At 48.1% G+C, this 42,019-nt stretch carries 31 protein-coding genes; 20 read left to right on the forward strand and 11 right to left on the reverse strand.

Translation table 11 applies throughout. From position 1 onward, the window contains the following. The first annotated feature begins 69 nt into the window (after positions 1-69). The 5 genes from QMD03_03805 (at position 70) to QMD03_03825 (ending at position 7,285) form a co-directional block, all read left to right on the forward strand. Entirely contained in the window at positions 70-3,246 is a 3,177-nt protein-coding gene (locus QMD03_03805) for an AAA domain-containing protein (protein MDI6776356.1), read from the forward strand. Positions 3,247-3,427: 181 nt separating this feature from the next. Next, positions 3,428-5,011, forward strand: a complete 1,584-nt coding sequence (locus QMD03_03810; GenBank protein ID MDI6776357.1) for a hypothetical protein — start codon at positions 3,428-3,430, stop codon at positions 5,009-5,011. A 281-nt stretch (positions 5,012-5,292) separates the two neighbouring features. After that, a complete protein-coding gene (locus tag QMD03_03815) occupies positions 5,293-6,033 on the forward strand; it encodes a ubiquinone/menaquinone biosynthesis methyltransferase (protein ID MDI6776358.1) in 741 nt (246 codons plus the stop codon). 89 nt (positions 6,034-6,122) lie between these two features. Beyond that, complete coding sequence (locus tag QMD03_03820; protein MDI6776359.1) at positions 6,123-6,623, forward strand: LOG family protein; 501 nt, start codon at positions 6,123-6,125, stop codon at positions 6,621-6,623. Between the two features lie 173 nt (positions 6,624-6,796). Further along, positions 6,797-7,285 carry a zinc ribbon domain-containing protein gene (locus tag QMD03_03825; GenBank protein ID MDI6776360.1) on the forward strand — a complete coding sequence of 163 codons (489 nt, stop codon included), beginning with the start codon at positions 6,797-6,799 and terminating at the stop codon, positions 7,283-7,285. 91 nt (positions 7,286-7,376) lie between these two features. On the opposite strand, the gene fdhF is transcribed toward QMD03_03825, so the two are convergent. The 4 genes from fdhF to QMD03_03845 form a co-directional block, all read right to left on the reverse strand. Then, entirely contained in the window at positions 7,377-10,046 is a 2,670-nt protein-coding gene (gene fdhF / locus QMD03_03830; protein MDI6776361.1) for a formate dehydrogenase subunit alpha, read from the reverse strand. Between the two features lie 226 nt (positions 10,047-10,272). Further along, on the reverse strand, positions 10,273-10,584 hold the full coding sequence (locus QMD03_03835) for a type II toxin-antitoxin system RelE/ParE family toxin (protein ID MDI6776362.1): 312 nt from the start codon (positions 10,582-10,584) through the stop codon (positions 10,273-10,275). Then, positions 10,565-10,849 carry a type II toxin-antitoxin system Phd/YefM family antitoxin gene (locus tag QMD03_03840; GenBank protein ID MDI6776363.1) on the reverse strand — a complete coding sequence of 95 codons (285 nt, stop codon included), beginning with the start codon at positions 10,847-10,849 and terminating at the stop codon, positions 10,565-10,567. The genes QMD03_03835 and QMD03_03840 overlap by 20 nt, the downstream gene beginning before the upstream one ends. A 172-nt stretch (positions 10,850-11,021) precedes the next feature. After that, entirely contained in the window at positions 11,022-12,974 is a 1,953-nt protein-coding gene (locus QMD03_03845; protein MDI6776364.1) for an FAD-dependent oxidoreductase, read from the reverse strand. A 369-nt stretch (positions 12,975-13,343) separates the two neighbouring features. Here QMD03_03845 and QMD03_03850 point away from each other — a divergent pair, with 369 nt between their 5' ends. Further along, positions 13,344-13,757: a GNAT family N-acetyltransferase gene (locus QMD03_03850; GenBank protein ID MDI6776365.1), complete on the forward strand. Its 414-nt coding sequence runs from the start codon at positions 13,344-13,346 to the stop codon at positions 13,755-13,757. A gap of 8 nt (positions 13,758-13,765) precedes the next feature. After that, positions 13,766-14,683, forward strand: a complete 918-nt coding sequence (locus QMD03_03855; protein MDI6776366.1) for a phosphatidylglycerol lysyltransferase domain-containing protein — start codon at positions 13,766-13,768, stop codon at positions 14,681-14,683. A 76-nt stretch (positions 14,684-14,759) separates the two neighbouring features. On the opposite strand, the gene QMD03_03860 is transcribed toward QMD03_03855, so the two are convergent. Then, on the reverse strand, positions 14,760-15,794 hold the full coding sequence (locus QMD03_03860; GenBank protein ID MDI6776367.1) for a DUF362 domain-containing protein: 1,035 nt from the start codon (positions 15,792-15,794) through the stop codon (positions 14,760-14,762). Between the two features lie 434 nt (positions 15,795-16,228). On the opposite strand from QMD03_03860, the gene recC reads away from it, so the two are divergent. Together recC and QMD03_03870 are read left to right on the forward strand one after the other, a co-directional pair. Beyond that, positions 16,229-19,522, forward strand: coding sequence for an exodeoxyribonuclease V subunit gamma (gene recC, locus QMD03_03865; GenBank protein ID MDI6776368.1), 3,294 nt, complete (start codon positions 16,229-16,231; stop codon positions 19,520-19,522). A 140-nt stretch (positions 19,523-19,662) separates the two neighbouring features. Beyond that, on the forward strand, positions 19,663-21,312 hold the full coding sequence (locus QMD03_03870) for a hypothetical protein (protein MDI6776369.1): 1,650 nt from the start codon (positions 19,663-19,665) through the stop codon (positions 21,310-21,312). 68 nt (positions 21,313-21,380) lie between these two features. Here the strand turns inward: QMD03_03870 and QMD03_03875 are convergent, their stop codons facing one another. From QMD03_03875 to bioA, 5 genes are all read right to left on the reverse strand, one after another. Then, positions 21,381-22,091: an FAD-binding oxidoreductase gene (locus QMD03_03875; GenBank protein ID MDI6776370.1), complete on the reverse strand. Its 711-nt coding sequence runs from the start codon at positions 22,089-22,091 to the stop codon at positions 21,381-21,383. Between the two features lie 53 nt (positions 22,092-22,144). Next, complete coding sequence (locus QMD03_03880) at positions 22,145-23,290, reverse strand: acyl-CoA dehydrogenase family protein (GenBank protein MDI6776371.1); 1,146 nt, start codon at positions 23,288-23,290, stop codon at positions 22,145-22,147. A gap of 160 nt (positions 23,291-23,450) precedes the next feature. Beyond that, positions 23,451-28,748 (reverse strand): DUF6079 family protein, encoded by a 5,298-nt coding sequence (locus tag QMD03_03885; protein MDI6776372.1) that lies wholly within the window; start codon positions 28,746-28,748, stop codon positions 23,451-23,453. Then, on the reverse strand, positions 28,748-29,752 hold the full coding sequence (locus QMD03_03890) for a tetratricopeptide repeat protein (GenBank protein MDI6776373.1): 1,005 nt from the start codon (positions 29,750-29,752) through the stop codon (positions 28,748-28,750). The genes QMD03_03885 and QMD03_03890 overlap by 1 nt, the downstream gene beginning before the upstream one ends. Before the next feature lie 164 nt (positions 29,753-29,916). After that, the gene (bioA, locus tag QMD03_03895) at positions 29,917-31,287 is read right to left on the reverse strand and encodes an adenosylmethionine--8-amino-7-oxononanoate transaminase (GenBank protein ID MDI6776374.1); all 1,371 of its coding nucleotides are present in this window, start codon (positions 31,285-31,287) and stop codon (positions 29,917-29,919) included. Between the two features lie 735 nt (positions 31,288-32,022). On the opposite strand from bioA, the gene QMD03_03900 reads away from it, so the two are divergent. The 8 genes from QMD03_03900 to QMD03_03935 all read left to right on the forward strand — a co-directional run bounded on the left by QMD03_03900 (position 32,023) and on the right by QMD03_03935 (position 36,640). Beyond that, complete coding sequence (locus QMD03_03900) at positions 32,023-32,256, forward strand: type II toxin-antitoxin system MqsA family antitoxin (protein ID MDI6776375.1); 234 nt, start codon at positions 32,023-32,025, stop codon at positions 32,254-32,256. A gap of 150 nt (positions 32,257-32,406) precedes the next feature. Next, positions 32,407-32,649, forward strand: a complete 243-nt coding sequence (locus QMD03_03905; protein MDI6776376.1) for a DUF433 domain-containing protein — start codon at positions 32,407-32,409, stop codon at positions 32,647-32,649. Then, entirely contained in the window at positions 32,646-33,053 is a 408-nt protein-coding gene (locus QMD03_03910; protein ID MDI6776377.1) for a DUF5615 family PIN-like protein, read from the forward strand. Before QMD03_03905 ends, QMD03_03910 begins: the two co-directional genes overlap by 4 nt. Before the next feature lie 91 nt (positions 33,054-33,144). Continuing rightward, positions 33,145-33,354, forward strand: a complete 210-nt coding sequence (locus QMD03_03915; GenBank protein MDI6776378.1) for a hypothetical protein — start codon at positions 33,145-33,147, stop codon at positions 33,352-33,354. Between the two features lie 117 nt (positions 33,355-33,471). Then, positions 33,472-33,690 carry a hypothetical protein gene (locus QMD03_03920; protein MDI6776379.1) on the forward strand — a complete coding sequence of 73 codons (219 nt, stop codon included), beginning with the start codon at positions 33,472-33,474 and terminating at the stop codon, positions 33,688-33,690. Positions 33,691-33,875: 185 nt separating this feature from the next. Continuing rightward, positions 33,876-34,100, forward strand: a complete 225-nt coding sequence (locus tag QMD03_03925; protein MDI6776380.1) for a hypothetical protein — start codon at positions 33,876-33,878, stop codon at positions 34,098-34,100. Between the two features lie 70 nt (positions 34,101-34,170). Further along, entirely contained in the window at positions 34,171-35,010 is an 840-nt protein-coding gene (locus QMD03_03930) for an amidohydrolase family protein (protein ID MDI6776381.1), read from the forward strand. An 85-nt stretch (positions 35,011-35,095) separates the two neighbouring features. Continuing rightward, positions 35,096-36,640, forward strand: a complete 1,545-nt coding sequence (locus tag QMD03_03935) for an ATP-binding protein (GenBank protein MDI6776382.1) — start codon at positions 35,096-35,098, stop codon at positions 36,638-36,640. On the opposite strand, the gene QMD03_03940 is transcribed toward QMD03_03935, so the two are convergent. Then, on the reverse strand, positions 36,568-37,935 hold the full coding sequence (locus tag QMD03_03940) for a sigma-54 dependent transcriptional regulator (protein ID MDI6776383.1): 1,368 nt from the start codon (positions 37,933-37,935) through the stop codon (positions 36,568-36,570). The genes QMD03_03935 and QMD03_03940 overlap by 73 nt on opposite strands. Positions 37,936-38,143: 208 nt before the next feature. Here QMD03_03940 and QMD03_03945 point away from each other — a divergent pair, with 208 nt between their 5' ends. The 3 genes from QMD03_03945 to QMD03_03955 all read left to right on the forward strand — a co-directional run bounded on the left by QMD03_03945 (position 38,144) and on the right by QMD03_03955 (position 41,520). After that, entirely contained in the window at positions 38,144-39,115 is a 972-nt protein-coding gene (locus QMD03_03945; protein MDI6776384.1) for an NHL repeat-containing protein, read from the forward strand. Between the two features lie 179 nt (positions 39,116-39,294). Next, positions 39,295-39,678, forward strand: a complete 384-nt coding sequence (locus QMD03_03950; protein ID MDI6776385.1) for a hypothetical protein — start codon at positions 39,295-39,297, stop codon at positions 39,676-39,678. A 162-nt stretch (positions 39,679-39,840) separates the two neighbouring features. Further along, entirely contained in the window at positions 39,841-41,520 is a 1,680-nt protein-coding gene (locus QMD03_03955; protein MDI6776386.1) for a hypothetical protein, read from the forward strand. Positions 41,521-42,019: the final 499 nt, after the last annotated feature.

Raw genomic sequence — 42,019 nt, forward strand, 5'->3', positions numbered from 1 at the left:
CAAAATGCAGCGTAGCTGCATTTTGCTTATCGGGCGCCATTGTTTTGCTTGCAGCGTATCAAACTGACTTTGGAAAACGAACCAAACAGAATGACACACAACAATAATTCACTTCCGAGGGATGCCGCAGGTCTCGCATCCTGGTTTGCCGAAGGCGTGCGTAGTGAAGTGTCTGCACTTGAGAAAAACGGTAACGCTCAAAGCTATGAGCTTCTTTCGGGCAAACTCATCCAGGTTGTGAGTGCTACCAAAGCTATCTATCATTTTATCATCGCAGATGGTACTCGAATACCAGAGGACTCTACAGGCAAACTCAAGACTGCAAGTGAGGAGTACGCAGCAGCGGTAACCGGACAACAGCTGAACCGAATTGACGTCTGCATAGAAGGTACACCGCTACCACCTGGAATCCATCGGGCTATGCTCGTTATTGACGATACGGCATTACTACGACGCCTTGCTGAGGTGCTTGAATCTCAATCGGCGAGACCGTCCAGTATTGGTTCACTAGCAACAACGGTCTTTCATCCTCAACACGCAAGCGTACGTTTTGCCACATTGCCCAGTTCAACTTCACTCGTCAAGCTATCAGGGCAGAATCGACGCATAGTTGAGCAAGCCTGCGGTTCATCCGTGACTTTCATCTGGGGCCCGCCGGGAACGGGCAAAACTTACACAATTGCCTATCTCGTCACAGCGCTCATTGAGGCTGGAGAGAGGGTTCTCGTCTCTAGTCACACACATGCGGCGGTTGACCAATCCCTTTATGAGGCGGTCAAATCTGAGACGAACAAAGCTGGCCCACTTGCAGCTCATCCTACCGTAACTGCTGGCAAGGTGCTTCGTATTGGGCTAACTCCCGACCGAAAAATTCCTGATAGTGTAAGACTCGATAAAGTAGTGGACTGTAGGGCACGGAGCCTATTCTCGGAAATCGCTCGGCTGGAAGCCAAAGCTAAGCCGCTTGCTGATAGACGTGCCATGTATCAAGCACAGATTTCCGAGTGGGATATGCTTTCCGAGTTTACAACACGTTTGAACTCATCAAGAGAGACCATTAAGCAACTCGAAACGCAGATACTCCAGTCCGAGTCAGCACTCAGCGTATATAAAGAACTCCTAAACCAACGACGTGCAGAGCTTGAACGAGCACAACGTGCTTGGTTTCGCAGAACGATGAAAGTCGAACGTGCTACTCGAGCGTTACGTGATGCGGAAAGTCAACTTCAAAAGGCTGAGACGGACCGTACACTGTTGCAAAACGAGGTTGAGAAAAAAGTGCGATTGGCTAAAGAGATCGAATCTGCATTGCTCAGTCAGCAAGTTGTATGTGAAAAGCTTTTGCCGCGACCGATTATTGAAGGGGAACTGTCAACCCTCGCAGTCGAACTGAATCCACTTGAAGAGAGAATCCGCTCTCTTCAAGATGAGATTTCCCAACTTGAACAGAAGACCATTGCCGAAGCTCGTGCCATTTTCTGTACGCTGACAAAGGCTTACACTGGAAAAGAACTTGACGGACAAGTTTTCAACGCAGTGATTGTAGACGAAATCTCTATGGCTCTCCCGCCATTGATCTTTCTTGCGGCAGGGCGTGCGACCTCTCGTGTAATCCTTGTTGGCGACTTCCTTCAACTTCCCCCAATCGTTCGAAGTGACACCGAAGTTAGTAATGTACGCCTTGGCAGAGATACCTTCTACCACGCCGGGGTTGCGCGAGATTTGAAGCCCGCCGAGAATTGTCCCGTTCTGACGAAGCTTGAAGTTCAGCGGCGAATGGTTCCGGACATTGCTGAGGTTGCCCGTCATTTAGTCTACAGACAAGCTGGCCTGGTGTTAGATGATCATGACAAAGTCAAGAACCGGCCTACGCCACAGTGGCTGGATTTTCTTCCATTAAAACCTCTTCTCATTGTTGACACCGCTGATTTGCACTGTTGGTCTGGAAAGCAACCCGGAAGTCTCAGCCGCTTCAACTTCTACTCCGCAACTGTCGCAGTTGAAGTTGCGGCATTGGCTGCGGCAAAATTACCAAAGCCACCTGAACCACCACCAATTGGCATCGTCACACCGTTTGCCGCGCAACGTCGGCTTCTCTCAAAACTTGTAAAAGACATGGGATTGGAACAATGGGTCGTCGCAGGCACAGTCCACACATTCCAAGGTGGGCAAGCCGACCTAATCATCTTCGATTCAGTATTAGATGAGCCATATTGGGCTGCCCGCCTTTGCACCCCGAGAGATATAAATCTCGTGAACGATGTAAAACGACTTCTAAATGTCGCTGTTACTCGGGCAAAAAACAAATTTGTCCTTATCGGTTCCTCCGAGTGGCTGAACAAGCATGCCATGCCTGCGAGCGGTCTCGGCCAATTGTGGGAGTTCTTAAAAGACCACGCAGACCTAATTTCGGCAGTCCAATTAGTTAAACTTGAAGCATTTCAACGCATATTTGATCGTTTCGTTCATGAAACAGGATGGAACGTCCCGCCGATTGAGAGAGGGTATGCATTCGAACACCTCGATGAGGAGTCATTCTTCCCGCGCTTCTCAATGGATCTCAATGCCGCATCAGACTCCATTTTTGCCTTGGCACCCTATTTCGGCGAATATCGCTGGCCAAGAATCGAGCCACTATTCGCTGCAGCACTTGCCCGAGGTGTAAAGGTAACGATTGTGACACCACCCTTGACTGAGGTTCATAACAGAGGATATGTCGAAGGGGTTATCAAGCACCTTCGAAGCCGCGGCGCTGTTGTTGTAACAGCAAGTGGAGTTCACGGGAAGGATGTGATAATCGACGAACGTATTGTGTATACTGGCAGTATGAATTGGTCGAGCAACCGCGGTCGCTCTGAGGAAATTCACAGGCTACTTGCCCCTGAATACGCAGAGATTTGTCTGAATCTCATGCAGGCAAAACATATCCGTCAGGCAGCAGTCCATGAGGACGGAGCTTCTCGTTCCTGCCCGATATGCGGCCATCCGACCCAAGTTGTTAATCAACGTCAGCAACACGGTATGTGGGATCATCAAGCAATGAAAGTTGGGTGTACAAATCCTAACTGTGAAGGTTATCTGAGAGATATAGATGAACGACCACCTTTTCGGAAAGCTCCTTTGTGTCAAGTTGACGGTCGAACCAGTTACCGAATAGTTCAACGAGGGAGAGGTAAGGTATGGCAATGCCCAAAGCATCCAAGAGATTGTAACACTAAAAAGGTTGTGCCTGGCGACCCAGAATAGTCTCTTTACCCGATAGGCTAAGACCCAACTGAATGTCCGAGGCAGATAGACATAGGGACGGTCATCAATCGAATCGCAAAACAACGGCAGCTAACACAGGCTAAAAGATTGACATCCAAATGCTTCACACTTCTTTTAGCCTTGAACGAGGGGCAGGAAATTGTGGTTAAATGAGGGAAAAATGAAAGAAAAACAGAACCGTTCCCTTTATTCACTTTTGAGTATTGTTGTATATCTTCTTCGTAAATTGGGAACGGGTATTGTGGTAATGGCTGTTGCGTTTGCTATTGGTCTCTGGAGCAGCGGGCCCAAAATTGCCCTATCTTCAGAGGACAGGGAAGTTCAGGGCGTCTTCCCCATGCCCTCTGTTCAGATAGAGCATAAGGAAGACAATAATTACCAGAAAAAAACCTCTCCATCAATTAAGAGACATAAATGGCAGACCTATAAAAATGAAAAATGCGGCTATGAAATAAAATATCCTGAAGGCTGGGAAGTAGTAGAGGCAAAACCATGGGTCAAAACCGGTTGGGCTGGAGATGTCCTATTTGATAATGAGATGCAGAAGGTAACCTTTCTGGAGAAAGACTATGGTAGTTGGCAGGGGGAATTTCAGATAGCAGTTATATCAAATCCTGAAAACGTAAGCCTTGCGCAATGGATTGGGAAGAACGAACCAACGGACATTTCAGGTGGAAGTTTAATACAGAAAATATCGGCGGTAAGGCTAAATGGGAAGCCCGCAAAAAGGCTCTCTATCTTTGGATTTGACCACGAGGGGATTAACATTGTCGCACTTTATAGGGGATACATCTATTCCATCGATTTTACAGGAAACAATCCCAGTGATCGAGAGTTAAAGAGGCATAAGCAGATTTATGCGCAGATACTAAGGTCTTTCCGCTTTATTAAAGTCAGTGCACAAAAGGTAAAGGATTCCGAGGATAAGGTATACACGGTCGGGGAATTAAGCGAGATTATAAATAAAAATCCCGAGAACCCAAAAAATAGAGAAATCAGGCTTAAGGCTTTTGTTATGGAAGATATGCGTGCCAGAACATCCAATCCCGAAATAACCAAATGTGCCAACTACTTTATCCTGATTGATTACGATAAAGACCTTGTGAAAAAATATGACGAGGCAGCCTATCATGAAAAACAGGAGATGCTGAAAAACATCCCTGTAATATTGAGCGGTGAAGTGCCACTGTCGCCGAGGACTACCAGAATCTATCCCACGCAGTACGGTATTTATATCGGACATTTTTATGACAAAAAGGCTATGGAATGCAAAGAGGGGCTTAAAAGATTCTTAATTACAGACAAGATGGAAGAGCTGCCGATTCAATGGTACATGACATCAAAATCAGAGACGATAAACAGTGGGGCGGTCATTGCCTATGGAAGATATATAAAACCGCTGTATAGTGTAGAAATGAAAAATTATCAAATCACAATTAACGGCGTTTTATATGGTCTCCGGACGTCGCCGGAATTTAGAAATCGCTGGACCGACAAACAGACCGTTCAGTATTATGACACCCTCGTGAATGTACTGAAACAAAGCAAAACGGTTAGATTCGGTAGAAATTTCGCAAGGTTTTATCTCTTTCAACTTTCCAACAGAGATATTGAACAAATCAGCAAGATACTCAGAAGTACTAACCCTGACAGTTTAAAGAAGGCTGAACTAGCAAAAGCCCTCCAGGAAAGCCATTTATCGGATGAAGAATTCAGGGGATTCATTGAAAACTGGGAGAGGTGACTAAATTAGGAAAAACTGAAAATGGTGAAAAGGGGACGGTTCTATTTATTGATTGCCCGCAACGGCAGATAACATGACACAAAAGGCTAACGTCCAAACCCTATGGGGCTTCTCTTGTGCCAAAAATGACAAGCAAAATGCCGCTATGCCGCATTTTGCTTGTCGGGCGCGGGCTACGCCCGTGATCGCCCGACTACTTCCAGATGGCTTCTGGCCATAATTAGAGAACATCTTATCAAATGATGCAGGATATTCGGGAGCGTATTACGGAGTACAGGTGAATGAAAAGAACATATCCTTCAGTATCGGAAGCAACGGAAGACGAACATATAGTCATGGTTAAGGATATCTTCAGTACCGTTACCGGTAAATACGACTTCCTCAATCATTTCTTAAGCCTTCGGCGCGATATCGCATGGCGTCGTTTTACCGTAAAGCAGATGCGCTTCTTTGAGACCAGTCGTTTCCTTGATGTGGCGTGTGGAACCGGTGATCTTGCTATCGCTGCCGCCTCCCTCTATCCGCACATCCACGTGACAGGGCTTGACTTTGTAAAGGAGATGATCGGCCAGGCATGCCGGAAGGTTGAAAAAAGACACCTCTCTCAAAATATCCGGTTTATTAAAGGTGACGCCCTCAGCCTCCCTTTTGTTGCGTGCAGTTTTGATGTCGCCGGAATTGTTTTTGGCATCAGGAATATTCCAGACAAGATGCAAGCACTCAGGGAAATGACCAGGGTCGTGGTACCCGGCGGTCAGGTAATGGTACTGGAAATGATACTCCCCCGCCATACACTGTTACGTTGTGTTTACCGTATTTACCTCCGTAAAATACTTCCCTCGCTTGCGCGGTTATTTTCCTCAAACCCTGCTGCCTACTATTACTTAGCTGACTCCATTATGAATTTCCCCACGCCGGATAATTTTTCCGTACTCATGGAGGAAACCGGTCTCACAAAGGTAAAGACATGCTCCCTTACTATGGGCATTACTTATCTTTTCATCGGAATCAAAGCGAAATAGGGACAATTTGCCGTCTGTTCCCTGCGAAAATTTCGAAGAAACCGGTACCATGATTATTACAGATTAAGACCATAGAAAAGGAAAGCCCTATGCCAAAAATTTTAGTTTCCAGAAAACCATTTATTATCGGGGTAATGGGAAGTCATGAAGATGACAATGCTGTTGTGAACGAAGCCCGGCATCTCGGAGAAGCCATTGCCAGGCGGGGTTATGTTTTGCTTACAGGCGGAGGGCCCGGTTTAATGAAGGCAGTTTCTGAAGGAGCCTACCGGGCCGGTGGCCTCGTTCTCGGTATCCTTCCCAATGAGAGAAGCACCCCTCTTCATGAGTACCCGAACGAATTTGTTGACATCGCCATCTATACGGGGATGAATGATGCCAGAAATGTAATCAATGCAAAGACACCTCATATCTTAGTAGCCTTAAGCGGTGGTGCAGGCACCCTATCGGAAATCGCTCTTGCCTTACGAGCCGGAACGCCGGTGATCGGACTCCATTGCCCTTCTTTTGCAGTTCCGTCAGATTCCGATTTTACCGCCGTTAACACAGTTGAGGAGGTTCTTGAGAAAATTGATAATATTCTGGGGTAATTACAAAAGTCTTGAAATTAAAATGTAGCCGCAAACTTTAGTTTGCGTGTTCTCTTTGTTTTCAATATGTTACAAAACGCAGGCTAAAGCCTGCGGCTACCAGAATTAGACTTTTGCAATTACCCCTTCTGACAAGAGAAAGGGAAGATTGAATTTTTTAGCGAGGTCAGGCAATGCCAATCTATGAATTTTACTGTAAAAAATGCAACACAGTTTACAACTTTTTCTCCAGGTCCGTCAACACCCAAAAGGTCCCCCACTGTCCGAAATGCAGAGCAGTCAGCTTAAAACGCCAGATGTCTGTATTTGCCAGGGTTTCAGGAAAAAAAGATGAGGTAAGCGATGACCTTCCCCCCATTGACGAAGCGAAGATGGAAAGAGCAATGGCCATGCTGGCCGGTGAGGCAGAGAAAATCGTCGAAGGCGACCCCCGTCAGGCAGCCATGCTGCTCAGGAAACTCTCTGACGCCACGGGTCTTAATCTGGGGCCGGGAATGGAGGATGCCCTCTCCCGTATGGAAAGGGGGGAAGACCCTGAGAAGATCGAAGAGGAAATGGGAGATTTACTGGGAGAGGAAGAACCTTTTCTCCTGGAGGCCAGGACAAGAAAGGGGAAGAAACGACCAGAGCCACGTGTTAACGAAACTCTTTATGACCTATAGTATACTTAGGAGTCAGAAGTCAGAAGTCAGAAGAAAATTATTTTCATTCTGACCCCTGACTTCTGACTCCTGACTCCTGATATGCATGTCTTCACGCCTTTTCCACCTTAACTGCACACACCTTGTACTCGGGAATCTTCGCCACCGGGTCAAGGGCATTTATCGTGAGCATGTTTGCCGGCGATTCACTGAAATGAAAGGGAACAAAGATAACCCCCCTGCCTGGTCGTTCACTTATCAAGGACTTTACTTTGATATCCCCGCGGCGGGATGCGATACGGACAAACTCACCGGAGCCGATACCCAGATGCACGGCATCATCCGTGTTTATCTCCGCGAGAAGCTCAGGATAAAGCATATTGAGTCCTCTCCCTTTACGGGTCATTGTGCCGGTATGGTAATGCTGCAATACCCTTCCTGTGGTAAGCAAGAATGGGTACTCCTTATCCGGCAGTTCAGCGGGTGGTTTGTAATCAATGGCAAAGAATAGCCCTTTCCCCCTCACAAATTTTTCTGTATGGAGGATCGGTGTTCCCGGATGGTCTTCATCGGGACAGGGCCAGAAAATACCATCCCCTTCAACACGCCGGTAAGTTATACCGGCATAGCTCGGAGTTACCCTGCGGATCTCGTCCATTATATCCTCTGGACATTTATAACCCATCGGGTACCCCATCCTTCCGGACAACTCAGAGATTATCCGGTAGTCTTCTCTCGCCTCCCCCGGTGGAGAGATAACCTTCCTTACACGCTGGACCCTTCTTTCAGAATTTGTGAAGGTCCCTTCCTTCTCGGCGAAGGATGCGGCAGGAAGGACAACATCGGCGTATTTCGCCGTCTCTGTGAGAAATATATCCTGGACCACGAGAAACTCCAGCGATTTTAGGCAATGTTCTATATGATTCATATCCGGGTCAGACAGGAGCGGGTTCTCACCCATGATATATATCGCCTTTACCTTCCCCTCTTCGGCAGCGCTAAACATCTCGGTAACTGTAAGTCCTGGTGCGCGGGGGAGATTATTCACACCCCATGCCTTTTCAAACTTTTCCCTCGCTTCCTCACTGCTAACCGGTTGATAGCTTGTAAAAACATTGGGCAGGGCGCCAAGGTCACATGCCCCCTGAACATTGTTCTGTCCCCGGAGGGGATTGACCCCTCCCCCTTCAACGCCGACATTGCCGCAGAGCATGGCCAGATTTGCCAGGGATTTGACAGTGTCCGTCCCCGTTATATGCTGGGTAATGCCCATCGTATACAAGATTGACGCCGGTTTTGCCTTCCCGTATGTGCGGGCTGCCTCCATTAAATCTGAAGCTGGTATACCTGTAATATCGGAAACATACTGGGGGGTATATTTTTCGACAGCGGCCTTGAACTCGTCAAAACCTTCTGTTCTCTCCTTTATATATTCAGATGCCTGCAAATTCTCTTTAATAATAATATGCATAAACCCGTTGATCCAGGCAATATCGGTACCCGGTTTCTGTCTGAGCCAGATATCTGCATAGTCAACTAAATCTATCTTTCTTGGATCTACAACGATTAACTTTGCCCCTTTTCTTAGAACCGCCTCTTTTATGTAGTTGGCAAAGATCGGGTGACATTCCGTGGTATTGCTTCCCGTTACTAATATGACCTCCGATTTCAGGACATCGGCGATGGGATTTGTCATCGCCCCACTGCCAAATGATGCGGCAAGACCTGCCACCGTAGAGGAGTGTCAAAGCCGGGCACAGTGGTCTATGTTGTTTGTTCCGATAACCGCCCGGAGGAACTTCTGCATGAGATAGTTCTCTTCATTGGTACACCGGGCGGAAGAGAGACCGGCAATTGCATCCCCTCCATTCGCGGCTTTAATCTTACTCAATCTTTCTGCAACCAGATCCAATGCCTCGTCCCAGGTAGTCTCGTGAAATTTCCCCTCCCGTTTAATAAGAGGCTTTGTAAGACGCTCCTCGCTCCCGATGAATTCATACCCGAAACGCCCCTTGACACATAAACTACCCTTATTTATTCCGTCACCATCTTTTGTCGTGATACCGATAATCTTGTTATTCATCACATTAAGTTCAAGCTGACAACCGCATCCACAGTAGGCACATGTGGTCTTCACACGATTTACCATCCAGGTGCGCCCCTTGTACCGGCTCAGATTTTCCGTCAAGGCCCCGGTGGGACAAACCTTGATACATTCACCACAGGACTCACACTTCTCCTTATTTATCGGAGATATACCTGCTTCATAGCCTGAGCCGACAATATCAATAGCTCCTAACGCCTTTATATCCCGGCAGGCGGCGACGCAGCGCAGACACATGATACACCTGTCCGGCCAGTAGCGGATGAGAGGGGTGGCATAAATCGCCTCCCGCACCTTTTTCTCCGCCTGGTAGTCTGCGGTCTCTATCTCAAACTCATATACCAGATCCTGGAGCGAGCATTCTCCACCCTTGTCACAGACGGGACAGTCAAGGGGGTGGTTGACCAGCATCAATTTGAGGGTCTCCCTTCTCATCTGTTGCAGACGTTCGGAATTTGTGACCACCTTGATGCCTTCTACAACAGGCGTCGTGCATGCCGTCATGGGATGAGGCAATCCCTCGATTTCTACCACGCACATCCTGCATGAGCCTATGGGGTTTAATCGTTTATGATAACAAAGGGTCGGAATCTTGATCCCTGCCAGTTTTGCCGCATTCAGGATTGTAGTACCTTCCTTTACTGTAATCTCCCTTTCATCAATGGTTAGATTAACCATCTTTACCCCTCTTTTATATTAAGATTTTTTTTTGACAAAACGATATAAAAACACTCCTGCTACAATCAAAAAGATAATAGGAAAGTGAGCACTATTAAGTCTTTCCCCTTTCTTCTTTTTTAAGGCAATTAATTTTACCTAACGTGTGCGGCACAGACGACGCCAATGGTTCCGAGTCCTCCGTTTGTGCCGTTGTTATCTGAAGTTGGGCTCATACCATTTCCGTCTATTTTTCAAATATTTTTAAACTCAACAACCGAGCGCCGTAAATGACTCGCATAATAACTACCCTTAACCCGTCAATTCTAAAGATAGTTCTGTAATTGCCATAGATAATATGCCGATATTCTTTTCCTAATTCCCGTGATTCAGGGATAACCGGACACCGCAAAGGAAATTGTTCTAATGAATCAATTTGACGTTCTATTTCCTTAACTAATTTAGCTGCCGCAGCCTTGTTGTCAGATGCGATGTATTGGAAAATCTCCTGTATGTCCGATTCAGCAATTGCAGTAATCTCAACCCGATATTTTTGCACTATCTTTAAACTCTTTCAAAAAGTCCCGTGCTTCTCGGACTCGACCCTCCTTCAGATCGGCTTCTGCTTCAGCCAACAGCATACCAAGATTCAACGATTTTAACTTTTTCTCAAAAACCTCTACGTCCAGTAAAACAGCATCAGGCTTGCCATTGACAGTAACAATAATGGGGCGGCCAGTATGGTGCATTTGTCTAAAAATTTCATTCGTCTTTTTTTTCAGGTCCGAAACCGATTTTATGTCTTCGGAAATACTTAGAGACATTATAAATCACATCCTTTCTAATATTATATTTGATATTTAGTATGATACCATAAAAGAATTTAAAGTCAAAGCATTTTGCGTATCGGGCTCACATCCTCACCTGGTGCGGATATTCTACCTTCTCCACCATTGACAATTTTTGTCATATATCATTCCCTACAGATTTTTTGTGTTAAACTGCTACCATCCCCACCCGGTAACATCTCAGGCAACGATCTGCCTCGGCTCTTGCTTCGAGAAAATGGTATCCTTTTTCTACTTCGGCAAATGTTTGCTTTCTCTCTTCCGGGGGAAGCATCGGGAGGTGTAATCTCTTTCTTCCCCCTAAAAATCCTATCTCCTCCGTGGGATCGAAAACTTTGACCTCCGCCAGGAGCCTGTCAAAATAATCGTCATCAGTAGTCTCTAATTCCTTACCATTTATAAAACGGTCTATATTAGCCGCTGCTCTTCTCCCGCCTGCACAGGCACTGACAAGTGCGGAAGGACCGGTTACACAGTCACCGGCAGAAAATATCCTGGGATTGCTTGTCTGCATGGTAAACTCATCTGCCACCAGTGTGCCTTTTCTCGTTGTTTTTACGTCATCTTTACCTTCCAGAAAGGTAAGATCAATAGCTTGCCCTATCGCGGGAACCAGAATATCACAATCTATCATGAATTCTGATCCCTCCACAGGAACGGGGCGTCTCCGCCCGCTTTCGTCCGGTTCACCCAACTCCATGCGGATACACTCGACACCGATTACCTTTCCCTCTCTGGTGAGCATCTTTTTAGGATTGGTCAAATAATGAAATTTTACGTTTTCCTCCTCGGCATCTTTGATCTCCACATGATCTGCCGGCATTTCTCTCTTCGTTCTTCGATAAACAAGATTGACGTCGTCTTTCCCGATGCGGAACGAAGAGCGCACACAGTCTATGGCCACATTCCCACCGCCTACCACAACCACCTTTTTCCCCTCCGGGTAAGGATCAATCCCCATGTTAATTTCCTGAAGATACTGAATACCGGGAATGAATCCCCTGTATCCCTTATCCTCTCCCTCCACTCCCATGGCAGTACCGGCTTGCGCCCCGATACCGATGAATATTGCATCACTTTCCTTTTCTATCTCAGAAAATTTAATGTCCTTTCCCACCACTGTATTGTATTTTATGGTAACACCCATCTTTTGAATCTGTTCCGCCTCTAAGCCGAGGATATCCCTCGGGAGACGATAATCAGGAATACCCATTGCCGCCATCCCGCCTGGTTCCCCAAATCTCTCATAAATCGTGACCGCATGCCCCCTGAGCGCCAAATGATAGGCACAGGTCAGTCCCGCAGGTCCCGCCCCAATAATGGCAACTTTACCCGTTTTCTCCGACGGTGTTTGTTTAAACGACAACTTTTTCTTCTTTTCCAAGTTATCGTCCGCCACAAAGCGCTTGAGATGTTTTATGGAGATCGGTTCATCCAGAATCGTTCGACGACAATGCGTCTCACATGGTCTTACACAAACTCTCCCCACCACGCCGGGAAGGGGGAGCTTCTCCACAATAGTGTTCAGTGACTCCTCGAATTTTCCTTCCTTTATACATTCTACATAGCGAGGGATATCCAAATGGATAGGACAGGCATCCATGCAGGGGGCGGTAAGTTTATAGTGATAGCTGCCTTCTGGAATGGGATTCTTGTCCCGTATTGCCCTCTTAAAATCTTCAGCAAATAATTTTACCGCATCTAAAAGGGGAACTGTTCCGGTTTGTCCCAGGTTACATTTTGAACCTTCCCGAATAACTTCCGCGACCCGGACAAGGGCATCAATATCCCCATCCTCGCCGTTTCCCTTACAGATCTTTGTCAGGGTATCTGCCAGGACCATGGTGCCGACACGACAGGTAAAACATTTACCGCAGGATTCACTCTGCACCGCTGTTATGTACGCCTTGCACAGGTCAACAATATTCACGTCCCGGGATCTCAATATAATGCCGTACCAGCCAATCAATGCCCGAATGTCTTCCTTCCCTGCAAATTGCGAGGGTAGTGAAATCCCTTTAATTTCTTCATAGTTCTCAGGTTCCTTACCCCTGTTATCTACAATTTCTCCCCCCCACGAGCTGAAAAAAACATCCGTCATTATCTTCCCCCCATTTAACTTTCAAAGTTTTAATCTCTCAGGGTCTAATTCTCCGAAGCAAGCTTCGTTATGAGGAATGCAGTGTACCTTGAGATACCCCGCAGCTTGCTGCGGGGAGGTTCATTAAATGACAGTTTTTTATATTAGAGATGAAATAATTGTCAAGGAAAATATGGAGATTGCAGGGACGACCCTATTTTGGCTTGACATTTTCTGAGGGTTTTAATAAAATTAATCCACACTCAGGATAGCAAGGATAATAGCTCAGAATTACCCTCACCATGTAACCCAGAGAGGAACAAAAAGGGGCTTTCATAATGGACAGATGTTAGCATGGACAGATCTTAGCATCACTGTCAAATGGGCAGTATGGTAACTTATACATTTATCGTAGACCCGAGTCCAGATCAGATCAGGCAGATTACCGCTATGTACCGCATGGAGGGGTGGTGGTCGAAGGATACCGACGACCATGACCTGGTTGCACGTATCACCGCAGGCAGCCATTGCTTCCTTGTGGCCATGGAAGGAGGTGAAATTATCGGCATGGGCAGGGCCATCAGCGACAGGGCAAGCGATGCCTATATTCAGGACATAACCGTTCATCGCTCCCGCAGAGGTCAGGGAATAGGCACAAATATCCTGAAAAAGATAGTCACACGTCTGCATGCAGACGGCCTGCGATGGATAGGCCTGATTGCAGAGAAAGGTTCGTTTGATTTTTATCACCGCCTTGGATTTAACCAGATGCCGGATGCAACTCCCATGCTCTTAAAAAAATGACCACAAAATTGAAACCTTTAGAACCCTTCGATTATCATAACCTGAAACGATTTGTTAAAGGACAGACTAACAAACTGGCCGCTTATTCCCTTCCTTCCATCATCGTATGGAATAACGATATATGTCAGCCGTTTTATGCTATTGAAGATAACACCCTCATCTTCTGCACCGAATCAGCCAAACGCCCCGAGAATCGCCATCTGATCCTTCCCATCTCCCCTGGTCGGGAGTTTTCACCAGGGGATCTCCATAACCTTGCCCGCCAATTAGGATTTACAGAATACTGGTTTATACCGGAAGACTACATGGAATATCATGGCCGTCCCGAGGTTGAATCATACTTCGAAATGATTGAGCAGACGGAATATGAAGATTACGTATTTCTTACAAGAGACCTTGTCCAGCTCAAAGGCCGGCAGTACGCGAAGAAGAGAAATCTCATCCACCAGTTCACAAGGGAGTACCTTGAAACCGGCAGGGTAGAGATGGGAAAAATTTCTTCGTCCAATATCGGGAATTGTCTCGATTTCCTCGAAAAATGGTGTGAAGATTACCCCTGTGACAGCAGCGATGAGGAGGAGAATTTGGCCTGTGAAAAAAAGGCGGCGATCAATATGTTAAACAACATAGAAGTCCTCGAAGTGGATGGGCTTCTCATCCGTATTGATGGTATCGTAAGCGCCTTCGGTATATGTACCCATCTGAATGATAACACAGGTGTCCTGATCTTTGAGAAGGCATTTTCCCACATCAAAGGACTCTATCAGTTCCTGGACCGTGAATGTGCCAGACAACTTTTTACAGGATATGAATACCTTAACAAGGAAAGCGATATGGGAATTGCCGGTCTTGCCCAGGCTAAACAGTCCTACCACCCTATCATGCGGGTAAAGTCCTATCGCCTTAAAATGAGAGTAAGCGTTTAGCGGTCAACTATCAGCGGTCAGCGGTCAGGAAGGAGCCGAAAGCTGATAGCTGACCGCTGATAGTTGATAGAGTACTTTATCCGCCTCTGGCAAAGAAGCCGGTTTCCCTGGCGTAATCGAACTGCCTTTGCCAGGGGATATGCGGATGGGCTTTATTAAAGACTTCCGCTCCTACAAGTCTTAGCGATTCCGCATCAACAGTCACCGGGTGGTACCCCCCGACAAAACCTACATCCGGAAATATCACAGGATTTTCTCCGCTGAGACAGTCACAGTCCGCGGTTATGTTGAGCAGGGCGCTGATGAGGGCACTCTTGTCCTTGATGAGTTTCCATACTGCCGCCGCTGTCTCAACCAGTTTCTCCTGAAAAACCGTATCATCAGTATCCCATAAGATTTTGAGTGCAACTTCAGGACAGAGGGCGATACACTGAGCACAGCCGATACATTTTTTAAGATCATAGGTCGGGTACCCGTCATCGGCCAGCTGTGCCGCGCCGGCAGGACAGGAATCGTAGCAGACTCCACACCGGACGCATTTGTCCCGCATAAGAACGGGATGGACGTCTGAGTGCATCCGCTGTTTCTGGGCGCGTGATGCAAAGCCCATGGAAATATTCTTGACGGCGCCTCCAAAACCGGCTGCCAGATGCCCCTTGAAGTGAGAAAAGATCACAAATCCATCAATCTTTTCCACGAGCGAAGCGACCTGGACTGTTTCAAAATGCTTGAATCCCGCCGTTATATCCACCACGTCCCTGCCATCCATGCCATCGGCAATCAGAACAGGGCAGCCGAAATATTCTTCCGTATAGCCATGTTCTTCTGCCGTTTTTAATGCATCTTTCCCTGTACGTCGCCCACCTGAATAGAGAACCGTCGTGTCAAAAACAAAGGGCTTCGTTCCCTGTTTCCGAAGCCAGCGCACAATTTCCCTGGCATAGACCGGCGGCAGGAAACTCCGATTCCCCCGCTCCCCCCAGTGCAGTTTGATCCCTACCCTATCTCCTCTGGCAAAAGGTGGTTTTAATTGACCGAGAAGAACACGGAGAGATGCTACATATCCCTCCGGTGAACCGCCGATCTTCTGAAACAGAACATCAGTCATCATGGAAATAATTTTCTTCTGGCTCCTGGATTCTGACTTCTGGCTTCTGACTCCTGAGTAGTTGCACAGCCATAATAAATATATTACAGCATTTGTCTCATGGCGAGAAATTCCTCCCCTCATGACTGTTTCATTGACGAATGTTTCCGTAACGGCTATATATATAAAAAATGTTCCCCCATTACCACCAATTAATGCTTTTATACGATATGAGACCTTTAAAAACTGAAAATTGGCTTCGTGAAGGGCGAATCAAAGATTTTTTCGGGGAGGGGGGCTCTGCCATCGCAGCGAAGCGCCCGCCAGGGCAACTGTTTGAAGGCGAAGCCTGAGTTTTGCCCTAACAGCGAAACTAAATGATGCATAATCGTCAAAAGATTTTGAGCCCTTGTGAAGTCAATTTTCAAAGGTCTCGATATGAAAAGATGGAAATGCCAATGGCGGGTTTAAGACTTTTTATCAGCAACCGCCTGGAGATGCTGGCGGAAAAACTGGCTGAGACTCTCAGGATACCCCTTTCATCTCCCTTTGAGAAAGAAGTGATTGTGGTTCAGAGCAAAGGAATGGAGCGCTGGATTTCCCTGGAACTTGCCCGGCATCATGGTGTCTGTGCGAATTACAGATTTCCCTTTCCCAGAACAGCGGTGAATGAAATCTTTAGCGCCGTCATTCCGGAATTTCGGGAGGATTCGTCCTTTGTACCCGAGATTATGAGATGGAAAGTGATGAAGCTCCTCCCCTCCTGTATCACGAAGCAGGGTTTTGAAAACCTCAAGAATTATCTCGAAGGTGACGGGACAAATCTGAAGCGATTCCAGCTTGCAGAGCGGATTGCTGCTGTCTTTGATCAGTATCTGATCTTTCGTCCGGAGATGATAATTGAATGGGAAAAGGGAAAGATTGGAAAAAACGATGAGCGCTGGCAGGCTGAACTCTGGCGAGAGCTGGTAAGTCCCAAAGAAGTCTCTCACCCTGCGGCACACAGAGAGTCCTTCCTCCAGAAGATTCAGGAATCATCCACGACAATAACGAATCTTCCTCAGCGGATTTCTCTCTTCGGCATATCATTTCTGCCCTATTTTCACCTAGAGATATTTGAGGAAATATCCCGGCACATTGAGGTCAACCTCTTCCTCATAAACCCTTCCCGTGAGTTCTGGGGGTATATCCGATCAGACCGGGAGATGGTCAGGAGATTAGAAAGGGGCAGAGCCGGGAAGGGGCAGGAAAAATTTTTCCCGGAAGAGTTATACCTCGAAAAGGGAAATAGCCTCCTGGCCTCCCTGGGAACGATGGGCCGGGGGTTTTTTGCCTTCATCTTAGACTTCCATGCCGAGGAAGAAGACCTCTTTTGGGAACCGGGGGAGGAGAACATTCTTACCTCCATCCAGTCCGATATTCTAAACCTCCGGGACAGGGGCCAGGAGGGAGACAATAAAACTACTATCGCCCCAAACGACAGATCAATACAGATACACTCCTGTCACAGTCCCATGCGTGAGGTCGAGGCGCTCTACGACAACCTCCTCGCGATGTTTGAGGAGGACCAACAACTGCTACCCGGAGATATCCTCGTCATGGCGCCGGATATTGAGACGTATGCCCCCTTTATCCAGGCGGTCTTCGACATGCCCGGGGAGGTCCCTTCGATGAGAGGCGAATCCCGGCGGATACCCTTCAGCATTGCTGACAGGAGTACCAGAAGAGAAAGCACGATAATTGACGCTTTTCTCGAAATCCTTGATCTCTACGGGAGCCGCTTCGGGGCATCGCAAGTCCTTTCAGTTCTTGAAATATCGTCGGTACGGGAAAAATTCGGCCTAGCGGAAGAGGATCTGGAACTGATACGGCGCTGGGTAGCAGAAATCAGGATACGGTGGGGTCTTGACGGGGAAAACCGCCGTCAGATGGGACTCCCTGAGTTTTCGGAAAACACATGGAGAGCCGGTCTAAATCGGCTCCTCCTCGGCTATGCCATGCCCGGAAAGAACGAGCATCTGTTCAACGGAATCCTCCCTTACGATCATATTGAGGGGAGTGAGACCCTTGTTCTGGGAAAGTTCATCGCATATACGGATCAGCTCTTTTATCATGTCACCTCACTCGGCCGCTCGCGTACCCTCGACGAATGGTCGCAAACCCTTACCGGCCTCCTCAACAGCTTCTTCCTCACCGATGAAACGACAGAAAGAGAAATGCAGGTGCTACGGGGGGCCATCCGGAATCTCGCGGATCAACAGGTGGTGTCTGGTTTCGATGAGGTGGTGGGAGTGGAAGTCATCAAGTCGCACCTGAGAAATCATGTGGAAAAAGAGGGTTTTGGCTTTGGTTTCATGACCGGTGGCGTCCAATTCTGCACCATGCTTCCCATGCGGAGCATACCCTTCAAGATAATCTACCTTCTCGGGATGAATAACGAAGATTATCCACGACGGTCAAAGGCCCTCGGATTTGATTTAATGGCAAGATATCCCAGACCAGGGGATCGGTCACGACGAATGGACGACCGTTACCTCTTCCTCGAAGCGATTCTCTCCGCCAGAAAGAGGTTAGTGGTAAGTTACATCGGACAGAGTATTGAAGACAACAGCCTCATCCCGCCGTCCGTCCTAATAAGTGAACTTCTCGATTACATTGAACAGGGCTTTGCACTGCCCGGGGAGAAGATTTCGGACTATCTGGTAACGATGCATCGCCTCCAGGCCTTCAACCCGGAATATTTCAGAGGGAATGACAAACTGTTCAGCTATTCCGATGAGAACTTCAGGGCAGCCCGCTGCTGCCTGGAACCACGTGAGGAAACAACAAAATTCATCACCACAAAGCTTTCTGAACCCTCTGAAGAATGGAAGACCGTTGAGGTGGTTAATTTAGTCAACTTCTTCAGAAACCCGGTCAGATTTTTCCTGAAAAGACGTTTGCAAATGAGCCTTGAGGAGGAGTACTCGACCCTCCTCGAGGAACGGGAATCTTTTGATGTAAAGGGCCTCGAAAAATACACCCTTGAACAAATCCTTGTGGAAAAAGGGCTTTCCGAAAGTGCAATGAGGGGAGGGGACTTATTCCCCATCATTAGGGCATCAGGACAACTTCCCCACGGTAAAGTTGGCGAATACCGCTACAACAGCCTGACCGAGGGGGTACGTGAATTTGTCAACAGGGTACAACGATACCTTGCGGGAGGCAGGCTTTGCCCTCTCGATGTCAATCTGAATATTGCCAGATTCAAGCTGAGGGGACAGATAGACTCCATCTTTGCTGACGGGTTGATCCACTGGCGCTATGGAAAGTTAAATGTCAGAGATCACCTGAGGATATGGATCCATCACTTAGTTCTGAGCAGTATGGCGCCCCGGGAATATCCCCTGCGAAGTATCCTCCTGGGACAGGATGGGGCATGGGAGTATGCACCGGTGGAAAAATATAAAGAAACACTTGAAGTTCTCATGCATAAGTACTGGGATGGATTGTCAAATCCTCTCAAATTTTTCCCTGAGACCTCCTGGGCGTATGCCTGGCAGATCTTCAAAAGGGGGAAAAACCGAGAGGATGGGATGCGTTCTGCAAGAAAGGTCTGGATGGGTTCCGCAGATGAACGCGGGAAACCAGGCGAATGCGAGGATCCCGGTTACCAGGTTTGCTTTGGGAAGACCAATCCTATTGATGCAGAATTTCAACAGTTAGCAGAAGAGATTTTCGGAACACTCTTTATGTACCAGGAGAAACTCTGAGGTTTCTCTGCACAGTTAAAGGTCACCATTTACTGTTCACTTAAGGAGTTACTATGGGCAGGAGATTTTACATTACAACCATTATCATATCCATTCTAACCTTACTAATGGTAAACCGTCTCTCGGGTCAGGGGGATTTAATGGCTAAAATCAGAGAGATGAGAAGAGGTGATCTCATTGATTTAGCCCGGGCAGACATTAAAGAAAGTATTCCCCCACCGGTGTTGCTGGTTACACCCAGAGAAATAGATTTAGGTACCGTTGGTCCCGGTGAGAGTGCAAAGGGTTCGTTTACCCTGAAAAATATTGGTTCGGGAATTTTGCCCTGGTCAGCCCGTGGACCAGAGGGATGGTCTTTACGGGAAAAAGAAGAACTATCAGGCACTCTAAGAGATGTTCCCGATTTTCTTTGGATTCATCTCAAATCTCTAAGCAACCTTGAGGAAATGAGGACTGATACTAAGAATTCACTCTATCCAATCCAGTTAACCCTGGAAGCGAACAATGATTTCATCACTTGCAGGAGAGATCTGCCACTGGGAACCCACAGAGAGACAATTAAGACGATTTCAACCGGTGGGACAAGGAATGTTTTTCTCACCTTTACGGTGGTTAAGGAAAAAAATGCTCCTCTGATGGAAGTAAAGCCTACCAGATTAGACTTCGGGATTGTCGGACAGGGTGAACAGGTCACCAGGAACATCAAGATAACTAATAAGGGGCGGGACAACCTCAAATGGAAGGCAACTATCCAGGAAGATCGTAACATGGAACTGAGGGGAACACCAAAGCCGGGACGATATGTATCCTTCTTGAATGAGGAAATTAAGGGAACGGGAATTTTCTATACAATAACAGGCCGTCTGAAGGATATCGTGAGCATCTCCGGCAGATTGTTGGAGGAAAACGGTTATCCTTCTCTTTATAACAGGAATGATACACTGAGATACAAATTTTCGGGGACGGATATCGCCGTATTATTCTGGAAGAATCCGGACGGCGGAAATTTAATGGCCTATATAGACAATAAATTTATGAATATGGATGATTGTTATGCCGAACAGAAAGAGTCAGTGGAGTTTCCCATTGCCGATGGCCTGCCGGATGGCCCTCACATCCTGACTCTCGTTAATAGTGACGGCCATGTCACCATTGAGGGGGTAAAAATTTATAAAAGGAACATAATGAAGGGAACCCCCGGATGGATAAAGGTGCTTCCCAATACCGGGATGACAAGCAAAGAAACGGACTATCTCAGCATTCTCATAAACGCGCAACAACTGGATCCTGGCTACTACGGCGAGAATATCGCTATCAGTTCCGATGGGGGAGAAGCCGTTGTTGAAGTATCACTTGAAGTATCGGCGGATAATATACCGAGAATATTAGATGTTTATCGCTATGCAAAAGGCTTTTACTATCTGTACACGACCAACCCACAGGCCGAGGCCGAGAGAATCAGAGTCGGCGGATACAAGAAACAGGGGATAGCCTTTAGACTATTCAGCAGCGGGACACCGGGAACCACCGAATTCTACAGATGGTATAACCCCCAGAAAGGGGATTACTTTTATTCTTACGAGCAAAGCGGAGGGGGCAAGTCTCTGAAAGGCTATTTTTTTGAGGGAACCATAGGGAACATAGCAACTTCCAGGCTCACCAATACGAGAGAATTGTACCGCTGGTTCAATCCATCTACAGGCTGTCACTTTTATACCACCGATCCCAAAGGGGAAGGAAATACAAAAAAGGGCTATCGCTTTGAGGGGATAGCCGGCTATGTGAGATGAAACATTCATGTCGCATGGCGACACAAAGAACAATGAAAAAGGTTAAAAGAAGATCTTCCCCGGGTTCATTATCCCATTCGGGTCACAGAGTTGAAGTTCACCAGTACGGCGGTAAAATGCAGAGGAAGGGGGGCGAGACGGAGGGTTATCTGGGTGATTACTCCGAGGGTCCCCTCTGACCCGGTGAAGAGGCGGCACAGGTCATAGCCTGAAGAGCTCTTAACGGCATTGGAACCAACACTGATTATTTCTCCCGTGGGAAGGACAACCTCCAACCTCATTACATAGTCCTTTGTCGCCCCGTACTTAAGGGTCTGGATACCGCTGGCGTTATTGGCAACCATCCCCCCGATGGTGGCTCCCGCACCGGGATCAGGGGGAAAGAAAAGCCCCTTTTTGGCAAATTTTTTGTTTAGCTCCTTATATACCACCCCTGGTTCAACTACTACCTGGAAATCCCCCTCCCTTTCTTCGAGGATCCTGTTCATTTCCTGCATATCCAGGACAATACCACCCATACACGGCATGGGATTCCCTTCCAGGCTTGTCCCCGCCCCCCAGGGGGTAACGGGCATCCTTTTTTCATTCGCCACCTTGAGGATCCCGCTTATCTCTTTGCTGGAGCTGGGAAAGATGACGACCTCCGGTCTGCATCTCTTATGAAATGACTCATCCCTGGAATGGAGTTCTATTACGGATTCTCCCGCAGAAACCCTTTCAGGGGCAACAATGGATTTAAAAAGAGATACTTCCTGTGCAGTAACCCTTCCGTAGGCCATATTCACATCCCTCTGTCTCGCATACACTCAAAATTCAGGATTGGTTTTATTTCCTAAGACCTCTTCAGTAAAAAACGGGCAATATTCAGGCGTTGAATCTCGCCTGTCCCCTCCAGGAACAGGCAGGAGATCGCGTCTCGCATCCTCCTTTCCTGGGGATAGTCCTTCATATACCCGTAGCCTCCCAGGATCTTAACCGCATCGAGGGTAACATTCACACTTACATCCACAGCAAGACATTTTGCCATGGAGGATAAACCTTCAACATCCGGCATACCCTGATCTGACATAAAAGCAACTCTGTACACCAATGATCGAGCTGCCTCCAGTTGCATCGCCATATCGGCTATTTTGAATTGTATACCCTGAAATGCAGCGATAGGTTTTCCAAACTGAACCCTCTGTTTTGCATATTCTATGGCATAGTCCAGCGCTCCCTGAGCAATTCCAAGGGCATGACTGCCTACCGTCAGACGGGTCAGATTGATTGCATCGAGGGCTATCTTTAAACCCTCTCCTTCTTTCCCCAGTAAATTCTCTATTGGTATTTGCGCATCTTCCAGAACAAGCTCCGAAGCCGGCACCCCCCTTGATCCCATCTTTTCTTCTGTTTTTCCGATGTTAAACCCGGGGGTATCTTTTTCTAAAACGAAGGCGGATACGCCGCCCTTTAGGCCTTTTGCCGGATCGGTCATGGCAAAAAGGGGAAGGAGATCAGCCACTCCCCCGCAGGAGATAAAACACTTAGTGCCATTTAATATATACGTATCCCCGCGCCGGACCGCCCTTGTTTTCATCGCCCCCACATCGGAACCTGCCCCCGGTTCAGTGAGAGCAAAGGCGGTGATCTGGTCTCCCTTCGCCAGTCTCTGGAAAAATCTGTCCCTCTGGTTTTCATTTCCCCCCCAGGAAATAATCTTAATGTTTGACCCTTGAATACATACCAGATTAGAAGATGTGGTACAAAACCTTGCCAACTCTTCTGAAACCATACAGAGGGTCGTGGTATCGGCTTCTATCCCTCCGTACTTTTCCGGCAACGGCAGTTGAAGGATGCCGTTATCTCCGAGAATCTTCACAATATCCCAGGGAAATTCCCCGCTTTTATCCACTTCAGCGGCCCGCGGCCCGAGCTTCTCCACCCCCAATTTCCTGACCGTTTCCCTTATCATCCTCTGTTCTTCTGTAAATTCAAACATTTCTCCCCCTTGACATATCCATGCTAATTAAAAGAAAGGCAATCCCCACCTGGCACCTGTGACAACTCCACTTCTCCTCCCCATCTCTGACTCAAATTTCGAGTCACTTATACCCTTTCCCCCTTTTCCCTCAGGCTGATAGCCGATGACTTACGTTCTCTCACGTCTTTAGAATTGCCACCATGGGAACTATTACCTCCCACGGGCTTGCCCCGCCGTGGAGGTATCGGGGCTCCTCCTTGCCCTTCCTGAATCCCGGGTTTTCTAAGAAACCATGGTCGGAGAAGAGGAAGATGAGGGAACCTCTGGGGATTCTGTCCAGATAGTTTTTCACGGAGACTTCTATGTTTACACATATCTCTCTAAAGAGTGTGATAAGGTCATCCTTTGATTGGTGGAGTTTATTGTCTATAAAGCCGAATTTCACTATCTTTACATCTTTTTCTAATTCGATCTCTTCATAAGCGTCGGCAAGGGAAGACCCCGCATCCCTGATATTGCTGTATGAGGCCCTTCTCTCAGAGACCAGATCTAACATGGCGGTAGAGGCAAGTAGAGACCCAATCTGAATCTCTGTTGTCGTGGGAAGGAGCGCCCAGAGGGGTATCTCTTCCAGTATTCTGTAATTGAGGGATTTAGTGATAAAGGTATTCTCTTTAATGTACTCCCACAGGTCCCACCGCATTCCATCGAGGAGGATGAAGTATCCCCTGCCCTTCCCCAGTGAGTCTTTGAACCTCTGAAAGAGAGTATCAGGGATATCTCTGATGTGGAGAGGATGCTTCCCCCTTTTTTCCTTCTTTTCCTCCATGGCTTCCCCCAGGGGAAGATAGAACTTTTCAAAGGCGCCTCCCCACCTTAAGGAGATATCTTTCAGTGCCTTTTTCTTCCGCTGGAGGTTTACATCATCCAGCAGCCCCAGTTGATTCAAGGAGTGAGAGGTACAATGGTAATCGTAAAAGATACCCCAGAGGGAAGAGCGGTAGGCATCCTCCCAGAAGAGAAAATCTCCATCTTCCCGGGGCATACCGGAAAGATTCCTCAGGGAGGTCTCCAGGCCGATGAGATGTCTCAATGTCTGGAAAATTTCCTCTTTTTTCATCCTCTTGGGACTTTTGGTCTCCCTCTGGCGAAGGATAAGATCTTCCATCACCTTCCTCCCTATCCTGGATGGTTCCCTCTCCACCCTTTTGATGAGGTCTCTCAGCGCCCGGACCGCCAGAGAGGGGAAGACCACCTCCTTTTCGAGGAACCTTAAGTAATCCAGTGGTTCTCTTTTATCAATAAGCCCGAAGAGGGCAAGGTCTTTCTTTTTCTCCTGCAAAAACTTCTCTGCATCCTCTAACAAGCCGCCGGCCTCTTCCTCCCTGTTGACCATGACACATTCCGCCGCCTGACAGAGGAGTTCGTGGTGGGATGCTATCTCCCTTGCAATCCTTGCCATCTCGCCGGCTTCTCTCCCCAGGACGCTGCCGATGAAGGGGAGAAGCTCTTTCTCCTCTGTCTCCTGGGTCTTTCCCCAGAGGGAGAGGAAGAGAACGCAATTAAACTCCCGCTCACCCAATTCTTTAAAGAGACCGGTAAGCTCCGGATACCTCTCCTGAATAACCTCCCAAAGGGCGGGAAATGAAGAGGGGTAGCCGGCAGCCCTTAGAGGGCCCCTTTTTGCACTCGTAACCCTGATGTAGGTCTCTTCCCTGAGATCCTCCCCACCCTGGAGCCATTCAAGAAAGATATTAAAAAGCCTCTCCTTAAGAAAACTCCTTTCCACCGTATTCTCATAGAACTCATCTATATCCCTCGAGACCATGATCACCTTTCCAGAAAAGGCATCGTTGATGGCCCTGATGGAATCACCACCTGAGAGATTCTCCAACTCCTTCAGAGATGCCTCAGGGTTATCTGTCAGCCGGGATATAGGAAAATCGAGTAAGCGGTTTATCTTCTCTGCCACCCCGGCCTTTCCGGTCTCCTTTAAACCCGCGGCATACGAGACAAGTCTTTCCCTGTTCGCCCCCTCCTTAAATGCCAGGAGGTACTCTCTTATCCCCTGATCAATGGTGGATTCGATGGCATGGAGTCCCGGTAGTTCCCGCCTGTCTCCGAGGTGAAATCCACACCCGCATATCGGCCTCCTGTGAAGGCCCTCCATGGTGAAATCTGAACATCTCGTGGAAAAAACCTCCGCCAGCATCCTTTCTACCTTTACCCTGTCGTTCTTTACCGAGACGTATTCCACCCTCGAGAAATTAGAGAGAATCGTGTATCTCAGGGATTCTTTCACCCTGCTGTAGGGGTGAATCCCTTCCGGTGAGGTGGCCCTCTGGTGTTCCTTTTGATACTGCAGGACATACCCCTGAAGGAAGTTATGGAAAAGCCTCCCTAAATTTTCCATATAACCTTCTTCCAGATACGGGCAACGGGCAATGAGATATTCTCTTATATCGGAGAGTTGAAGTCTGATGGTTTCGTATTCCTTTCCCTCAGGTATCGCCAGCTCCGTGTGGTTGACGTAACTATACATGAACAGATATCGCTCCAGATCATCCGTGAAAAAACTCTTGGCGGCCTCAAACCTAAAAAAGCTCTTCCCTATAAAGGGGTGGTTCCTGCTCTCCCTTAAAAACCTCTCTATCCCTTCCCTGGGCGGATATGAAGTCTTAACCTCCTCAAAGAGGAGCCTCAGGTCGTCCAGGTTCTTCTTCAGTCCTATTAGGTCAAAGCTTGCCAGGGCCTTATATTCTGAAGCCCGGCCGATTTTTTCCTGGAGATTTTCGATCTCTTCTATCATCCCCCCCTTCATCGCCACAAGCTCCCCCCATAGTTCCCTCTGGGTGAGAAGGTTAAGCTCCCTGTTTTTGTACTTCTTAGGGATAAAGGGGAGTGAGACCAGCTCTTTCTGATACTCCAGGGGAAGGACCTCACCCTTCGATACCTCGTCTATCTTTTGGAGGTTGTAGATACCGATCTCCTCCGGGTTCTTCCTCTTTCCCCCGGCATAGGGGATAATATGGCCGGAGAAGATCAGGGTAAGGGTCAGGAGTTCAAACTGGATTCGGGAGAGCCCCAGATCCCCCTTCCTGAGCCTCCGGTAGATATCTTCGAGGGGGCGCCTCCCTTCCCCGGATACCTCGACCAGTTCCCGGAACCTCTCCACCGGGACACTCTTGGAAGGGTCAACAACAACCTCAAAGCCCTTGGGAGTGCCCTTTGCCACCTTCATCGGAAGGAGAAACCCCTCCACTATCCTCTTAAGCCCGTGGCGGCCCCCCTTATCTATAACTATCTCTCCCTTCTTCAGAAAGTCCTCCACCACCTCCTCGAGTTGATCCCTTGTAGTAAAGGAGGTATAGGGGGCTATCTCTGTATGCCTGGGGTACCTTGCCTCCAGCAGAGATTCGGCAAAGCTGGCCAGAAGATCCTGAAGTGCATTAAATTTCAGGGATTCCCGGAGATGTTCCTCACCAGAGGGGATGGAAAAGAGGGTCCCCGTCTGGTATGCCTCCAGGAATCTCTCCTTTACCAGCCTCTTTTCATGAGAGAGGAGTCCCTGGATGAATGCACTGATCTCCTTACCCCTTTCCGTGGCATCTTCCCTGTATTTCTCCAGGAGGAGGAGGTGGGCAAGGGCCTCCTTGAGCGCCTCTTTTTCGGGGGTCTGGGGAAGCCAGAAGAGGCAATAGAAGGCGTTCTTTTCCCTGAGATGGGGCAGGATGACATTCTGAAGATGCGATCTCTCATCATCCAGACGATGGGTAGTTCCGGTAACGACGGCAAAATCGGCTTCCGTCTCCTGAAGCTCCCGGATCATCTCCTCCAACCGCTCAGGCGTTATTCTGTCTATCTGTTCCAGGAGAAAGATCCCCTCCCTCGGGGTGGACTGCCAGAGAAGTTTTACCTTCGTTTTTTCAGATACTTGATACTCTTTGAGGGGAAGGCGGGGGTCATCCAACAACTCTTTTAGTTTCGTGAAGAGCCTCAGATCATCCTCAAAGAATGACCCCACCATATACTCTGTAGATCTCCTGACGAGGAGACTTATATCCGCTTCCAGGCTGATGTAGAAGTGATCGGCAAGGGGGTCGGCTCCTCTCTCCACCGAGATGTATGCCCCTTCTCTGAGAAGCCTTTCCGCAATATCCCTGACGTAGTGGTAATTTATCGAGGACTCCAGTTCCGTTATCCTGTGCAGCAGCATCTCCGCTATATCCCTGATGGTTCTCTTCTTCTTAACAGGAGAGATGGCCATCAGGATCAGGACCTTCAGTACTCTGAAGGCGAGGTCTAAGTCTTCCCTGTTGGTAAAGATATTCCCCATCTCATCTTCGTAATACTTATAGACCACCTCGGTGAAGGGATTGAGTTCAACCCTCTCTTTTATCCTCACCCGGAAGTGATCAAATATCCGCTCCGGGGTGAGGAGGTGATCACAGGATAGATGGAGCATTCCTTCAATATTCCGGCCCGGGTCCCCCTTGAGCTGGTAATGGATAAAATCAACGACACCCCGGTGCTGTGAAAAGATGGGTTTCAGATTGTCGAGGAAGGATACGGTGGCGGGATGTACCGGGTATAAGGAGAGAAACCTCTCCTCTGTGATCCCGAGATGGGGGAAGTACTTCTTAAATGTGCGGTAGAGCCCGGAGATTCCCTCCCTTTTCGCGGCCTTTATCCTGATGAGCCTTCTTCCGATCAACTCTTCTATGTGGGTACCGGTAAGAAAAAGCCTTAGAGGGTAACGGTCTTTGATCTTGTTGAATGCCTCCTGGGTGGTCTCACCGGTATCCTCGATGCTCTCCTGGAGGGTGGCAATAACCCACATCGGCAACGATGAGGCCCTCTCGCCCAGGTATTGAAGGAAGCGGATGTCCTCATTGAAACTCCTGCTTTCAGGCTTTGATCTCAAGAACTCGGATAACTCATCTATCAGGAGAATAAGGCCGGGTGCTCCGTTGACCTTGAGTTTCTCCTCGATCTTTCCGTAAAACTCCTTCCTCTCAGGGATTCCCTCTTCCGGGTCAAAGGGGGGATGGTTGTATCTCCTCTGGTAGGAGCTGATGATTGACCTCGCGATGATTTCTTCCAGGTTGGTCCTGCTGCTGTATTCCACCAGGGATACCTCTGTCGTGAGATATCCTCTGGGGCAGAGGACCTCATATAACCCCGTTAAATCCGGTTCCTGGGCGAGGAGGGGCTGCCATGCCTCACGGTAGTTAAAAAGGAGGCTGATAATCGTGAGGAAGTGGGACTTACCCGTACCAAAATTCCCCTCAAGGAAGACACCTCCCCCCTCCCCCTCCCTGATCTTACCCATGATGGCCTTAAGGTTGGCATGGGCCTCCGAGGTAAGGATAAAGTCCTCCGCCAGTTTCGTCTTTAAGTTCTGATCATAGATATCAGAGAGCTGGATTACGGTTTTAACCTCAGGAAGATCTATTATATCCCTTAGAGACTCCATTACCCTTCCCTCTTCTCAAGTTCCTTTTCGGTCTTTTTCAGAAGTCCCCAGAGGGATTTCTCCCCGGGGTGCCTCTCTATGGCCTTCTTTAAGACCCTCTTGAACTCCTCCCAGTGCCCCCCTTTCTTAACGGCAGCTACAAGGGAAGACCTGATGTAAAAGTCCTTCGGTTCCTCTGTGAATGGGCCCGCGAGGGTTTCCACTACCTTTGACGGCATATCGAGTTTTGCATAGCAGTAACCGAGGTGGCTGAGGATGAAGCTATTATTGGGAGAGAGCGCGAGGGCCTTCTCAAATTCAGCTATTGCCTCTCCATACTTACCTGCCCTCTTGAGATTTAAACCGATCTCGGAATGGAGATGGGGGTTATTGGCAGCGGTGGATACCTTCATCATAGCCTTCATTTCCCTTTCGACCTCCGCAGGTTCCCTGTTCTTTGACCTCAACCTCAAAAGCTCCTTGTAAATGAAGGCATCCCCAGGGGCGAGATCGTGGATCCTCTGGTAGACATTGGCCGCCTCCTGGTACTCTCCTTCCCTTTCCAGTATCTGAGCCCTGTACCTGAGGATGATAACATTGGCAGGGTTCTCTATTAACTCCTCCCTGATGAGGTCTCTGGCCTCATCAAACCTTTCAAGGCCGATCAATGTTTTAATGACCCTGGAGGTTACGTATCCTGTCCTCTTTATCCGAGATGCCGCCTCAAAATGCTCGAGGGCATTACCGTATTCCCTCTTATCCAGATAGATCTCTCCCATCACTTTATGGGCATTCATGTTAGTAGGCACCTTTTTTAGGGCATCTAATACCAGGGTCTTTGCCTCTTCTAATTTTCCATCAAGACGCAGGCAGTCTGCAAGCTCTATGGTAAGAAGGGGCTCATGAGGGAAATCCTCCATAGCCCTTGTCAGTTCTTCCATGGCCTCCTTCAGATTCTTTCCCTTCTTCAGGTTACCTACGATCCTGAGTTTTGTCCTTAGGTATTGATCCTCGTCTCTTCCCATATTTACAGCCTCTACCATCTCCTTTCAGAAAAATCAAGATTATTGGGAGGTTAAGATAAGGAGATATAGATCTTCCTACCCTGGGGAAATAGGTAATTGAAAAATGCAAAATGAAACCCATTATGACGATGGGAAAATAAGGGGGAAATAGGGGACGTCCATTTCTATTTTTCTGTAACCGCACGAATTGATTCGTAGGTAATCTCACAGAGCCTGTCAATTTCATCCGTGGTAACACAAAGTGGAGGCATAAGAACAATCACATCACCGAGGGGTCTGATGATAAGGCCGCGCCTTCTTGCCTCTAATATCACCTGATGACCGGTTTTGACCTTAAGGGGGAAGGGTTCCTTTGACTCCTTCTCGGCCACCAGTTCTATACCGACCATGAATCCACACTGTCGTACCTCCCCCACATGAGCAAGGAAGGCAAACGGTTGCAACCTCTTTTTGAAATGTTCGATCTTCCCCTGAAGCCTGACGATGATACGTTCCTCTTCAAAAACCTCGAGATTGGCAATGGCCGCAGTGCAGGCCAGAGGGTTTCCCGTGTAGGTGTGTCCATGAAAGAAGGTTTTAAGCTTTTCGTATTCACCAAGGAATCCCTCATAAATTTTCTCGCTCGTAAGCGTGGCCGCCAGGGGGAGGTAACCTCCTGAAATACCCTTGGCAAGGGCCATGATGTCAGGAACCACTCCCTCATGCTCGCAGGCAAACATCTTTCCCGTTTTACCAAACCCTACGGCAACCTCATCGGCAATCATAATGATGTTGTATCTTGTGCAAAGCTCCCTGACCTTCTTTAAGTAGTTAGGGGGCTGGACCAACATCCCCGCTGCCCCCTGAACCAGAGGCTCAATTACCATGGCTGCCACCTCGTGTGCATGGGATTTCATAAGTTCTTCCATCTGGTTTAAGCATGCAAAATCACAGGAAGGATACGATTTTCCAAAGGTGCAGCGATAACAGTACGGTGATTCAGCCTTGAACGATTCAAAGAGTAGCGTTTTATAAGTGGCGTGAAAGAGATCAATACCCCCGACACTTACCGCACCAATGGTGTCTCCGTGATACGCATTCTTCAGGGAAATAAATTTCGTCTTACGGGGATCTCCCTCCGGGGCCTGCTGTTGATACTGGAAGGCCATCTTAAGGGCTACCTCAACAGCAGTGGAACCATTGTCGGAATAAAATACCCTGGTCAGTCCTTTCGGTGCAATCGCTATCAGTTTTTTAGCGCATCCGATGGCAGGAATATTGGACAGTCCCAGCAGAGTTGAATGGGCAATCCTTTCCAGTTGTTTTTTAATAGCACGATCCAGCTTTTCCTTTCTGTGCCCGTGTACATTTGTCCAGAGAGAGGAAACTCCATCTAAATACTCATTCCCGTAAACATCCTTTAAGATACATCCTCTCCCCTCTTCAATGATGAGCGGTTTTTCCCTTATGTAATCCTGCATCTGGGTAAAGGGGCGCCAGATATATTTCTTATCGTCCATCTCCAATTGTTTATTCCGCTCTTCAATCGTTTCCATTTTGCACGTCCTTAATTTCCCCCTAAAGAAACGCCCCCCTGTCTTGCGGCCATTGCTATCAAAGGGGAGAATCATTGTCAAACATAATTTAAATCTCCTCTGCACAGAACCGATCAGAAGGCTTTTTTACTGAATTGATTGCAATTTTGTGCACAATGAGCTAAAACTTTTCCCACAAAGGTTGTCGCTTCTCCTCTCGTGGCATTCCGAACTTAAGGATTTCGCATTAAAAGTTAAGCCTGACAAAAAAGGGGGGTGATGAGTAATAAACTTTGTCAAAGGTAAGGGTTTCTGGCTATTCAGCCAGATTTGGGATATACGAAACAGGTTCGTTTATACCCCCAAAATTGGGGGGATAGACGAAGTAAGTGCATCAACAACGAAGTTAGCCGCTCAATGGTCACCAAAGTAATATGACAAGAGCAAAGATATAGAAACAGAGGGGGTTAGAGTTAAAATAGACAGAGGAGAGTATCGATTTTCCGATCATGCTTTGAAAAGAATGATCAAACGGTCTATTGATCGAATTGAAATCGAGGAAGCAGTTTTATCAGGAGAGATTATCGAAGAATATCCCGATGACAAGTATTCTCCGAGTTGTCTCATTTATGGAAAGACTAAAGCTGGTAGAAATCTTCATGTTCAAGTTTCACTCCCTCCGTCAGTTATCGTTATTACAGCATATGAACCGGATGAGACTGAATGGATAGATTATAGAATTAGGAGGAAAAAGGGATGAAATGTGTTTTTTGTGGCGGTGAAACAAAGCCCATGTTGGTGACTTTTAGCTATGAAGAGGGAAACAGGTATTTTTTTGTGGAGCATGTCCCGGCTGAGGTTTGCGCTCGCTGCGGAGAAAAGACCTATTCTCCTGATGTTACCGATGAGTTATTGGAATTTGCAAAAAACAAATTTAAGCCTGTTAAAAAACTGGAAGTCCCTGTATTTGATTTTGCTGAAAGTTGTTGATGTTGGCGACCATCGGCGCATAACACAGGCCAAAAGACTACCATCCAAATGCTTCGCACTTCTTTTGGCCTTGAACGTTAGCCGCCATTGTCGTTAAACCCTAGACTCAGAAGTGTAGTTAGACAAGCATAGGAAGGAGGAAAGACAAAGATGAATCCGCTTTTGCAACGTATTTCCGTTAACCCAAATGTTTGCTTTGGCAAACCTTGCATTCGTGGCACACGAATATGGGTGTCGCTACTTCTTGATTTCTTAGCAAACGGGATGAGCATTGAGGCGATTCTTGCAGAATATCCTCATCTGACGGAGGAGGATATTCGGGCTGCCATTGCTTACGGAGCGGAAATGGCCCGAGAGCGATATGTTGAGATCCCTGTCGAGGCAACAGGATGAAGTTCAAACTCGATGAGAACCTTGGAACCAGAACTCAGCATCTTTTTCTTGAGACAGGACATGATATTCAAACAATCCGTGACGAAAATCTACAAGGATGTTCAGACCAGCATATCTATGAAGTGTGTTGTGCTGAACAACGTTGTCTGGTGACTCTGGACTTGGATTTTTCGGATGTGACGTGTTTCCCACCAGCTCAAGCGAACGGTATAGTTGTCATTCGAGTTCCCCGTAATCCAAGTCTTGCTTTGTTGGAACAACTGGTCCGTCAGTTTCTGCAAACACTTACCCAAATGCCGGTAGAGAAAAAGCTGTGGATTGTCGAAATTGCTCGAATTCGTGTGCGTCAATTAGAAGATGACGAAGAGTCAGGGGTTAAAGAAAAGGCAGACAACGGCGGCTAACACCGGCCAAAAGGTAGACATGCAAATGCTTCGCACTTCTTTTAGCCTTAAACGTTAGCCAAAATAGCAAACCGGAAGGGGGAAAATTCTTATGAAAACACTCTCTGGAACATACAAAGGGAAGCGGGTTGTCGAATTGTTCGAGGACATCGACCTTCCCAAAGACATAGGGGTACTGGTCGTAATTCCGGAAGAAGATGATGAAAGGGAATTACGCAACCAGCTTCAGATCGCTGCAGAAGGTGTCTTCGCAAAACTTTGGGATACCAAGGAGGACGAGGTGTGGAATGAGTATTTATAGGCAACGAGACATTGTCCTAGTACCCTTCCCGTTCTCTGACCTTTCTATGCAGAAGGTCCGCCCTGTCCTTATTCTGTCGAACGATGCGTATAACCAGCAATCGTCCGATATTGTGGTTTGTGGCCTGACACCAATCTCAGACCAGCACCTTATTCGATCATTGTTGATGTCGCAGATGTTGAACAGCCAGGAACACTGAGACATAAGAGCAGGATTAAGGCCGATGCGATTGCTTCGCTGGAGCAGTCGATCATCGTCAAACAGATTGCTCGCCTGAAACTCTCGGTCTTCAGGAAGATTGTCACAGAGATCGAAGATTTGATCAAGACGTCTTGAACTTCGATCACCACGCCAACGAGGCTATCAGTGGAACACCAAATATGAGAAAAAGGTGGCTTGCTACTTCGGCTAACACTGTGTATGCGGTTCGCTATTACTCACCCGCATTGCCCTCCAGACAACTTCGCATACACCGAAGACGTTATGTACCACTTCCCATTAATAAAGAAAGGAGGCATACAATGACACGGGAAAATATCAGCATCATTGTTGTGGTTATAGGAACGATTTTTATGGCCCTGTCCGTGGATACTGACTCTTTTCTTCGTGATGGTATAAAGAAACTCTGTAGAGAGCTAAAAGACGAAGGTGTAATGACCCCCGCTAAAAGTCTGGTTCGCAAATGGCCGTACTGGGGAGGTCTCTTTCTCATTGGTCTGGGAACAGCCCTTAAATGGGATTTTTAGTAATAAGTATAGGACATTAAAGGAGGAATTTTACCTGGATTTTAACAAGGTTGAGAAGAGGAGTACAGGTATGGTCATTGATGTCCATGTACACATCTGTCCTCCCGAGGTACGAAACGAAAGGGAGAGATTTCTCGATGGTGAGGCGGAGTTTGCCGCTCTATATAAAGGCCCGCAGTCCAGGCTTGCGGGCGCGGGAGAGGTCGTCGCCATGATGGACAGGGAGGGTGTTGATAAGGCCGTTGTCTTCGGTTTTCCCTGGGATCACGAGGAATTTTTAAGATTTAACAACGACTATGTGTTACAGGCCGCGGCCCGTTTTCAGGGGCGTCTTATCCCCTTCGTTTGCGTAAAAGCGGACCACCCCGGAGCATCCTCGGAAGTTGAACGATGCCTCGGATCAGGGGCCAGGGGAGTAGGCGAGCTGGCTTTTTATACGAACGGGTTGGATGAGGCAGCGGTAGAGGCATTAAAGCCTCTAACCGATATTTGTCATGAAGCACAATGTCCGATACTGTTGCACACCAATGAGCCTGTCGGCCACCACTATCCAGGCAAAAGCCCCATGACCCTTGCCCAACTCTACCGGCTCCTGAAAATATACGACAAAACCACCTGGATTTTGGCTCACCTGGGTGGTGGCCTGCCCTTCTACTGCTATATGAAGAAGGAAGTGCGGGAGGTAGTATCCAGGTGCTGGTTTGACACGGCGGCCCTCCCTTATCTGTACCGCCCTCAGGTATTGAAAGTTTTTGCGGATGCCATAGGGGCAGAGAAGCTGCTGTTCGGCTCAGACTTTCCCCTCATCCTCTTTTCAAGATATAAAAACGAATTCTTACAGGCCGGATTAAACCAGGAAGAACTGGAGATGATCCTGGGCAAGAATGCCCAATCATTATTATCAATATAGGGGTCGGGGGGTATAGGAGCCAGAATTTTCCCTTAATCCTGAATCCTGACTGAGTCGTTACGCGACAATTTGTAAGGGGTTTTATATGACCGTTCGTACTCGCCTGATGATCGTTACCATCCTCGGACTGGCCGTCACCATGGCCATCTGGGGTTGGATTCAGCTAAGGGCGCTGGATAATATATTGACTGACCAGCAGGTCAAGAGGCTCGATGATGTTGCAGAAACAGTCAGTACGTACTATCAACATTTTCCCACCCGTCGTGGTTTGTCAGTCCTGGACAGAACTTTAAAAGAACAGGTACAGATGGATATCCGTTTAGCCAGGATAGATATTTTTTCCGTTGTCAGTGACGATATCGAATATATCGCCGGCGCCAGCCGTGTTCACTATAACTGGTCCGAGACTTTAGTGGGTTCAGTTGCTGAGGAACTAAAAGCCCGGTATATTAAATTAAATATTGAGGGCGGTCCGGCGCTGGGCATGTTATATCCCGCACTCCTATCAGAGAAAGATAAGAAAAATCGAGTGGTCGTCGGCGTGATTGCCTTTTCTCAGTCCAGTACAGAGATCTTGAACAGAGCTCAGCGCCTTCTCATGCTCAGTAGCGCAGGGCTTTTATTTTTCATTTTGCTCGTTTTGTTCATAAGTTACGGCTGGATTATCGGACATCCCCTGAGAAGCATCATTAGTGCAATTGATGAATTCCAGACAGGAAAGTATGACAGGCGGATTCGCCTGGCCCGGAGGGATGAATGGGGACAACTGGCGGATCATTTCAATTCAATGGCCGATAAAATTGAACAGGTGCTTGCCCGGGATCAGGAACTTAACCTCTCCCTGGAAGAGAGGGTACAGGAAGCCACTCATAATGTTGTACAGTTGCAAAAGGAGGTCAACCAGCTCCAGCAGCTTACGGCGCTTGGATATTTAACGGCTACCCTGGCGCACGATCTTGGCACACCCCTTCATTCCATTGCCGGAATGGCGAGGCTCCTGTTAGAGGGCGATGAATGGCCTCCTGATGTAGGTCGTAAATTGGAACTTATTGTTCAGCAGACACAGCGGTTGGACACGGTGATCCAGAATGTACGCCGTGCCACGCGTCTGCCGGAACCGCATTTCGAAACCATCTCCATTTCCAAACTTTTAAATGAGACCCTGCCTCTCGTTGAACCCCTGACACAGAAGTCAGGTATCTGTCTCAGCGTGGATGTGGAGGTAGACACTCCCCTTCTCTACGTGGACCGGTATCGTTTCCAGATAGCCATGTTAAATCTTATCGAGAATGCAGTGGAAGCGCTGCCCCAGGAAGGAGAAATAACTGTTTCAGCCTCTGCCCTGCCAGGTGGCAGGTTCGTTGCCACCTCTGTTCAGGATAACGGTCCCGGTATCCCTTCCGAATTGATAGAAAAAGTCTGCGAGCCCTTTTTCAGTACTCATGCCGACGAAGGGATGCGCGGTCTGGGACTGGCCATAGTAGAGGGTATTGTCAAGGTACACGGCGGCCATCTTGAGATAAAGAGCCATCCCGATAAGGGTACAGAAGTTATTCTCTATTTTCCCGTCGTTGACGTCATGTCCGGGGAGGCGGCTCCTGACAACGTGTCCTCTTTGAGTAATCCGTAACGCTGGATTTTGGTTCGCAGCGTCTTGCGATCAATCCCCAGTAAGTGGGAAGTACGCGTTTGATTCCATGACGTTTTTTTTAATGTCTGAAGTATCTGCTCTCGTTCCGCTTCCTCAAGAGGCGTCAAATGTGGGTGTGTTGTCTCCCGTCCTGGACGGAATCTCTCTGGTAGATTTTCCGGGAAAATCACCGCAAAGGGTGACATCAACAGGGTTTGCTGGAGGACATTTTCCAGTTCACGGACGTTGCCGGGCCAGTCGTATGCCAGCATACGTTCCATGGCCTCATCGGAAATACGAATAGAAGTATAACCCCATTTTTTCAGAAGATACTCGACGAGTTGCGGCAAGTCTTCCTTGTGTTGCCTCAGCGGCGGCGCATGCAGCCGCACTACAAAGCGATAGAGCAAATCAGACCGGAAGCGGCCTTTTTTTATCTCCTCATCAACATCCCGATTCGCCGCGGCGACCACCCGGACAGCAACATGCCGCACCTCGTGACCGCCGAGTCGTCGCACCTCTCCGCTCTGCATGAAGCGTAAGAGCTTCCCCTGGAGGGCAGGGGACATCTCGGTGATTTCATCTAAAAAGAAGGTGCCTCCCTGGGCAGAGGCCAGCAAACCCTCATGGGAATGATCCGCCCCTGTAAAGGCGCCCTTTTCATAGCCGAATAGTTCCGATTCCAGCAGATTCTCAGGAATAGCGCCGCAGTTTACAATCACAAAGGGGCTTTCGCGGCGGGAACTCAGTTGGTGAAGGGCTCGAGCCGCCAGCTCTTTCCCCGTACCGCTCTCGCCTTCAATCAGGACGCTGGCCCAGACATTGGTTACCCGTGCGAGTTGCTTGTAAAATTCTACCATAACAGAGGAGGAACCGATAAAATGGGGTTCCTCTGCGGTTTTCGGCTGTCCTAGCATACGTCGCTGCCGCAGATCCCGCACCTCGAGGACCTTTTTTACCTTGGAGCGGATGGCCTCCGGTGAGAATGGTTTACTGATGTAATCCCAGGCGCCCAACCGCAGGGCTTCCATGGTGGTCTCCAGAGAACCATAGGCGGTCACCAGGATCACAGGCAGTTCCGGCCACCGTTCCTGAACCTGGCGGAGGAAATGAAGACCATCAATCTCCGGCATCCGGATATCGCTAATCAGAAGATTGTACGAAGACAACTCCTTTCCGAGGGCATCTTTGGCGGATGTACAGGCATCAACATCATATCCCGCACGCAACAGGGTCTCCTGTAAAACCTCGCAGGCCACAGAATCGTCATCAATTACGAGAATCCGGCAATGCATAGAGTCTTCCGTTACAGCTCCTCCTATGTTACATCGGATAAAAGCATTTTGATGGTAACAGATAACTCGAAGTCACGGAAAAGTCAAAGGGGGAAAACACCTTTTGAGATAAAATTACCTTGACAAAAATACCATAAATTGCTACGGGGAGAACCCGGACGGAAGCTTATTACATACAAAAACATTTTAAATCATTTCGTGAATATCCTTGAATAATAATTCCTTTTCCCAACAATCAGAGAGCAGCAAATTTACCAGAAGACTATTTCTCAAATGCGCTGGTTTTCTTGGTTTTTTTGCATGTACTTACACCACCTTCGGCTGGAAAAATGTCCTTGCCAAGCCTCTTCCCGGTTCCAGTAATGGTTTCACGAGAAATGGCCTTGGCGCTCCTTTTGGTATCTCCTTAGATTCAGCAGGTAACATATACGTGACAGATCCTGCCCGCTATCAGGTCCGTGTCTATGACGGAACCGGATCCTTCCGATATTCCTTCGGGCACCCGGGAAAGGCCAGGGGAAATCTGAATTATCCCAAGGGTATCGCCGTTGACGGACAGGACCGCATCTTCGTTGTTGATGCTAACAATGGAAGAGTTCAGGTCTTTGACAGGGAAGGTAAGGTTATTTACGTAATCGGCAGTCTCGGCGCCGCTGCGGGGTTTTTCTATACACCTCAAGGGATCGCCGTAGATCAGGAAGGGAAAGTATACATTGCAGATACCAGGAACCATAGAGTTCAGGTCTTCCGGGGCATGGCAGTCGAGATGGTCATCGGAAAATTGGGAGACAGGGAAGAGGAGTTCAGGTTGCCCACCGCGGTTGCAGTGAGTGAGGACGGAAGGATCTGGGTGGTTGACAGCAAGCATGGCAAGGTCAAGCTCTTTGATCGGCAGGGGAAGTTTCTCGGCAGCATCGGACGTCAGGGGAGCGGAAAAGGAGAATTTAACAATCCCCAGGGCATTGCCATGGATAAGGCAGGCAATCTTTATGTCTCAGATACGGGAAATAATCGTATTCAGAAGTTTACAAGAGATGGAAATTTCGTTGCATCCTACGGTAGAAAGGGGAGTAAAGAGGGAGAATTCAACAAGCCGGCGGGTATCTATGCCGGTGATACGAAAATATACGTAGCTGATACTTTTAACCGGCGGATTCAGATACTAAAGATTGTCTCTTAGTCCAGAGGAGAACTTTGAAAATTGTCTTCGCACGTGCTCAAAACATTCTTTCGACCATGCACCATCTCGCTTCGCTGCGATGGCATGGTACCCGAAAAAATCTTTGATTCGCCCGGAACGTCGCCAATTTTCAGTTTTTCAAAGGTCTCCATAAGAGCTTATCGAAAGGAATAAGCAAAATGGCTTATGGGTTCATGGAGTGGTTTACCCTCCTTTTTCTGATAGTTTTTTATTTCAGCATCGAGATCTACCAGGCACGGAGGCGGCAGGGGGGCAGGATTATCTCTTTTCATGATTCCCCTCTTCCCCTAAGAGAATTGCTGGGAGTCAGGGCGAGGGTTGAGCTGGAAAGCGGAGAGATCGTTGATGCGGATATCTCCGGTTGCAACCTTTGTATGGAAAGATTTGAGGTGGGGGACAGCGTGTATCTGTGCCGGGGAAAGGACGGATACGTAGTCAATCTCCCGTTATTGGCGGGAACCAGACGGAAGAAAGGTGGTTTCTGCGCTACTTCCCCTCGTAGGGAAGAAAAGACCATAAGCTCAAAAATGACAGCATCGTAAAAAGTAAATTTTCCCCTCCCCCGGCGGGAGGGGATTAAGGGGAGGGGGAAATAACATCTGGAAATACGGCCCATTATCACCCCCACCCTAACCCTCCCCCATCAAGGGGGAGGAGGTTTTGGACTTTTTACGAGTTCATCAAAAATAGACGGCAGATAAAAAATGGAAATTTTAGGCTACATTAACCTCGCCATCTTCATCACGGCTATGCTCCTGATGCTCTTCAGGAAACTTAACTTCCCCGTGCAGACAGTGCTTATCGCCGTTTCTCTGGTCTGTCTTGTTGTCGGCGCCGTATTCAGATCATTTACAGAAGGCTGGGTCGGGGTGATACTCTTGCCCAACGAAATGATCGGAGGGATCATCCTCCATCCGATAACGGCACTCCTGGCAGGTCTCTTCCTCGCCGGGGCATTGACCGCCTCCGGCGGATTCGGCGCGTTAAAGATACTTATAAACAAGCTCCGCAAAACCCCCATCGGTCTGGCCGGAACTCTGGTCATACTGATTCAGCTTCCCGTGATCGCCTCTTTGCCCTGTGGCAGGATTATAGGGGCCGCTCTCCTTCCCCTTCTTTTTGCCTTTGGCTTTGAAGGGGGGATGGGGTTGTTGACCAGGGCTCAGTTAATTGTCCTGATCGGTTCCTTCGCGAGGAACGCCTTTGGCTCATGTGGGCCGTCGCCAATTGGCGGTGTCGGCCAGATCGGGGAAGGATTTCTTGGCGCCTTTTTCCCCACCGCGGCAGAGGGAATTCTCCGGGCGCCGCAGGCATTTTCCCTGATGTTGGGCACGGCGATAACCGCCCTTTTTCTCAAGTTCATCTCCATGAAACTCTACCCGAACGATGTTTCCTTGAGAGACCTTCCGGAGGGAGGAATGGAAAAGAAGGAAGAAAGCGAGGCCAGGGGTTCCTTCCGGGGATATCTTTCTTTAATGATCTTTCTTGCCTCCTTGCTTATCAGTATCTTCCAGCCCTTCGGTAAGATGCCCGTACAAACCGTCCTTGTAGCCGGGGGGATCCTGATGATTATCCTCTGCCGGATCACGATCCGGGACCTGATGGGCGGCATTATCCTGCTGCCCGTTTCGGCGATGGCGGCAGGTTTTCTGGCCGCAGGAGCTCTGGCCGCTACCGGTGGATTCAACGCCCTGGGCAATATCCTGAAGGGCTTTTCCAATATCCCATTCCTCGGCATTGCCGGGATGCTGGCGATATTCGTGCAGATTCAAACCATTCTGCCCCTATCCTGCAGTCGTATATTGACCGCCGCTTTGGTCCCTGTGCTCTATCTCTTTGGGCCGGCGAAGTTCGATCTCATTACCTGGCCCCAACTGGCGATCGTAATGGCTGCCTACATGATAAACGCCACTACCTCCTGCGGGCCTTCCCCCCTGGGTGGAGCAGGGATGATGGCCGAGGGAACCATGCGCGCCGAAACCGGTTATATCAAGGGCGCCTTCACCTTCTCCTCCATGGCTGTCATGGCCCCTCTGGCGGCTATCTACATGAAATTTCTGACTCTCTCTTCCTTTCCCGTCTCCGGCTTACAATTTGAGAGAAATGTCTGGATGATCATAGGGTTTACCGTTATCATCTTTGCTGCTAACGCTGTTATGGTTAAATTTACCAATATCTTTCTGTCCGGTAATGTTAATAGAAACTGGTGGTATCAATTACTGGGCTTTGTGATCCCCGGGGCTATAGGAGGGGCGATCCTTGCTTTTTGTTTATACGAAACGGCTTTTCTTCCTATTATTCAGGGGACTATCGGCGGGATCATTGCTGCACTGCTGATCGGCCTGATGGTTCCAAAACGTCTCGGTCCGACGGAAACATTGTAGAAGTTGGAAGTTGGAAGTGCCTAAAATTGGAAGTTATTTAACTTTAGGCACTTTAGGCAATTCTAACTTTAGGCACTTTTAAAAAATTATGCTTACCTTTCTCACATTTACATTTGTAGGCGGTTTATCGGGGGCGATAATAGCTTTTGCCCTGGATATGAAGAGTCCCAAAGAAATCTTCCAGGGGGCGGTGGGGGGAATAATCGCCGGTTTCTTAATGTCTTTAATGCTACCCCATTAGTTAATCCCGAAAGTAAGTCTTTCCTTAATTCGGGAATTTGAAGACAAGATGGAGTTCAGGTAAAGGTAATGCAAAAAGAAAGGGAAATTTGGCTATTCAGCCAGAATTGGGATAAACGAAATGGTTCGTCTATAATCCCAAAACGGGACAAAAAGCGAAGTATTTCGCTTGTGAACAAGTTATACGCTCATTGCGGGCGGGAAAGGGGAATTACGGCAAATGGCAGAAAATAGAACAGTGCTATTTTTACATTTTTAC

It is taken from the genome of Syntrophales bacterium (assembly GCA_030018935.1).
Taxonomy (GTDB): Bacteria; Desulfobacterota; Syntrophia; order Syntrophales; family CG2-30-49-12; genus CG2-30-49-12.

Bases quoted from the DNA above. Each gene is read 5' to 3' on its own strand.
- QMD03_03810 (MDI6776357.1), top strand. From the start codon at position 3,428: ATGAAAGAAAAACAGAACCGTTCCCTTTATTCACTTTTGAGTATTGTT.
- QMD03_03815 (MDI6776358.1), top strand. From the start codon at position 5,293: ATGAAAAGAACATATCCTTCAGTATCGGAAGCAACGGAAGACGAACAT.
- QMD03_03820 (MDI6776359.1), top strand. From the start codon at position 6,123: ATGCCAAAAATTTTAGTTTCCAGAAAACCATTTATTATCGGGGTAATG.
- QMD03_03825 (MDI6776360.1), top strand. From the start codon at position 6,797: ATGCCAATCTATGAATTTTACTGTAAAAAATGCAACACAGTTTACAAC.
- QMD03_03840 (MDI6776363.1), bottom strand. From the start codon at position 10,849: ATGTCTCTAAGTATTTCCGAAGACATAAAATCGGTTTCGGACCTGAAA.
- QMD03_03845 (MDI6776364.1), bottom strand. From the start codon at position 12,974: ATGACGGATGTTTTTTTCAGCTCGTGGGGGGGAGAAATTGTAGATAAC.
- QMD03_03850 (MDI6776365.1), top strand. From the start codon at position 13,344: ATGGTAACTTATACATTTATCGTAGACCCGAGTCCAGATCAGATCAGG.
- QMD03_03860 (MDI6776367.1), bottom strand. From the start codon at position 15,794: ATGATGACTGATGTTCTGTTTCAGAAGATCGGCGGTTCACCGGAGGGA.
- recC (MDI6776368.1), top strand. From the start codon at position 16,229: ATGGCGGGTTTAAGACTTTTTATCAGCAACCGCCTGGAGATGCTGGCG.
- QMD03_03870 (MDI6776369.1), top strand. From the start codon at position 19,663: ATGGCTAAAATCAGAGAGATGAGAAGAGGTGATCTCATTGATTTAGCC.
- QMD03_03875 (MDI6776370.1), bottom strand. From the start codon at position 22,091: ATGGCCTACGGAAGGGTTACTGCACAGGAAGTATCTCTTTTTAAATCC.
- QMD03_03880 (MDI6776371.1), bottom strand. From the start codon at position 23,290: ATGTTTGAATTTACAGAAGAACAGAGGATGATAAGGGAAACGGTCAGG.
- QMD03_03885 (MDI6776372.1), bottom strand. From the start codon at position 28,748: ATGGAGTCTCTAAGGGATATAATAGATCTTCCTGAGGTTAAAACCGTA.
- QMD03_03890 (MDI6776373.1), bottom strand. From the start codon at position 29,752: ATGGGAAGAGACGAGGATCAATACCTAAGGACAAAACTCAGGATCGTA.
- bioA (MDI6776374.1), bottom strand. From the start codon at position 31,287: ATGGAAACGATTGAAGAGCGGAATAAACAATTGGAGATGGACGATAAG.
- QMD03_03900 (MDI6776375.1), top strand. From the start codon at position 32,023: ATGAAATGTGTTTTTTGTGGCGGTGAAACAAAGCCCATGTTGGTGACT.
- QMD03_03905 (MDI6776376.1), top strand. From the start codon at position 32,407: ATGAATCCGCTTTTGCAACGTATTTCCGTTAACCCAAATGTTTGCTTT.
- QMD03_03910 (MDI6776377.1), top strand. From the start codon at position 32,646: ATGAAGTTCAAACTCGATGAGAACCTTGGAACCAGAACTCAGCATCTT.
- QMD03_03915 (MDI6776378.1), top strand. From the start codon at position 33,145: ATGAAAACACTCTCTGGAACATACAAAGGGAAGCGGGTTGTCGAATTG.
- QMD03_03925 (MDI6776380.1), top strand. From the start codon at position 33,876: ATGACACGGGAAAATATCAGCATCATTGTTGTGGTTATAGGAACGATT.
- QMD03_03930 (MDI6776381.1), top strand. From the start codon at position 34,171: ATGGTCATTGATGTCCATGTACACATCTGTCCTCCCGAGGTACGAAAC.
- QMD03_03935 (MDI6776382.1), top strand. From the start codon at position 35,096: ATGACCGTTCGTACTCGCCTGATGATCGTTACCATCCTCGGACTGGCC.
- QMD03_03940 (MDI6776383.1), bottom strand. From the start codon at position 37,935: ATGCATTGCCGGATTCTCGTAATTGATGACGATTCTGTGGCCTGCGAG.
- QMD03_03950 (MDI6776385.1), top strand. From the start codon at position 39,295: ATGGCTTATGGGTTCATGGAGTGGTTTACCCTCCTTTTTCTGATAGTT.
- QMD03_03955 (MDI6776386.1), top strand. From the start codon at position 39,841: ATGGAAATTTTAGGCTACATTAACCTCGCCATCTTCATCACGGCTATG.